This window comes from Proteus myxofaciens ATCC 19692, assembly GCF_001654855.1.
Taxonomy (GTDB): Bacteria; Pseudomonadota; Gammaproteobacteria; order Enterobacterales; family Enterobacteriaceae; genus Proteus; species Proteus myxofaciens.
In genome coordinates, this window is sequence record NZ_LXEN01000014.1 from 1 (window position 1) to 57,671 (window position 57,671).

Sequence of the window (57,671 nt, forward strand, 5' to 3'; positions counted from 1 at the left end):
ATATGACAAAGACAACGTTAAAGCTATTAAAATAACTTTATTTTTTATTTAAAATAAAAAATACTTTTATTGTATTTTTATTCCATTTCAAATATATTTTTAAATATTAAAATTTGAAAAATAGAATTCCTTCTATAAAGCTATTTCAGATAAAATAACTTTATAAAATAAATGAAGAGTAAATATAATTATTAACTAGTTTAACTATCTAATTTTAATTTTTAACGTCGTAAACTTCTTTTAAAAACCCGACATTTAAAAATGGAACTTTATTGTCTTTGTCATATTTAATTTTATATTTTAATGTGACAACTCGATTAGATACTCTTTCAAAAAAATCGTTAACTGAAACATTAAATATACTTAAAATATGGAGTAACATATCTGCAGAAATTCTACTTACACCTCTTTCATAACGCGATATTTGTTGTTGAGATATATTTAGTTTTTGTGCTAATTCAGCCCCTGTCATTAAATTACGTTTTCGGAGAAGTACAATTTCGTAGCCAATAGAATAACAAAAGATTTTTCTTTCATTGATATATTCATAATCTAATAAAATCTTATTCATTGTATAAAATCTTCTTTTTTTATCACTCTTTGGCAGTAATTTACTTTATGGTTTTCCCAAAATCAAATATTAGCTTATTTTTTAATATTATATATTAGGGAATAATTACTCTTTTTAAGTGTAAGGAAAGTATCAATTATGTATAACAACATCTAATTATGAATAAGTCTCTTTTGGATTGTCTTATTAAGATAGTTATATATACTTATTTATATTTACCCAAAGTCAAAATAAAAGATAATATGCTAGAAATATTACTTAATAAATTTCATGCAAAAAAAATACCTGAGATTAATCAGGCATTTTAAAATGAATAACTAATACTTTATTTGATATCGATTAAAGAGGATCAACTTTTAAGCAAGAAACCGCATGTCTAAAACTTCCTTCCAATAAAGGACGTGTCTTGGCACATTCTTTATCGGCCATCGGACAACGTGTACGAAATATACACCCTGAAGGCGGATTAATAGGTGAAGGTAACTCCCCTTCTAATAATTCGATATGTTTATCACGTTCTTTGTCAGGATCAGGAATAGGCACTGCGGACATCAATGCTTTTGTATAAGGGTGCAGTGGATTATGATAAACCTCATCATACGTTCCTAATTCCACAGCATGCCCTAAATACATCACTAATACCCTGTCTGAAATATGTTTTACCACAGCAAGATCGTGCGCAATAAAAATTAGTGATAATCCCATTTCTTGTTGAATATCTTTTAAAAGATTCACAACCTGAGCTTGGATAGATACATCGAGAGCCGAAACAGGTTCGTCACAAATAACTAATTTAGGTTCTAAAATTAAGGCGCGTGCAATACCAATGCGCTGACATTGTCCTCCTGAGAATTCATGAGGATATCGGTTGATTAAGTTTGGCAATAATCCGACTCTCATCATCATTGCTTTTACTTTTTCAATCACCTGCACATGCTTCATTTTTGGGTGATATGTTTTCAACGGTTCAGCAATAATATCGCCGATTGTCATTCTTGGATTAAGTGATGCAAGCGGGTCTTGGAAAATCATTTGAATATCTTGACGAATATCACGCCATTGCTTATTCCCCATTCCCAAAAGATCATTACCAAGCCATGAAACCGTGCCACCTGATGCTTTTACTAATCCAATAATTGCTCGAGCAAAAGTTGATTTTCCACAGCCTGACTCACCAACAACCCCAAGCGTTTCACCTTCGTATAAGCGTAGCGTGACGCCATCTACCGCTTTTAGGCTTTTTTTCGGTTGCCAAAACCATTGTTTATTATCTTGAACATCGAAGTAAACTTTCAAATCATTAACTTCAAGAATGACCTTTCTATCTTGTAAAGTGGCCTGAGTCATACTAATTCCTCCACCGCTCTAAAACAGGCTCTTAAACGCCCTTGTGCAAAGTTTTCTAACTGAGGCTCACAGCTTAGACATTTTTCTAATGCGTACTGACAGCGTGGCTGAAATGGACAACCTTTAGGTAAGCGCAGTAGATTTGGCGGATTACCAGGAATAGTAGCTAAACGCTCATCTTCACCATCTAATCGAGGAACTGCTTGTAATAATCCAATTGAGTACGGATGCGTTGGTTGATAGAAGATATTACGTGCATTACCGTATTCCATAGTGCGACCTGCATACATCACTAATACTTTATCGCAAATACCCGCTACTACCCCAAGATCGTGCGTTATCATGATAATTGCCGTATTAAACTCATGCTTAAGTTCGTTAAGCAAAGTCATGATTTGAGCTTGCACCGTGACATCAAGCGCGGTTGTTGGTTCATCAGCAATTAATAGTTTAGGTTGACATAAAAGCGCCATTGCAATCATGACACGTTGTCTCATACCACCTGAAAATTCATGAGGATACATCGCCATTCTTTTATGTGCTTCTGGCATTTTTACTGCATCTAGCATACGCACTGATTCTGCATAGGCATCACTTTTATTCATTCCTTTGTGTAGCATAAGCACTTCAATAAGCTGTGTTCCTACTTTCATATAAGGATTTAAGGATGTCATGGGATCTTGAAATATCATGGATATTTCTTCAGCGCGCATTTTATTGAGTTGTTTTTGACTTAAATTGAGGATTTCACGCCCATTAAATTGAGCGCTTCCTGCTGTACGACCATTTTTGGCAAGTAATCCCATCAATGCAAACGCAGTTTGCGATTTACCTGACCCTGATTCGCCGACAATACCTAATGTTTCACCTGCTGATAATTCAAAATTAAGTTTATTAACAGCTGTTACATCACCATCAGGTGTACCAAAGGTCACTGAGAGATCGTTAACACTTAATAACGGTTCTTTGTTTGTCATGTTGTTCTCCTTAGCGATCTTTCGGGTCTAGTGCATCGCGTAAGCCGTCACCAATAAAATTAAAGCAAAATAGTGTGACAACTAGAAATGAAGCAGGGAAAAGTAATAACCAAGGAGAAACTTCCATTGAGTTAGCACCATCACTGAGTAATGCACCCCAACTACTTAGAGGCTCTTGTGTACCTAGCCCTAGGAAACTTAAGAAAGATTCAAATAAAATCATACTAGGTACAAGTAATGAAGCATATACCACAACAACACCTAACACATTAGGAACAATATGTTTTAAAACGATATTTCGTGATGAAACACCACAGACTAATGCGGCTTCAATAAATTCTTTGCGTTTTAGACTGAGCGTTTGCCCTCTTACAATACGCGCCATATCAAGCCAAGACACCATACCAATAGCAACAAAGATAAGGAGAATATTTTGACCAAAAAAGGTCACGAGTAAGATAACAAAGAACATGAATGGGAAAGAGTTTAAGATCTCTAATAAACGCATCATGACAGAGTCAACACGTCCACCAATATATCCCGCCATTGCACCATAAAGTGTACCTACGATTACGGCAACAAATGCAGCGGCAATTCCTACCATCAATGAAATACGTCCACCGATAGCAACACGAACAAGTAAGTCTCGACCTGATGAGTCAGTTCCAAAAAAGTGCGAAGAAGCAAAATCAGGCGCCATTGACATCATGTCCCAATCTGTATCGTCATAGACGAAAGGCGATAACATAGGGGCAAAAACAACAAATAAAAAGATAAAAAAGAGTAGTACTAAGCTCGTAATTGCTGCTTTATTATGCATAAAACGACGGCGTGCATCTTGCCATAAACTACGGCCTTCAATATCGAGTTGCTCCGAGAAATTCCCCAGAGCTTCGCTATTTTCCTTCAGTGATAACATAACGTGCTCCAGTCTTATTTAGTAACGAATTTTCGGATCGATAACAGCGTATAAAATATCAACAATGGCATTAAATAAAATGGTTAATGCACCAACGATAATGGTTAGGCTTAATACGAGAGAGTAGTCGCGGTTTAATGCGCCATTAACGAAGAGTTGTCCTATACCCGGTAATCCGAAGATAGTTTCAATGACCATTGAACCTGTAATGATCCCTACAAATGCAGGTCCCATATAAGAAATAACAGGTAATAGTGCTGGTTTTAAGGCATGACGTAATACTATTCTTTTCATCGGCAAACCTTTCGCTTTTGCCGTTCTTATAAAGTTTGAATGTAATACTTCAATCATTGAGCTACGTGTGATACGTGAAATACTGGCGATATAAGAAAGCGATAATGCAATCATGGGTAATAACATGTATTGAATTTGTCCACCATTCCAACCACCAGCAGGTAACCAATGTAAGCTAATCGCAAAAATAAGGACTAATAATGGCGCAACAACAAAACTAGGTATGACAACCCCCGTCATGGCAAAGGTCATGACGGTATAATCCCATTTGGTATTTTGATTTAGTGCAGCAATAACACCAGCTCCTACACCTAATAACACCGCAAAGACAAAGGCAGAAAGCCCTAATTTAGCAGAAACAGGAAAGGCTTTACTCACTAATGTATTGACGCTGTAGTCTTTATATTTAAATGAAGGCCCTAAATCCCCTTTCGATAATTGAATGAGATAATCGAAATATTGTTTATAGATAGGATCGTTTAAGTGATATTTAGCTTCAATATTTGCCATAACTTCAGGTGGCAATTTTCGTTCACCTGTGAATGGACTACCTGGTGCTAAACGCATCATAAAAAACGAAATCGTTATAAGAATAAAAAGTGTCGGTATAGCTTCTAAAACACGACGAAATATAAATTTGAACATTGCCCGTTCCTATAGCACAAACCTATTCAGGCGTGACGATAAAAAGGCCCTGTCTTATCAATAAAAGACAAGGCCTCGCCCGATTAATTAGCAATAATGTACAGATCTTTAGTATGTAAATTATCCAATGGATCTTTACCTGAATAACCACCAACATAAGGTTTAACTAAACGGGTATTGACATAATAGTAAAGTGGAACAATAGCTGAGTCTTTATCTAAGGCTTCTTCTGCTTTTTGATAAATCGCAGCACGTTCATCATCGGTTTTCACACGTAGTGATTCTTTCATCAATGCATCAAATTGTGGGTTTTTATAGTGAACTGTATTATTACTACTATTTGACAGCATCATGTTAAGGAAAGAAGAAGGTTCGTTATAATCAGCACACCAGCCTGCACGCGCTACATCATAAGAGCCTTGGTGACGTGTATCTAAGAATGTTTTCCATTCTTGGTTTTCAAGAGAGACTTCAGCACCTAAGTTTTTCTTCCAAAGTGAGGAAGCAGCGATAGCGACCTTTTTATGCAGATCTGATGTGTTATACAGTAACTTGAATTTCAGTGGATTTGATTTGTTATAACCTGCTTCTTCTAACAATTGTCGGGCTTTTTCGTTGCGTTGCTCTTGCGATAAAGCCGTAAACCATTCAGGTTTCGTTTCTTTAATACCATCAGTAAATGGTGGAGTGAAACCGTATGCAGGAATATCACCTTGGTTTTTTACTTTATAAGTAATGATATCTCTATCCATCGATAGTTTTAAGGCTTCGCGAACACGAGGATCGTTGAAAGGCGCTTTTTCATTATTAATTTCATAATAATAAGTACATAGATATGGGCTGATGCGTAATTCATCAGGAATTTCTTTTTTTAGTTTTTGGAATAGCTCAATAGGCAAGTTGCTATAAGTCATGTCGATTTCACCAGCACGATAGCGGTTAACATCGGTGACTTCAGAAGAAATTGGTAGATAAGTGACTTTATCAATAACCGTTTTTTTATTATCCCAATAGGTTGGGCTACGTTCTAATTCAATACGTTCATTAACCGTCCAATTTTTTAGATTATAAGCACCATTACCCACAAAATTCGCAGGTTGAGTCCATTTTTCACCAAATTTCTCAATCACTTTTTGGTTAACAGGTGACATTGAGGAGTGAGCAATCAGTTTTGGTAAATAAGGCACCGCTTCTGAAAGCGTAACTTCAAGAGTATGGTCATCAATTGCTTTAACACCTAATTCAGATGGTTTTTTCTTACCTGCAATAATATCGTCAATATTCACAATATGTGCATATTGTAAGTAGCTTTCATAAGGTGATGCAGTATTAGGATCCGCTAAACGTTGCCAGCTATAGACGAAGTCTTGCGCAGTGACAGGCGAGCCATCAGACCATTTTGCATCTTCACGAATTTTAAATGTCCATACTGTGAAATCTTTATTTTCCCAGCTTGTCGCTGAACCCGGTAAAATCTCACCATCAGGTCCAACAATGGTTATTCCTTCAAAAAGATCACGAGCAAGGGCTGATTCAGGAACACCTTCGATTTTATGAGGATCAAGTGATTGAGGTTCAGAGCCATTATTACGCACTAATTGCTGCTTCTCTGCTAATTTAACCCCGTCAGGCACAACGGCTGCATTAGCGCCCATTGCGGATAATCCAAAGATTGCGCCGATTGCAATCGCGAGCGCACTTTTTCTCGATAAATTTGTCATCTTATAAATTACTCCCAGTTAGTGAGCGGGTTGTTTTACAACCGTTTTGTGATGCTTGTGCTGTGTATCGGAACGTTGATACAACATATTGTTTTACAAAAATATATTTAAAAATTATTTTTTAATTATCTGCTTTTATAAAATAGCGTTTTAAGTCCGTATAATCAAAGGGGTCTTTTCCTGTAAATCCCCCTACTTTTGGGCTAACCAGTCTGACACTCACTCGATAATAAACAGGAACAATACCGGAGTCCTTATCTAGCAACGCTTCTGCGCGTTGATAGAGTTGATGACGAGCACCTTCATCAACAGCCATTAGCGCATTATTTAACGCTTCATCATAAGCACTATTATTATAAAAAATGGTATTCAGACTACTTGTAGATAAATATGAATTTAAGAATGACGTTGGCTCATTATAATCAGCACACCATGTCGCTCTTGCGACCTGATAGTTACCTTGGTTGCGACTTTCTAATGCTGTTTTCCATTCTTGATTTTGTAACGTAACGTCAGCGCCAATGTTTTTCTTCCACATTGAAGCTGCAGCAATAGCCTGTTGCTTATTTTGATCAGACGTGTTGTAGAGAAGCGTAAAAGCAAGCGGATTATTATTATCAAATCCTGCTTCTTTTAATAATTGACGTGCTTTTTCATTACGTTGTTCTTGTGTCCAGCTAGCCCATTCAGGCGCTTTAAAATGACCGTTATTAATAAATGAAGGTGTAAATGAATAAGCGGGTATTTGTCCTTGTCCCATTATTTTTTCAGCGATAATGTTCCTGTCTAAACTTAATTTAACCGCTTCTCGCACACGAGCATCATCAAAAGGCGCGCGTTTATTATTTAATTCATAGAAAAAGGTGCATAAATAAGGTGTAACATGCAAATTCTCAGGTTGCTCTTGTTTCATCTTTTTATACAAAATTGGTGGTATTGCGCTATTGGTAATCTGTATTTCACCACTACGATAGCGATTAATATCACTTGTTTCTGAATTAATAGGTAAGAAAGTTGCTTGATCAATAATGGTATTTTTATTATCCCAATACAGTGGGTTGCGCTTTAATGTTAACTTTTCATTTACTACCCATTTATCAAGCGTATAAGCACCATTACCAATAAAATGTTCAGGTCGTGTCCAATTAATGCCGTATTGTTCAATAACCTCTTTTTTCACAGGCTTTAATGAAGTGTGATTAAGCATATTAATTAAATAAGGGACAGGTTGGGTAAGTTTTACTTGGAATGTATGTGCATCAATGGCTTTCACACCGAGTGTATCTGGCTTTTTTTTACCAGTAAGAATATCTGCAACATTTTCAACATAAGCATATTCAAGATAACTGGCATAAGGTGAACCGGTTTGAGGATCAACTAAGCGACGCCAGCTATAAACAAAATCATTAGCGGTAACAGGCGAACCATCACTCCATTTCGCATCTTTACGTAAATAGAAAGTCCATATTTTATTATCATCCGTATCCCAACGCTCAGCAACCCCAGGTTTATTTTCACCATCAGCGCCAATGTAGACTAAACCCTCTAGCACATTAAGAATAATATTGCTTTCTGGCACGCCTTCAACTTTATGCGGATCGAGTGATGAAACCTCAGTACCATTATTAATGACAATATTTTGCTGTTTGGCAAGAATAGTGCCATCAGGAGGTGTAACTGCATTAGAAAAAAAAGAAGTGAATGCAAGTGAAATAATGCTCGCAGTTAATATCTTGGTTGATATCACCTTATTTTTCATTAGTACCTCTCCTGATAAATGCGTATTTATAGTGGGGCTGTATTAATCACAATATGAATAATATTTAAATTCTAGTGGATAATTTCTCATCTCGTTCTTATTAAGATATTTATTAGATAAAATAAGTGTAACACTGATATTTTTTACACTTATCGTAACTTTTGTCAATCAGTCTAGTATTCTTATATATTAACTTTGTTTAGACCAGAAAGGCACTACCTTCTTCAATTTCAAAAAATATAACGTAACAAGTAAAAACAACAAATAAACATTTATTTAACATTGCGCAACTTTTATAGATAGAAAACCTACCTAGCTCACAGAATTAATATATTTGGGATGTTTTTTATCTGATATGCAGAACTTTGTTATGTGGTAATTGTAAAAAAATGATGTCTAAAATCATCTGAAAAATGAAAGAAACCGTTTCTAAAATAAAATGAAATAGTAGAGAACATTATATTTAGCATATTAAATAAACATCTTTATTCATTATTTTTAATTTTACTTATAAATGTTTAAATGATAATAAAAATAACACTCATTTTCTTTTTATTTCTTTAAGTTAGACAAAAAATCCCAGTATTGTTATTCAATACTGGGATTAATTTAAAATCATTTTGTCAAAACATTATCGTAGAAAAATGACTAATTTATTGAGTTTGATTGAAACCAACGTAATTTTTCATTTAGGCTGACAACTTCACCAACAATAATAAGAGATGGACTTTCTCTATGTTTTGCCATTTCTGCAAGTTGGCCTAATTGTCCTATCACCACTTTTTGTGTTGGCAGTGTGCCTTTTTCAATAATAGCAACAGGAACAGACGGTCGCATTTTTTGGCTAAGTAACATTTCTTGAATATAACTCGCTTTGTTTAATCCCATATAAAAAACAAGTGTTTGATTTGCTTTTGCAATACATTGCCATTGAGCATCATTTAGCTCTTTGCCATGCCCTGTAATAAAACGAACACTTTGCGCATAATCACGATGAGTTAAAGGAATGCCAGCATACGTTGTACAGCCTGATGCAGCAGTGATACCAGGAATAACAGAAAACGGCACTTGGTGTTCAATTAAAGCCTCTAGCTCTTCACTACCTCGACCAAAGATAAAAGGATCACCGCCTTTTAATCTCACAACACGTTTTCCTGCTAGGGCTTCTTTTATCAATATTTGGTTAATTTCGTCTTGAGGGACACAGTGGAAGCCGGCTCGTTTGCCAACATAAATACGCTGTGCATCTCTACGAACTAACGCCATAACATCATCAGAGACTAATCTATCATATACAACGACATCGGCTTGTTGGCACTGTTGTAGCCCTTTTATCGTCATTAATCCTGCATCACCAGGACCTGCACCCACTAATGTTACACTGCCTTCTGGTTGTGTTGTTTCTGAAAGTAGCGCATCAATTCGTTGCTCAACTCTCGCTTCGCGTTGAGCTTCTATTTCTGTTTGTAATGCTTTGTCTTCAAAGAATTGCTCCCAGAAATAACGTCTTGCACTCATTGACACAAAACGTTGCTTTACTCTATCTCTTAATTTTCCTGCGATTTGCGCTAATGTACCTAATGAATTAGGTAATAATTGCTCTATTTTCTCACGTAATATGCGTGCTAATACAGGGGCTTTGCCTCCTGATGAAATTGCAATCATAAGAGGAGAACGATCAATAACAGATGGCATGATAAAGCTTGCTTGTTCTGGTGAATCCACAACATTACAGAAAATATGCTTTTCTGTTGCAGTTTGATAAACATGTTGATTCACTGCTTCATCATCGGTTGCAGCTATCACCAACCATTTATTTTCTAAATAATCAGGATGATATTCCTCATTAATGCAAATGAGTTTTTGCTCTGTTTGCCATTCTAAAAATTGCGATGTAAACGAAGGCGAAACAACGTAAAGCATTGCTCCTGCATCCATTAATAAACGCGCTTTTCGTTCTGCTATTTCACCGCCACCAATTAATAAACATGGTTTATCTTTTAGCTGACAGAATATTGGAAAATAATCCATATTCGTTCTCCTATGCCACAGCATTAATTAATCGTTAAGACGGACATACACAGTTTTACCTTCTGTTTTTACTTGATAATGAGCTATTGAGAATTGCTCATCTTCAAGGCAAAGACCGTCAGTTAAACGAAAATGCTGTTTTTTTAAAGGACTTACGATATATAACTCATTTTCATATTCAGCGATTAATCCTCTTGATAACACACTCGATTGTGCAAAAGGATCAATATTGCTCAATGCATATAAACGATCGTCGTTATAAGGACGAAAAATAGCTACTTGCTCTTGTTCTACCAGTGCACACACGCCTGTTTGAGGTGTGATATCGTCTAATTGACAAACAGCTGTCCATTGGCTCATGAGTGTTCCTCCTCTGTCACCATTTTGATATCAATTCGCTCATGCAAACGTGCTGGGCGATGTTGAAAACGTTCTTTCACCATATGAACACTAGGATCTGGCATTGGATTATTGACGAAGTGAGCAAAGCGTTTACGAGCATGTTCATCATCTACTGTTTCTTTCCACTCACACGCAAAGCGTTCACGTATTGCTTTAAGCTCTTTTTCTAATTGCGCATTTAATTTTAATTTATCGTTGATAATGACATCACGGAGATATTCAATGCCGCCTTCTAGATTTTCTAACCAAACAGAGGTACGTTGTAACTTATCGGCAGTGCGAATATAAAACATCATAAAACGATCAATATAGTGGACTAGCGTTTCTTCATCTAAATCAGCGGCAAGAAGATCAGCATGGCGCGGTTTCATACCACCATTACCACCAACATAAAGATTCCAGCCTTTATCTGTCGCAATGATACCGACATCTTTACCTTGTGCTTCTGAACACTCACGCGTACAACCTGATACCCCAAATTTCATTTTGTGTGGTGTTCTTATTCCTTTGTAGCGATGTTCTAGCGATACACCTAAACCAACACTGTCACCCACACCAAAACGACACCAGCTGCTTCCTACACACGTTTTTACCATACGCAATGCTTTTGCATAGGCATGCCCTGTTTCAAATCCAGCAGCTATCAGCTTTTGCCAAATATCAGGTAAGTCTTGTTTATGAGCACCAAACATCGCCATACGCTGTGAGCCGGTAATTTTGGTGTAAAGATCGTATTCTTGTGCGATTTGACCAATAGCAATCATACCTGCGGGTGTAATTTCACCACCAGGAGAACGAGGAATAATGGAGTAAGTGCCATCTTTTTGCATATTAGCGAGAAAATTGTCATTGGTATCTTGTAATGGCACTAAATCATCACGTAATACATAATCATTCCAGCAAGAAGCAAGCAGAGAGCCGATTGTCGGTTTACAAATTTCACAGCCATAACCATGACCGTGTTTTTGTAAAATATCTTCATAGGTTTTTAAACCTTCAACACGGATAAGGTGATAAAGCTCTTGGCGAGAATAATGAAAATGCTCACAAAGATGGTGATTAACTTCAATACCTTGTTTGCTTAACTGAGCATTAAGAACTTGTGAGATTAGCGGAATACAACCACCACAGCCTGTTCCTGCTTTTGTTTCTGCTTTGATAGCAGCCACAGTATGACAACCACCCTCAACAGCTTTAATAATGTCGCCTTTACTCACATCAAAACAAGAGCAAATTTGAGCAGTATCAGGGAGTGAATCAACACCTATTGCAGGTTTGCTACCAGCATGAGCAGGTAAAATTAGCGTATCGGGATGTTCTGGTAATTCAATGGTGTTTAATGTGAGTTGAAGAAGATTACCGTAATCTTGGGTATCACCAACTAATACAGCACCCAACAAGTATTTATTGTCTTCACTAACAATAAGTCGTTTATAAATTTCTTTGCTTTCATCAAGATAAATATAGCTACGACAACCTTCTTGGTGACCATGAGCATCACCAATACCACCAACATCAACACCTAATAATTTTAATTTAGCGCTTAAATCTGCACCTTGGAATTGTGTGTTATTACCTAATAAGTGATCAACAGCAACTTGTGCCATTTTATAGCCAGGTGCAACGAGTCCGAAGACTTTATTATGCCAAGAAGCACATTCACCAATTGCATAAATATCAGGATCAGATGTTTGGCAATGGTCATTTATAACAATACCGCCACGTTGTGCAATGTCGAGGCTACATTGACGCGCTAATTTATCTTTAGGTCGTATGCCTGTTGAAAATACAATAAAGTCAACTTCAAGCGAAGTACCATCGGCAAACTCAAGTGTTTTACGCGCTTCAGTTCCCGTTGATAGAATCTCTAAGGTATTTTTAGAGGTATGAACTTTAACGCCCATTTGTTCTATTTTACGTTTTAATTGCTCTCCACCTAATGTATCAAGTTGTTCTGCCATTAAGTTAGGTGCAAATTCGATAACGTGAGTTTCAATACCTAAGGTTTTTAATGCGCCAGCGGCTTCAAGTCCTAATAATCCACCACCAATAACAGCACCTTTGCGACTAACACGGGCGCAAGCTTCAATTGCATTTAAATCTTCAATGGTTCGATAAACAAAACAATCAGGCGAGTTACTTCCTTTGATTGGCGGTATCCACGGATAAGATCCCGTTGCCATAATTAATTTATCGTAATTAACACAACGACCTGTATTGGTATGCACCAATTTTTCTTCACGATTGATAGTGATAACGCGTTCACCGACTAATACATCGACTTGGTGTTTTTCGTAATATCCCTCTTTTACTAAAGAGAGTTCTTCAGCCGTATGATGAGAGAAATAAGAAGAGAGATGAACCCTGTCATATGCAACACGAGGTTCTTCGCAAAAGACGATAATGTGGTACTCTTCATTTCCGCCTTTATCAATCAGCTCTTCGATATAACGGTGACCTACCATCCCGTTACCGATAATCGCTACTGTTTTTTTGCTCATTTTTGCCTCAGATTTAAAGGTATCTAAAGCTAAAATACAAAACCATTAATAAGATATATTGATGAATATCAAACAGAGCTTAATCAATTCAGCTACTACACCTTAATAGTCAATTTTATTAAATATATTTACTACTAAAGTGGTATATGAAAAGTCTTTTTTGGCAAGCAATTATTCCTATACTACAATTAATATCATTTTGTTATAACTAAGTGTTATATGTAAGCGTAATAAAAACTTTGCGCATTCACTGGGTTTTACCTATGTTAAGTTCACAAAGTAATAAATAATAAGTTATTGACATAAGAATTTAGTAATACCTTTTTCAGGGAGCATTCTATGAAAGCAAAATTATTATCGTTATTAGTGGTTAGTGCACTTTCTGTTCCTGTACTCGCAGCTACACCTGCCAATACACTAATTGTGGTACAAGGCCTTGATGATCTTGTTAGCCTTGATCCTGCTGAAAGTAATGAATTATCAAGTATTCAGACCGTACCTAGCCTTTATCAGCGTATTGTTCAGCCTAATCGTGAAAACCCAGAAATTAATGAACCTATTTTAGTAGAAAGCTGGAAAGCAGACCCTAAACAAAAATCTATCATCTTTAAAATAAAACCGGATGCAAAATTTGCCTCTGGCTCTCCTGTTCGCCCTGAAGATATTCTCTTTTCTTATCAACGTGCAATTAAGATGAACAAATCGCCAGCCTTTATTTTAAATGTGTTAGGTTGGAAAACAGATAACATCGACTCATTATTAAAAAAAGTCAGTAATGATGAGTTTGAAGTCCGCTGGACAGCAGATGTTAGCCCTGATGTGGTGTTAAATATTCTCTCAACCCCTATCGCGTCTATTGTTGATGAAAAATTAGTGTCTCAACATATCAAAAATAATGACTTTGGTAATGGTTGGCTGAAAATGCATTCAGCAGGAAGTGGTGCTTATAAAATGCGTACTTATCAGCCACGTCAAGCCATTGTGTTAGAGGCAAATCCGCTTTCTCCTACTGGCGCACCTAAAACTCCTAATGTCATTATAAAAAATGTACCAGACCCTGCTTCACGCCGTCTTCTTATTGAAAAAGGTGATGCTGATATCGCCCGTGAATTAGGAACAGACCAAGTTGCCGCTTTAGCAGGAAAAGCAGGCGTCAAAATTTTAGATATCCCTTCTGCTGAGCAAGTGTATATGGCGTTTAATACAGCAAGTGGTAACGCTGTATTAAAAGAGCCTGCATTTTGGGAAGCTGCTCGTTATCTTGTCGACTATAAAGGTATTACAGAAGATTTGATGCGTGGACAATATTTTATCCACCAAAGCTTTTTACCTGTGGGTTTACCAGGTGCATTAAAAGATAATCCATTTACGTTTGATCCTGAAAAAGCCAAGGCCATTCTTACTAAAGCTGGTATTGAAAATGCGCATTTTACGCTTGATGTCGAAAATAAAGTGCCTTATATCACTGTTGCACAATCAATACAGGCGAGTTTTGCTCAAGCCAATGTAAAAGTGGATTTACTTCCTGCAGCTGGAAGCCAAGTGTATAGCCGTGTTCGCGCTAAACAGCATCAAGCAGCGATTCGCTTTTGGATACCAGATTATTTTGATGCACATTCAAACGCGAGCGCATTTGCCTATAACGATGGTCAATCTAATACTGTTGCTTGGTTAAATGGCTGGCAAATTCCTGATATCAGCAAACAAACATTAGCAGCACTTAATGAAGCCGATAAAACTAAACGTCAATCACTTTATACCGATATGCAAAAAGAGTTACAGCGTAGCTCGCCTTATGTCTTTATTGATCAAGGCAAAAATCAAATCGTGTTACGTGATAATGTAAATGGCTATGCCCAAGGCTTAAATGCTGACATGGTCTATTATGATAAAGTGACTAAATAATTTTTAAATCAAGCCACTCGTTATATCGCTATTAGAACGTTAGCAATATGGCGAGTGGTCTCTTTTTTATCATTTCATTAGGCTAAGCTGTATGACGACTGTGATAAATTCCTCCTCACGTCTAAAAGAAAAATTAGCAACCTTGGCTCAAGGTATTTTGACTCTCATACTGACGCTTTTGGGATTGCTGATTATTACCTTTACACTTTCTGCATTTTCACCTGTTGATCCTGTCTTACAAATTGTTGGCGATCATGCCAGTATTGAAACTTATAATCAGGTTAAACATGAATTAGGGTTAGACCAACCTATTTATCTCCAATTTTTTCATTATGTGGGAGCCTTAATACAAGGTGATTTTGGTACTGCGACATCGACAGGACAGCCTGTATTTGATGATTTGCTTTCAACTTTTCCTGCTACACTGGAATTAGCCACTATTGCCCTCTTTTTTGGTGCCAGCTTAGGGATTATTTTTGGTGTGCTATGTGCACGATTTGCGGGCACACCTTTAGATTTTATTTTGCGTATTGTCACATTATTAGGTAGCTCGGTGCCTATTTTTTGGTTAGGTCTTATCTTACTTCTTCTTTTTTATGCCACATTGCAATGGACAGCAGGACCAGGACGCTTAGACGATATTTATCAATTCACAATAACGCCTGTTACAGGGTTTGTGCTTATTGATACGTTACTATCTGGTGATAAAGATGCCTTTATTAATGCCTTATCACACCTTATTTTACCCGTTTCATTACTCGCTTATTTCGCATTAGCCTCTATTACACGATTAACACGTTCAGCCTGTTTAAATGAAATGGATAAAGAATATGTCACATTGGCTCGCGCTAAAGGTGTCAGTGAAATACGCATTCTCTTTTTCCATATTTTGCCTAATATACGCGGTGTGTTATTAACGATTATCGCCCTTGCTTATACCAATATGCTAGAAGGTGCAGTATTAACAGAAACGGTATTTTCTTGGCCTGGTATCGGTCGCTATCTAACAACAGCTCTTTTTGCGGGTGATAGTACCGCGATTATGGGTGGGACTTTAGTGATTGGTTTGTGTTTTGTGCTTATTAATAATATGACCGACATTATTATTCGTTTAACCGATCCGAGGCTTCGCTAATGTCATTTACATTCTTAAAAAAAATAGCGCGTTCGCCTTCAGCCTTTATTGGGTTATCACTTTTATTGCTTTTTATCTTTATGGCTATTTTTGCACCTTGGTTAGCACCACAAGATCCCAATTGGCAAAATGCAGCACAAAGATTACTTGCACCTAATGCACAACATTGGTTAGGTACTGATAATTATGGCCGTGATATTCTCTCTCGCCTTATTTATGGCACACGTCCTATGCTGGGATTAGTTGGGCTTGTTGCTCTTATCACATTACCATTAGGTTTGTTTATTGGTGTTATTTCAGGTTATTACGGTGGCTGGGCTGAACGCATTTTAATGCGATTTACTGATATAGTGATGTCTATGCCATCCCTTATTCTCGCTTTTGCCTTTGTGGCAATGCTAGGGCCTGGTTTACTCAATGGCGCATTAGCCCTCGCATTAACAGCATGGCCTGCTTATGCTCGCCAAGCTCGTAGTGAGATTCAACATCTTCGTAATAGTGATTATCTTGCTGCTGCTGAAATGATGGGGATTAACGGCATACGGTTATTATGGGGCCATATTCTCCCCTTATGCTTACCTTCAGCGATTGTGCGTTTAGCGCTTAACCTTGCTGTGATTATTCTAGCCGCTGCTGGATTAGGGTTCCTTGGTTTAGGTGCTCGCCCACCAATGGCGGAATGGGGGGCAATGATTGCGGATGGTATGCCTGTTATTTTTGATCAATGGTGGGTAGCTGCAATTCCGGGTTCCGCTATTTTGGTAAGTAGCCTCGCCTTTAACTTATTAGGTGATGGATTACGTGATGTACTAGGAGATACTCGTGACTAAACAATCATTAATTGAAGTAGATAAACTCTGTATTGATTTTCCTACAGCAAGAGTTGTCAATAATGTCACGTTTTCTTTAGGACAAGAGCGTTTAGCTATTGTTGGTGAATCAGGATCAGGCAAATCCATGACAGCACGCGCATTAATGGGACTTGTGCGTCAGCCGGGTAAAGTCACAGCAAACACATTAAATTTAATGGATAATAGCTTATTAAATTTATCACCTCGTCAATGGAATACCATTAGAGGAAAAACATTATCAATGGTATTACAAGATCCACGCTATGCATTGAACCCCGTTAAAACTATTTATCAACAAGTTGATGAAACTGTAAAACTACATCAAAAGCTTTCTCGTAGTGAAAGGCGCCAGCTTATTATCGAAACGTTATTATCTGTCGGTTTACCAGAACAGAATATTTATCGTTATCCTGGTGAACTATCAGGTGGTATGGGACAACGTGCGATGATTGCTATCGCACTCATTAATAACCCTGCCATTTTAATTGCTGATGAGCCAACTTCTGCGCTAGATGCACAATTACGTCATCAAATTTTAGAACTTATCATTTCGCAATGTGAGCAACGCAAAATGGGTTTAATCCTGATTAGCCATGATCTTCCTTTAGTGGCTGAATATTGTGACCGCGTGATGGTAATGTATCAAGGTGAGCAAGTTGATGAACTTTCTGCTAGTGCTTTACCTCATGCCACTCATCCTTATACGCGTACATTATGGACATGTCGCCCTAATGCCAGCACTTACGGGACTCAATTACCTGTATTAGATAGGACATTACATTTTAAAGGACTTTATGATGCTAGTTGATATCCATAAATTACATGTCCAATTTAAACAAGGTAGCCAAATAAAACACGTTGTCAAAGGCATTGATTTACAAATAAAACAAGGCGAAACGTTTAGTCTTATTGGTCGTTCAGGGTGTGGTAAATCAACGGTACTACGCGTTATCGCAGGCTTACTACATGATTGGCAAGGTGATGTTTCACTGCTAGGACAACCTATTAATGCAAAACAGCATTTTTACGGTCAATTGCGTCGTAATATACAAATGGTGTTTCAAGATCCCTATGCTTCTTTACACCCTCAACATCGTATTGAACGTGCTTTTTCTGAGCCATTGAAGATACATCATATACCTTTTGATAATAGCAAAATTGAAGATGCATTAGCTCAAGTTGGTTTATCAGCAGATATTGCTAATCGCTATCCTCATCAATTATCAGGAGGCCAGCGCCAACGTGTTGCTATTGCGAGAGCCCTTTTATTACAACCGCAATTATTGCTTTTGGATGAGCCAACCTCTGCATTAGATATGTCAGTACAAGCCGAGATCTTAAATCTACTTAATAAACTGAAAAAACAGCACAATATGACTTATTTATTAGTTAGTCATGATGCTGATGTTATCGCGCATATGTCAGATAGCGCGGCATTAATGGAAAACGGTGAATTAACACGTCACTACGATAGAGAAGCGCTTTCTAAAGGCATACATGCCATTGATAGAGAATAAAGAAAAAGCGCAGTATAGATAATAAATATACTGCGCTTTTATTGAAAAGATACGCTGTGTTTACACTAATAATCCCGGGAAAATCGAGCGTAATCCCGTAACAATAAATTCAATACCTAATGCCATTAATAGTAGCCCCATAATACGAGTGACCACATTAATACCTGTTTGACCTAAATATTTTACTAGCAAAGTTGCACTGCGAAAGAGTAACCAACAACAGAAGGCGAAAAAAATACTTGTGGCAGCAAGTCCTAAAAAGTTAGTAAAGCCACTCCAGCGAGAGCTCCAGACAATACAAGAACTCATTGCACCGGGGCCTGCCATTAAAGGTAACGCTAAGGGCACAACAGCAACGCTACTGCGAACGGCGGATTCATTTTTTTCTTGATTATTTTGTTTATCTTCGCCTAAACGTCCATTAATCATCGTCATTGCAATAGTCACAATTAAGATACCCCCTGCGATACGAAATGAATCAATAGAGATACCAAATACTTTCAATATAGAGTCACCAATAAGCAAAGAGGTCACTAAAATAATGGCAACAGACCCATTAGCAATTAAATTCGTTTTATTACGTCCTGCATCTGTTTGATAACTCGTCATGCTGATAAAAACAGGCAAAATTCCAATAGGATTAACAATAGCGAAAAGCCCAACAAAAAATTTAATATAACCGGATAAATCCAGCAAAGCTCCCATGAACAGCCCCTTCTTGGCTAATAAACATGCGAATTATTCTATGTACGATAAAATAACCTAATAAAAAGCGCGTTACTTTAAATCAATAAACCAGTTAATTCTATTACTTAACAACTTTTCAGCTAAAATTTTATTTGGCAAACTAAGTGAAACACTGTTATTTAATTCTATATCTAAATCTCTCAATCAACAAAAAATTCGTTGTTAATAAATTACAAATAGGAATCATTATCATTAAAGGCCGTGCTGAAAGGTGTCAGCTTCTCAATTTTTTGATGTAGATCACGTTAATTAATATGAAAGATGATAAGCTGTCATCATTCAAGAAAAGAAGAGATTTAAAAAACATATTTGCATTATCTATTGTTTTTTCTGAGCTTTTTAAGCAAATTATAGGTTCTTGTTATTTACACTTAATTTAGAGCATTATCACCTAATTACGCTATCCTTATTATTGGTGATTTAAACAGCTAATTTGCTTAAAAAGTTTAACATTTATCAGGAGTCTCTTTATGTCCGTAACTAACGTTACCGAACTCAATGAATTGGTCGCTCGTGTAAAAAAAGCTCAACGTGAATTTGCTAACTTCTCACAAGAGAAAGTTGATGCAATCTTCCGTGCTGCTGCACTCGCTGCCGCAGACGCCCGTATTCCTCTTGCAAAATTGGCTGTTGAAGAGTCTGGCATGGGTATTGTTGAAGACAAAGTGATAAAAAATCACTTCGCTTCAGAGTATATCTATAATGCATATAAAGATGAGAAAACTTGTGGTGTTCTCTCTGAAGACTTAACCTACGGTACTATCACTATCGCAGAACCAATCGGTATTATCTGTGGTATCGTACCAACAACTAACCCAACCTCTACCGCGATTTTTAAAGCATTAATTAGCTTAAAAACACGTAATGGAATTATTTTCTCTCCTCATCCACGCGCTAAAAAAGCAACCAATCGTGCTGCACAAATCGTCTTAAACGCAGCCATAGCGGCTGGTGCACCAAAAGATATTATTGGTTGGATTGATGAGCCTTCAGTTGCCCTCTCTAATGCACTCATGCACCATGAAGATGTCAATCTTATTTTGGCAACAGGTGGTCCTGGCATGGTTAAAGCAGCTTATAGCTCAGGTAAACCTGCTATCGGTGTAGGTGCAGGTAATACACCTGTTGTTGTTGATGATACAGCTGATGTTAAACGTGCCGTTGCCTCTATCTTAATGTCTAAAACTTTTGATAATGGTGTTATTTGTGCATCAGAGCAATCTGTAATTGTTGTTGATAGCGTTTATAAACAAGTTCGTGAACGTTTTTCTTCTCACGGCGGTTATATCTTAACGGGTAAAGATCTTAAAGCTGTACAAGATATCATCTTAAAAGACGGTAACTTAAATGCAGCTATCGTTGGTCAACCTGCAACTAAAATTGCAGAAATGGCAGGTATTACCGTTCCTGCAAATACCAAAATTTTAATTGGTGAAGTAAAAGAAACAACTGAAGCTGAGCCATTTGCTCATGAAAAACTGTCTCCACTATTAGCAATGTATCATGCACAAAATTTTGAAGATGCAGTACACAAAGCTGAAAAATTGGTGGAAATGGGGGGTATCGGTCATACTTCTTGCCTATATACAGACCAAGATAACCAATCTGAACATGTTGCCTACTTTGGTGACAAAATGAAGACATCACGTATATTAATTAATACGCCAGCATCTCAAGGTGGTATTGGTGACTTATACAACTTTAAACTTGCCCCTTCTCTTACTTTAGGTTGCGGTTCTTGGGGTGGTAACTCCATTTCTGAAAACGTAGGGCCTAAGCACCTTATCAACACTAAAACCGTGGCGAAAAGAGCAGAGAATATGTTGTGGCATAAGCTTCCTAAATCGATTTATTTCCGCCGCGGTTGTTTACCTCTTGCGTTAGAAGAAATAGCAACTGATGGCAAAAAACGTGCCTTTATCGTAACAGATGGCTATTTATTTAATAATGGCTATGTTGATGAAGTCACTCGTGTTCTTAAAAAATTTGGTGTTGAAACTGAAATTTTCTTTGAAGTTGAAGCTGATCCTACACTGAGCGTGGTACGTAAAGGTGCAGAACAAATGAACAGCTTCAAACCTGATGTCATTATTGCATTAGGTGGTGGTTCACCAATGGATGCTGCTAAAATCATGTGGGTTATGTATGAGCATCCTGAAACGCATTTTGAAGAATTAGCATTACGCTTTATGGATATCCGTAAACGTATTTATAAGTTCCCTAAAATGGGTGTGAAAGCACAAATGGTAGCGATTACCACCACATCAGGTACGGGTTCTGAAGTCACCCCATTCGCAGTAGTAACAGATGATGCTACAGGTCAGAAGTATCCATTAGCAGACTATGCATTAACTCCTGATATGGCTATCGTTGATGCTAACCTTGTGATGAATATGCCTAAATCACTTTGTGCATTTGGTGGTTTAGATGCTGTAACTCACGCATTAGAAGCCTATGTTTCTGTTTTAGCTAACGAATATTCTGATGGACAAGCATTGCAAGCACTGAAATTACTGAAAGAATATCTACCAGCAAGCTATCATGAAGGTGCTAAAAACCCAATTGCACGTGAGCGCGTTCATAATGCTGCAACAATTGCAGGTATCGCATTTGCGAATGCATTCTTAGGGGTATGTCACTCAATGGCGCATAAATTAGGCTCTGAGTTCCATATTCCACATGGTTTAGCCAATGCGTTGTTAATCTCTAACGTTATTCGTTATAACGCTAATGATAACCCAACTAAACAAACAGCATTCAGCCAATACGATCGTCCTCAAGCGCGTCGTCGTTATGCAGAAGTGGCAGATCATTTAGGTCTTTCTGCTCCTGGTGATCGTACTGCTGCGAAAATCGAAAAACTGCTAGCTTGGTTAGAAGAAATGAAATCATCATTAGGTATTCCGACTTCTATCCGTGAAGCGGGTGTTCAAGAAAGTGATTTCTTAGCGCGAGTTGATAAATTATCTGAAGATGCATTTGATGATCAATGTACAGGTGCAAATCCACGTTACCCTCTTATCTCTGAACTAAAACAACTGTTATTAGATTCTTACTATGGCCGTGAATTTAAAGAAGAGCATGAAGTAAAAGAAGAGGCAAAACCTGCAACAAAAAAAAGCAGTAAAAAATAATCATCTCATTCGCTAGCATCGCGCTACGCATAAAACGATATAAACCCAGTCTTTGTTAGGCTGGGTTTCTTTTTTTAAAATATAGACTATCGTGCGTGCTCTCTTCTATTTTCCTTGGCACAAAAACCGAAAGTTAATTTTCTTTTAAAAAAAAGAGCGTTTTTTCAATTAGTAAAGGATAACTACACCTCTTTTTTGATGTTAATGCTAGAATGTCTATAAATAATGATAAAACACGAACTAGGCACAGTTGATATAAAGTAAGGCTAACACAACCAATAGTCTTAAAAATCCCCGCAGAATCGATTACAGAGACAATTTTTAGTTCTTCATTGATAATTAATTAGTATGGCAATTTAAATATAGAATATACAACAAACAAAACATTAGGCTGTTCTAGTGTTGTGCTATACGTTTTACCCAAAAAAGGATAACCACGTGTTTATTCACGCAATACGTATTTCGGTGTAATGAAACATTTTTATCTCTTTTTCAATCAAATGAGAAAAAATAGGTTTAATGTTTTAAATGGTAAATAAGAGGCTAATAACGACTAAATTAAAATATGAGTCCTTGTTGTGGTTAGAATAATCTTATCAATAAACTCCGTTTAATAAATAACGATTGGAATATAGATTACTATTTAATAATAGTTTTTCATTATAAAATGCTGGCTATTTGCTCATTTCCTTCCAATATATACTACTTTAGTAGTACCAGCACTCAGTATATTTATCTTTTTATTATAAAATTGAGGGAATAAATTTAATACGGTAATTTAAATTCATTCATAACCTCAGAAAATAAATGTAGGTATAAAATTTTATCTTATTGAAGAAAGCCAAAACAATTTTCTCTTTTGTTGCGCAATTTATCTGATTTTATTTAACTAGGAACAACGAATACATATCAAATGTTTCTATTTATTGTCATCTGTAAAAAACATTATCTACATCACAAAACAAACGAACAATTCTTATTTGATTATCATTCTTTTGATTGATGATAATGAATACCCTTAAATGAAGGAACATTTCTAGATAAAAACTAACATTTTTTACATGAGGAGAATATATAACGACTAGAAACACATAAAAGAAAGTGGAAAAATGGAAGAAATTAAAAATAGATAAGCTTTTTTTGGTATTAAACGATATAAACTTTATTTAGTCAGTTATTAATCCCCTCCTTTTTATATCACTCTAAATTAACAAAAAGAGGGGAACGAAATGAATCAGTTTTGATCTATACTCCCTTTTTGGGTAGCCTGTGTATAATGCTTACGGCATACTGAAACATATTTCTCATTTCCACCAATTTCAACTTGGGCACCATCACTAAGAACATTTCCTTTATCATCTAAGCGCAATACCTTATTTGCTTTACGCCCGCAATAGCATACGGTTTTTAGCTCAACGAGCTTATCTGCCCACGCTAATAAATAAGCACTACCAGTAAATAACTCACCTCTAAAATCAGTTCGTAGGCCGTAAGTAAGTACAGGGATATCGTAGTTATCCGTTATTTCACACAACTGTTCTACGTGTTCCTTACTTAAAAATTGGCATTCATCAATCAACACACAATGAATAGGTTCTTTATTATTTTCAGCAAGAATAGCATCACGAATATTCATATCATCACTAAAGAGCATTGCATCAGCATTCAAGCCTATTCTTGAGCTGATTTTGCCTTTAGCAAAGCGTGTATCTATAGCGGCAGTAAAAATCAACGTTCGCATTCCTCGTTCATTATAGTTATAAGAAGACTGCAATAAAGATGTTGATTTTCCAGCATTCATGGCTGAATAATAAAAGTAAAGCTGAGCCATCAGCTCTCTCCTTAATTAGGTTTATTATTACAGGCAATAGTTTAACATAAACAAACTTCAAGTTATCAATAAGAGCTATTTATTCCTTTTATTTTTATTCTTCATATACCATAAAAAGATGAATGTAGTTGCAAACAGTAATCTTTGTTAAAAAAATAAATAGCCAGAATAGGTACTTAACATATTAATACATATCTTGATATACACTTATTAAAGTATGAAAGTTAACCCTAATGCATTTTTTAGAAAATAGTCCGTTATTATAAAAAAATGAACAAAGCTTTCTATTCTTTTACGTTAGCGTTATCATCTGTTAAATGATGCATCGATTTACTAATATTTCCTTTATTGACTAAAGATGCCTCAACTTTAATATTCTTTTTGTAAAGATATAGCTTTAAAAAAATGAAATTTTACGTTTAGATTGTATTTAGCTATTGCAGAAATTTAAATAGCAATCTATTATTAGTATTACATCAGCCAACAACATTTATTTGAGACCAGGAAAATGAGCGAATCTTTAAAAATATTAAATAACATCCGTACTCTGCGCGCACAAGCAAGAGAAACTAATTTAGAAACTCTAGAAGAAATGCTGGAAAAACTCGAAGTTGTCGTTAATGAACGTCGTGAAGAACATTCATTAGAAAAAGCAGCTGAAGAAGAGCGTGTTCAGAAATTACAAAAATACCGTGAAATGTTAGAAGAAGCAGGAATTGATCCAACTGACCTGTTAGAAGCAAGTGGCGCAAATAAAACAGGCCGTGCTAAACGTGCTGCTCGCCCTGCTAAATATTCTTACGTTGATGAAAATGGCGAAACTAAAACTTGGACTGGCCAAGGCCGTACGCCAGCTGTAATCAAACGTGCAATTGACGAAGAAGGCAAATCATTAGACGATTTCCTTATCTAATTTAGTCAATACTCTATTTTAAAAATACCCTTTTAATTATTTAAAAGGGTGTTTTCTTGTTTTGGTTAGATTTATTAAACAAGCGTTTAATTTTAATATGTGCTGATGTTATTTATTAAGAATAATAACTCTAACCCGAAAAATAGAGCACGAAATTCTCGTATGACTTATTTAGATTAATATGAAAAAGGAGCCAAATGAGCTCCTTTTTATTTATCTAAAATCTGATTAAGATTAATTTTTATAGTAACTCAGATACCAATCCACAAATTTTTTCACGCCATATTCAACATCTGTGTTAGGTGAAAAACCGGTGACTTTAGATAAATCTTGGCAATCTGCACATGTTGATAAAACATCACCATCTTGCATTGGCATTAAATTTAATTTTGCTTCTATATCGAGTGATTTTTCAATTGCACGAATGAAGTCCATCAATTTAGTCGGCTGACCATTACCTACATTATATATTTTATAAGGTGCGGAGCTTGAAGAAGTCTCACCCTTTTCAACGGTCCAATGATTATCTTTTTCAGGGATAATATTAATAAGACGCACAACCGACTCTACAATATCATCGACATAAGTAAAGTCTCTTGTCATATTACCGCCATTATAAACATCTATAGGTTCACCAGAAAGCATTGCCTTGGTGAATTTAAATAATGCCATATCAGGACGACCCCAAGGACCATAAACGGTAAAAAAACGTAATCCTGTAGTCGGTAATTGATACAAATAAGAATAGCTATGAGACATCAGTTCATTCGCTTTTTTAGTCGCAGCATAAAGTGAAACAGGATGATCTACACTATCTTCAGTTGAAAAAGGTTGTTTTTGATTTAAACCATAAACAGAGCTTGAAGAGGAATATATAAGGTGCCCTACTTTACTATGACGACATCCTTCTAAAATATTAATATGCCCAACAATATTAGCATCGATATATGCCATTGGGTTTTCAATAGAATAACGTACACCAGGTTGTGCGGCGAGATGAATAACGCGATCAAATTGGTGAGAAGCAAATAATTCAGCGACTTTTGTTGCATCAACAATATCGATTTTTTTGAATTGAAAATTTTCTAATTCATTTAATTTTTGTAATCGAGTTTCTTTTAATCTGACATCATAATAATCATTTAAATTATCAATCCCTGTCACGTGATAACCCATGGTTATCAATCGTTGGCTGACATGAGATCCTATAAAACCTGCAGCACCTGTTACCAATATTTTCATATTATCACTCAACTAACTTGACTCATTGATTTATCATGTTCAACATTATCATGGTTAATATCACCTGAATTAACATCATAACGCTCAGCATAATAATATTTAGCAACCCTATTTAGCAACGATGCTTAGCACATTAACGCTGGCTTAAGAAACAGACAAAACCAACGTTTTTCTCAATAACAATAACGTTATATTTTAATACTGTGCTTTTTAACACAATACTCTGATTATCGCACCTAATTTTATAATGCGATAATCGCTTAATGTAACAATTTATCGAGATGCACAAGCTTAGTTATGCTTTCAATGATTTTATCCATTGAGAAAAATCTTCGCCAAACTCTTCGTGCTGTAAACCGTATTCAACAAATGCTTTCATATATCCTAATTTATTACCACAGTCGTGGCTTTTTCCTTTTAGGTGGTAAGCTTCTACGGGTTCTTTTTCAATTAACATCTCAATAGCATCTGTTAATTGAATTTCATCACCAGCACCTGGTGCCGTTTTTGCGAGTAATGGCCAAATACTTTCAGATAAAACATAGCGACCGACAATTGATAAATTAGAAGGTGCTTCTTCTTTTTTCGGTTTTTCAACAACACGTTTAATGAGTTTGCTGTCACCTGGTTTTAATATTTCACCCATGCAATCAACAATGCCATAATTAGACACATCTTCTTCAGGAACGGGTTCAACAAGAATTTGACTAGCACCTGATTGTTCGAAATGTGAAAGCATTTCTTTTAAATTAACTTTCGTTAAGTCAGCACTGTATCTATCTAAAATAACATCAGGCAGGATAACAGCGAAAGGCTCATCACCAACAAGTGGTTTAGCACATAAAATAGCGTGGCCTAATCCTTTTGCTATTCCCTGACGAGTTTGCATAATAGTGACATGGCTAGGACAAATACTTTGCACTTCTTCTAATAACTGGCGCTTTACACGTTTTTCCAGAATGGCTTCTAATTCAAAACTCGTATCAAAATGGTTTTCAATAGAATTTTTGGATGAGTGTGTTACAAGTACTATTTCATTAATACCGGCAGCAATACATTCGTTCACAACATATTGAATAAGCGGTTTATCAACCACTGGTAACATTTCTTTTGGGATGGCCTTGGTTGCGGGTAACATTCTTGTACCTAATCCTGCAACAGGGATCACCGCTTTTCTTACCTTACGTACCACAGATGACATTACACTTCTCCTGCAATTAAATGCCAATATATTTTTGTGATGACATGACACAGTTATAAAAATAATCGCAAGAGTATACCAGCTAATATCTACGGATAAACAGAGCTACCGCTCTTAATTGGGATAGTTCTTCATTTATGTTTAATATATGCCCAAAAAGGGATTTTATTACGATGATTTAACATTCAAGAAAAGGCGAAAACATTAATTTAATTTGATTACGATTATCCCAAATCCTACATTGCCAGTTTATTGCTTTACATTTTATTTGATTTATATATAAAAGTTGTAAAGTGCCTAGAGGAATGCCACTATTTAATTTTATTTTCTCGTTTTCTGTTTTTATTTCAGCACGTAATCCTGCTGAGGCTAATAATATATTTTTATTTTTTGTATGGTAATATCCTAAAATAATGGGAAACTGTCCTTTAACTCCCACATCATCAAGCATTTTATTAAGTTTATTCAGCAAGTTATACATACTTGGTAATGAATATCTTTTTTCCGCTGACTTTAATACATCATTAAAAACGACCCTTAACAAAAGTGCCACGAGTAATCCATTTTCATCGTCACGAGAGATATCAACACAATAAAAAATAATTTGCTCAGATGATAAAGGTGCAATATCAAGCAATAATCCTATTTTTGTTGCATCATTTAAATGGCGATAATTAACAGTATAATTTGCGATAACTTGTTTTACTTGAGGTTGCATCTGTTTAACAAAAGACTGAATATGGCCTGATTCTTGACGTAAACTATTCCATAGTGGATCCAAATAAACACTTTCTATATATATTGATTCAAAAAAACCAGGACATAATATCTCTATCACTTTTTGTTTTAAGCTACTTAACTGATTAAGAGATTTAAGAAAAATATCTTTAGCGCCTAACCTCAGCATGTCATCAATTTCAGACATATTATCTGAACACGTTATTGCTATAACCGGTATCCGCAACTTCCTTTTTTCAAGATGAACAAGAAATGTGGGCCCATTCATGATGGGCATTCGTATATCACATAAAATTAAATCAGGTTCGACACCTTTATCTAATAATGCAAGCGCCTGACTTCCATTATCCGTGGTATAAATACAGGCTTTTTCATGTGAAAAATATTCTGTCAGCATTGTACGAAAAACAACCTCATCATCAATTATTAAGATTTTTTTCCCCACTAATGCCTTATTCATAAAAGCCCCCTGCAACTATCATTTCACTTAGCGTTTAATTGGCGTTAACATTATTAGTCTAGTTCAACCTTGGCGTTTAATATCCGAAAATATTTTTTTTACAATCTATAGGAATACGCCTTTTCTAAACGTTAATCAGGACATTATTTTGTCAAGCTCATGCCCATGTAATAGCCAACGCCCTTATAATGAATGTTGCGAGCCTTATCACTTAGGAAAAGAAAATGCACCAACAGCAGAAGCATTAATGCGTTCTCGTTATAGTGCTTTTGTGAAGCATGATGCAGACTATTTAATAAAGTCATGGCATCCCACTTGTCGTATTGCCTCTTTACGTGATGAGCTTATTGCAGGCTTTCCTAACACTCAGTGGTTAGGGTTAAATATTATTTCAACACAAGAAAGTACTCATCCAAATGAAGCTTATGTCGAATTCTCTGCTTGCTTTATTGAAAGAAATACCGATGATAAACAATACCTGCATGAACGATCTCGTTTTCTTAAAATAGATGATTGCTGGTTTTATATTGATGGCATCAAGCCTAAAGTAGGAAGAAATGACCCTTGCCCTTGTGGTTCAGGTCGTAAATACAAGAAGTGTTGTGAAAATAGCAGCAAATAATGGCAAACACAGAAGTAAATCAAAGGATTTTTCTATAATATGCAACACCAAAATACTCAGAAAAAAATATTACGGACTATTTGTCCTGATGCTAAAGGACTTATCGCAAAAATCACGAATATTTGCTACAAACATCAATTAAATATCGTTCAAAACAACGAATTTGTTGATCATCTCACTGGTCGCTTTTTTATGCGCACTGAGCTTGAAGGTATTTTTAATGATGAGACTCTTTTAGCCGATTTAGATGATGCCTTACCAAAAGGTTCTCAACGTGAATTAAACAGTGCTGGCCGTCGTCGTATCGTTGTTATGGTCACAAAAGAAGCGCATTGCTTGGGTGACCTTCTAATGAAAAGCACGTTTGGCGATTTAGATGTTGAAATTGCTGCCGTCATTGGCAATCATGACACATTAAAACAGCTTGTTGAACAATTCGGTATTCCTTTCCATCTTGTTAGTCATGAAGGCTTAACGCGTGATCAACATGATGAAAAACTTATTGCTCAAATTAATCAGTACAAACCTGATTATGTGGTTCTCGCTAAATATATGCGTGTATTAACGCCCGCCTTTGTGCAACATTTCCCAAATCAAATTATTAATATTCATCACTCATTTTTACCCGCTTTTATTGGTGCTCGTCCTTATCATCAAGCCTATGAACGAGGTGTAAAAATCATTGGTGCAACTGCGCATTATGTTAATGATAATTTAGATGAAGGCCCAATTATTACTCAAAATGTTATTAACGTAGACCATACATTCTCTGCTGAAGATATGATGAGAGCGGGACGTGATGTTGAAAAAAATGTATTAAGTCATGCACTTTATTGGGTGCTTTCACAGCGCGTATTTGTTTACGGTAACCGAACTATTATTCTATAGTTTATTTTTTATCGTTAAATAGCTATTTTTCTTTAAACAGCGGCATTCTTTCTGCCGCTGTTTATTTTTATCTATCCTTTAATATCAAACTATTTCCATAAAACCAGTACAATTACGAATAAGCCTTGAACAAAGCGAACATTTTTACAGCACTTGATCTATTTTTAGTAAAATAGCACTTTACAGATCTCAGGTATTTGGTATTATTGCGCCCGCTGTCACGGACAGCAATACAAATAAATGTTGGTGGGATACCCAAGCGGCCAAAGGGAGCAGACTGTAAATCTGCCGTCACAGACTTCGAAGGTTCGAATCCTTCTCCCACCACCATCACTTCTTAAGTACATGAATACTTCCCTACTCTAATTTCAATTAAATTTTTTTACTTCATATTTTTAATCAAATCAACAAATCGGTTTAATACACTTGAGTGGTATTTAGATTTATAGATATAACAACTATAAAGCAATGATGCTTGTGTCAATGGGATAAAGCATAGCGAAGAGTCACTTTCATTTTTTACCGGATTTTCATCAGTAATTAATAATGAGTGATGCGTTTGAATAAAATTTAAACAGCAATTTAAATCATCCATTATTCGTACTTTGGCTGATTTACCACTTTTATCAATTTTATTTTCTAAATTTTTTATTATTGCTGTTTTGTATAATGCGGGATCACAAAGCCAGATATTATCGCTTAACAGTGTATTAATATTATCGCCTACCTTCTCTATTAGCTCTTTTTGGCAACAGATCCCTAAGTATTTATTTTCTATTTTATGAATTAAACTAAATTTTTCGCTAATAATTTTCTCTGAACTTAATATAAATGTATTACCATCATAATCAGGTATTTCTTCAAAGTTTTCTTTAGAAAATCTCATTATGTTAATATGGGAATAATTTTTATTTGCTGCCTGATAAAACTCTGTTAAATAGTGGCTTTTCCCCCAATCATAATAGACATGAATGCTGTTATTAATAATGCCTGATGTATGCTTTTTGGTTATCTCTTTTTCTTGAAGATAAAGAGATTTTAAATCATTATAAAGCTCTAAGCCCTCTTGTGTCAGGCTCATACCGAACTTTTCTCTTTTAAATAAACGCTTTCCTAATACCGCCTCAAAATCTTTGATTGATTTTGCTACAGGGGGTGTTGTTCTATTCATTACCCTAGCAGCTTTACTTAATGACCCATTTTCAACTACGGCCATAAAGGCCTCTAATTTACGAGAAAAAAACATAAACCACCATTCCTTTGCTGTGTTGAATAACATAATTTCATTAATTCATTTAATGTAGATAAAATATATATTAATTAATTTTTAATCTCATTGTTATATAAAGTAGATATCGGTTTAAGCTATTCGTCACACCTCCTAATAAATATAATTTATAATTAAAAGTTTATTTTTATTATGTCATTTTTCTTTACATATAAAGAATTATAATACTTACACCCTTCTATCAAAGATTAGTTTATGTTTCTACTCAATTTAATTAATATTTTTTATTACACAATCTTGTATTTTTATTAATTTATATTTTTTATTCTTTATTTTTTATTTAATTTATGAGTTTCCCATCTTGAAAAAGTGGATTATCATTAAATAGATTGACTTACATTCATTTTATTATCCTGATAGTATAAGACATCCTATTATTCAATCTATAAATGGTTACTGTCACATGAAATTTGTCTCTTTTAATATTAACGGATTACGTGCTCGTCCCCACCAGCTAGAAGCCATCGTTGAAAAACATCAGCCTGATGTGATTGGGCTACAAGAAACGAAAGTTCATGATGATATGTTTCCGCTAGAGATGGTAAGTGCGCTGGGTTACCACGTTTTTTATCATGGGCAAAAAGGTCACTATGGTGTTGCTTTAATGACAAAAGCAAAACCTATCGCTGTTCGTAAAGGCTTTCCTGGTGATGATGATGATGCCCAACGTCGTATGATTATGGCTGATATTGAAACGCCATCAGGGTTACTGACTGTGATGAATGGATATTTTCCTCAGGGGGAAAGTCGTTCTCATGAAACAAAATTTCCAGCTAAAGAGAAATTTTATGCTGACCTTCAAAATTATCTGACAAATAGCTTACAGCCATCATCTCCCGTTTTAATTATGGGTGATTTAAATATTAGCCCAACAGATAAAGATATTGGTATCGGCGAAAATAATATGAAACGCTGGCTAAAAATGGGTAAATGTTCATTTTTACCAGAAGAACGTGACTGGTTATCAACCTTAATGTCATGGGGATTAACAGATACTTATCGTCAACAATATCCTGAAGTAGACGATAAATTCTCATGGTTTGATTATCGCTCAAAAGGATTTGATGATAATAGAGGCTTACGCATAGATTTATTATTAGCAAGTCGTTGTTTAGCAGATAACTGTATTTCCACTGGAATTGATTACGATATTCGTGGTATGGAAAAACCTTCTGATCACGCTCCTATTTGGGCTGAATTTAACGTTTAATTCCAATACACTTATTATTTAAAAAGAACACTTCCCATTATTTTCAAGAAGTGTTCTTTTTTATTTAATTATTTAATTATTTAGATACGTCATCTCGTTATCTTTAATTTAACCTTCTTCTGAACTCGTTGCCTTCTTTGCATTTTTTTTATTACTCGGTTTCGTTTCATGTTGCTTTTTAGTATTTGCCTTGCGCTTTTTATTATATGAAGGTGCAGGTAAGTTTCTAAACGCTTGAATATTAGGGCGGCGTTTTGCCTGGGTAATAAGTTCAATTAACGTGTTATTCAGTGGCATCATAAAGTCTTGATACTTAAATTGCTTCTCACTGATTTGCGTTAATATCGATTCCCAATGCGCTGTCATATCAGGTAATGTAGCCATATCAGGTAATACATGAATGAGCGCTTTACCTGCTGGCGTTGAATTAATCGCTCTACCTTTCTTTTGCAAAAAACCTCGCCTAAAAAGTAATTCAATAATTCCAGCGCGAGTTGCTTCTGTTCCTAATCCATCTGTTGCTCTTAGGATTTTCTTTAACTCTTTATCTTGCACAAAACGCGCTATTCCTGTCATCGCAGATAATAATGTGGCATCAGTAAAAGGTCTAGGTGGTTGCGTTTGCTTTTCAACTATTTCGCCTTTTTCACATAATAATTCATCACCTTTAGCCACAATAGGAAGAGGTAAGCCATCATTATCTGAATCTTGCTCTTTACTGCCTAAAAACACTCGCCAACCTGCTTGTGCTAAAAAACGTGCTTTTGCAATAAATTTACCGTTTTCAATATCAAGTTCAATAACACACTTACGATAGACCGCATCTGGCATAAACTGCATTAAATATTGGCGTGCAATAAGATAGTAAATATTCTTTTCGTTTTCATTTAACGAAATATTACCCGTTTTTGCAGTAGGAATAATCGCATGGTGTGCATCAACTTTTTTATCATCCCAGCATCGATTTTTTTTATCAATATTTAATGTTTCTTCTGGTAATAAACTCGTCTCATGCACACTAATCGCATTAATTACCGCATGACGACCTGCAAAATGTTCATCAGGAAGGTAGCGACTATCAGAACGGGGATATGTAATTAATTTATGTGTTTCATATAATCTCTGACAGGTATCTAACACTTGCTGTGCGCTTAAACCAAAACGCCTAGCGGCTTCAATTTGCAAAGAAGATAATGAAAAAGGTAAAGGCGCAATCTCAGATTCTTGTTTGTCTTGATAATCTGTGACTTTTGCAGGTTTACCTTCAATTCGCTCAATAACATGCTCTGCAAGCTTGCGATTGAGTAAACGCCCTTCTTCATCTTGCCAAGCTTCACAGGCTTCACTTGGTTGCCAAATTGCAGTAAAGCGCTCATCAGCAGGTGTGACAACATGTGCTTTTACTTCAAAAAAATCTTTAGGTATAAAATTTTCTATTTCTTCATCACGACGAACAACTAAGCCTAATACTGGCGTTTGTACTCGTCCTACTGAAAGCACACCTTGGTAGCCATTTCTTTGGCCTAACAAGGTATAAGCACGCGTCATATTGATACCATAAAGCCAATCAGCTCGGGCTCTTGCTAGTGCAGAAACACACAAAGGAATAAACTCATGATTAAAGCGCAATTTATCAATAGCACGTGATACTGCGGCTGGGTTTAAATCATTAATCAAACAGCGACGTGCTTGCTTTTTTTGCTCTTCAGTAATGTTTAAGTAATTTAACACCTCATCGACAAGCAATTGTCCTTCACGGTCAGGGTCTCCAGCATGAATCACTTCATCTGCTTGCTTCAATAGAGTTTTTATTATGTTTAATTGCTTTTTTACATCAGCACGCGGTTTAAGCTGCCATTTTTGAGGAATAATAGGAAGATCTTCTAATGACCAGCGAGCGTATCGCGGGTCATAAGCATCTGGCTCAGCCTGCTCAAGTAAATGGCCAACACACCATGTTACATACTGGTTATCACCACAAAGTATAAATCCATCCCCTCTTTTATGAGGTTTAGGTAATACATCAGCAATGGCTCGAGCAAGGCTGGGTTTTTCTGCAATAAATAATCTCATTACGTTAGTTTGTGACTTCAATCAACGCATTACCTGCTATGGGCTCAATTAATTCACCGATAGAAGTTAATTTAATATCAAAACGAGCAGCGACTTCTTTTACCTTATCAACTGCGTCAGGTAAAACTGCAAGTAATAATCCACCAGATGTTTGTGGATCACAAAGTAGTTTACGTTGCATGTCACTCATATCGCCAATTAAGTGACCATAACTATCAAAATTACGGCCAGTACCACCAGGTACACAGCCTTGTGTTATATATGATTCAATTTCAGGTAATTTCGGTACTTGTGAGAAATGAATGTTGGCATGTACATTCGAGCCTTCACAAATTTCACTAAGATGACCTAATAATCCAAAACCGGTGACATCCGTCATTGCTGTTACACCGTCTATATCAGAAAAATCAGCACCTGCTTTATTCATTTGGCACATAACTTCTGTCGCAAGACCTTGGTGCTCTGGTTTTAAGAGTCCTTTTTTCTCTGCTGTTGTTAATACACCAATGCCTAATGGCTTAGTTAGAAAAAGTTGGCATCCTGCTTTGGCTGCATTATTTTTCTTTACTTTACTAACAGGAACAACGCCTGTTACTGCAAGACCGAAAATAGGCTCTGGTGCATCGATCGAGTGCCCACCAGCAAGTGAAATACCCGCTTCTTTACAAGCCGCACGTCCACCTTCTGTCACTTCTCTTGCAATTTCAGGTGATAGTTTATCAATTGGCCAACCTAAAATAGCAATAGCCATAATGGGTTTGCCACCCATGGCAAAAATATCGCTAATCGCATTCGTTGCTGCAATACGACCAAAATCATACGGATTATCGACAATTGGCATAAAAAAGTCAGTTGTACTAATAATACCGGTGCCATTACCTAAATCATAAACAGCAGCATCATCTTTCGTTTCATTTCCTACCAATAGATTAGGATCATGAAATTTTTCTTGCTCACTATGCAAAATAGTTTCAAGTACTTTAGGCGAGATTTTACAACCACAACCTGCGCCATGACTATATTGTGTTAATCGTACTGTTTCAGGCATAACCTATCATCCTCTTTAAAAGTAAGTCACAAAATCAGTTAAGTCAGCAGGAGAAGCCGTTGTTGGTGCAGACAATGAAGGTGTGCCTAAATAGAGAAAACCCACAATATGATCGTGTTCACCACAGCCAAGCCCTTCTCTCACAACAGTATCATGAGTCCAAGAACCAGACCGCCAAATGCCACCGAATCCTTGAGCCACAGCAGCCATTTGCATAGCCTGTACACTACAACCAGCAGCAACAATTTGTTCCCATTCAGGCACTTTAGGGTGTTGTTTTACCGTCGCAATTACCGTGATGATAAGCGGAGCACGAAAAGGCGCATTTTTTGCTTTTTCTTCAACGTCAGAGCCTAAATTACTGGTCACTGCCGCTTTGTGTAATAATTCGCTAAAGCGTTCAATTCCTTCATTTTGCATAACGACAAAACGCCAAGGTTTCAATGCACCATGATCAGGTGCTCTCATACCTGCTTGCAAAATTGCATCAAGCGCTTTGTTATCAGGTGCCGGTGTAGTCAGTCGAGAAGCTGAACGACGGTTTAAAAGCAGTGTTAATGCATCCATTTTTTGATTCTCCTGTCAGCATATTATTTTAGCAATATCCCACACTTATCGGTATGGACAATTGTTATCAATTCTCAGTATAACAAACTGTTATCTTACCACCATCCTTAAATTTAAGCGGAAAATTTTTATAAATTAAGGAGTAAGATTATTGCTACTATTTTTCATTCATGGCATACATGTTTAAAATTTACCTGCTAATTACATGCACATTTACACTTGTTTTTTAAGTAATGACAATTCATTAAGGTTTTATTTTATAACCATCGCTTAGTATTGTTTTATTAAAATAAGACGCTGGTTTGCAAAATAATTAACACTAACTTAAGCAAATAGGTATTGAAAATAGTCATGATAAATCAATGACAGACTTTCAATATCAACTATATTAGAATGTTGATTATTCTTGTATTAAATTCATTCTGTTAAATGGGACTTTCACATAAAATGTCATTGTAAATTGTAATCAATAGCGCCATTTTCATTACATTCTATTTGTGTGATGTTTTTAAGATGAACATTTATAGAAAGAGTTAAGTATTCAGCTAGTTATAACAGTGAATTTACCGTCTACTAATAATTCTAGCAAAACTGTTTAGGATTAAATTTAGCTTTACATGATGTGGAGATAATATGAATAAAATTATGGGGTTAATAGGTGCAATATTTAAATTTAGTTGGCGCGTTATTAACTTTATCAGGCAGTTAATCTTAAACGTTATTTTCTTCGTTCTACTATTTGTTGTTATTGGTATATTTTTTATTGCCAAAGATACACAAAAGCCTACTGATTATGATGGTGCTTTATTAGTCAATCTTAAAGGTGTTATTGTTGATCAAACTGCTAATCAAAGTCCATTAGGTCAAGTTGGTAGAGAGTTATTGGGTGTATCTGCTAGCCAATTACAAGAAAATTCATTATTTGAAGTTGTTGACACACTACGTAGTGCTGCTCGCGATCCTAAGATTAAAGGTATGGTATTAAAGCTTGATGAATTTGCAGGTGCAGATCAGCCTTCTTTAAATTATATAGGAAAAGCGCTAACCGAATTTAAAAAAACAGGGAAACCTATTTTCGCCATCAGCGGTTACTATACTCAACCTCAATATTATCTTGCCTCTTATGCTGATAAAGTTTATCTCACGTCATTAGGCTCAGTCGGTATTACAGGTTTTGGTTTCCAAAATCTTTACTTCAAAAGTTTATTAGACAAACTTAAAGTTAATACACATATTTTCCGTGTTGGTACTTATAAATCTGCTGTTGAACCTTTAATGCGTGATGATATGTCAGCAGCCTCTCGTGAGGCATCAGAGCGTTTAGTCAACGTACTATGGTCTAATTACGTTACACAGCTTGCTGAAAATCGTAGCATTACTAAAGAAGATGTATTCCCTGGTGCTCAAGCCATGATTGAAAAATTGCGTAAAGCCGATGGCGATAACGCAACTTATGCACTTAATCAAAAACTCGTTGATAGCGTAAAATCTTACGCTGAATTTGAAGCCGATATGACAGAAACTTTTGACTGGGATCAGGATAAAAAACAGTTTAAAAACATCAGTATTTATGATTATGCTTCTAACTTAACGGCTGATATTCCTGAAAATGATAACGGTAATATCGCTGTTGTCGTTGTTCAAGGTGCAATTATTGATGGTGAAAGTATTCCAGGATCAGCAGGAGGCATCACTATCGCTAACCAAATTCGTCAAGCACGTCTTGATCCTAATATCAAAGCCCTTGTTTTACGTGTAAATAGCCCTGGTGGTAGTGTTTCGGCCTCAGAACAAATTCGTAGTGAAATCGAAGCCTTTAAACAACAAAAGAAACATGTTGTCGTTTCAATGGGTGGTCTTGCTGCATCAGGGGGGTATTGGATCTCAACACCAGCAACTAAGATTATCGCTAGCCCTTCAACGCTCACCGGCTCTATTGGTATTTTTGGTGTAATCAATACTTTTGAAAATACATTAAGTGAAGTCGGTGTTTATAGTGATGGTGTTAAAACATCACCATTAGCAGGACTTTCTATTACAAATAAATTATCACCTGAGTTTTCAGAGTTGTTTCAAATTAATATCGAAAGTGGTTATAAAACATTTATTAATTTAGTTGCTAAATCTCGTCATAAAACTCCAGAGCAAGTTGATCAGATTGCGCAAGGCCGAGTTTGGGTCGGATTAGATGCAAAAAATGTGGGCTTAGTCGATGAATTCGGTGATTTTGATACTGCAATTGATGTAGCTGCAAAAATGGCAGATATTAAAGAGCCTGTTGTTGATTGGATGAAACCAGAATTAAGTTTATCTGAGCAGATATTAATGAGTCTTTCATCTAGCGCTAAAGTGCTCATTCCAGATCCATTACAAGCATATTTACCCGCACCTTTACTTAATGAGATGAAAACGAAAACAGAGTTTTATCGTAATATGAACGATCCACAAAATCGTTATTCCTATTGTTTATCTTGTGGTGATATTCAATAACGCATCTATTTTATGTACCTGTTCAATTAGAGCAGGTACATTTCTCTAACAATTACCCGTTTTGGTAATATAATATGCTTAAGCTTATTTAACTTATTTTTTATCTTAAATAATTTAATACAATGATTTAACACATCATTTTTTATTTTTTTGTTTTTTGTTTTTTTAACGCCTACCTTTTTTTATTCTGTAAACCCCCTATAATGAGTTATTTCTTACAACAGATAATAAGAGTGCTCATACTGATGCAAAAAAAATCAATTTACGTTGTCTATACGGGTGGAACTATCGGTATGCAACATTCTTCTCATGGTTATATTCCTGTATCTGGGCATCTACAACGTCAATTAGCTAAAATGCCAGAATTCCATCGCGAAGAAATGCCTGATTTCACGATAAAAGAGCATCTTCCATTAATTGACTCTTCTAATATTACACCTGAAGATTGGCAATCTATCGCTGATGACATCAGCAAAAATTATGATAATTATGATGGATTCGTTATTCTGCATGGTACTGATACAATGGCATTTACGGCTTCTGCTCTCTCCTTTATGTTTGAGAATTTAAGTAAACCCGTTATTGTTACAGGCTCTCAAATTCCATTAGAAGCTTTGCGTTCCGATGGTCAAACTAATTTATTGAATGCCCTCTATATTGCTGCACATCATGCTATTAACGAAGTTGCCTTATTCTTTAATAATACGCTCTATCGCGGAAATCGTGCTGTAAAAGCACATGCTGATGGATTTAATGCATTTGCCTCACCGAATAGCGTTCCACTGTTAGAGGCGGGTATTAATATTAAAACATTTAAAATCAGTCCATTTCCAACGCAAAAAGGGAAATTTATTGCACACACCATCACACCTCAACCGATAGGCGTTGTCACTATCTATCCTGGTCTTTCTGATGAGGTGATTAATAATATTTTAATGCAGCCTGTAAAAGCGCTGATTTTACGTTCTTATGGTGTCGGTAATGCACCTTCTCATCCAGCATTATTATCTGCATTACAAGATGCAATAGAACGAGAGATTGTTATTATCAATCTAACGCAATGTATTTCAGGGCGCGTTAATATGAAAGGCTATGCGACAGGACAAGCATTAGCAGATGCTGGCGTCATTAGTGGGTATGATATGACTTTTGAAGCAGCTTTGACTAAACTTCATTATCTGCTTAGCCAACAATATAGCTACACTGAAATATGCGCTTTAATGCAACAGAATTTACGTGGTGAAATGACACTCGATGATAACGATTAAGTCTATAGGTAGTTATTTATGAAAAATTCAGCGTTATTACTCATTGATATACAAAATGATTTTTGTACAGGTGGTTCATTAGCTGTTGATAAAAGTGATAACGTTGTACAAATAGCGAATCAGATGATCGGTCATTTTAATCAAACCCACGGTGTTATTATTGCTAGTCAAGATTGGCATCCTGCTAATCACCTCAGCTTCGCAGTAAATTCAAATACTCTTATCGGTGAAGTTGGTGAATTAAATGGTCTACCTCAAGTATGGTGGCCTGTTCATTGTGTTCAAGATAGCAATGGCGCAGATTTTCATCCCTCTCTCAACAAACATTTAATTGAGCATATTATTTATAAAGGTCAAAATCGCCATATTGATAGTTACAGCGCTTTTTTTGATAACGACCATAAATACCAAACAGGTTTACATACTCTATTACAAAAATTGAATATTGATCATCTTTATATTCTCGGTATTGCAACGGATTACTGTGTGAAATTTACAGTGCTGGATGCGCTTGATCTGGGTTATCAAGTTTCGGTTATAACTGATGGTTGTCAAGGTGTGAATATTCAAGAAAATGATAGCGAAGAGGCATTAGCACAGATGCAAAATAAAGGTGCAAGATTGGTGATATCTCAATTAATACTACACCATAATAATAAATAAAATATATTATTTATATTACTGTTAGTACAATAAAAAGAGGAGGCAATGAATAAAAAAGATTTATCATTGCCTTAGTGAATTTTGATGTAACCAAGAAGATTTAATCATCTATCGGTGTTAATGTTGCTAAACGCTCAGATTGAAATTGTGTTTTTAATTCTTGCTTACTTTTTATGGTAATTTCACCATTAGTACCAATAGTCATATGCTCAGGAGAATGATTATTCTTTGCCTGCCATAATAATACTATCTGCATACAGTGTTCTTTTTGTTGTTCAGTTAATGCAACACCATCTGGCCATTTACCTAATTCAACAGCAGTTGAAAGACGTTGATAAATCTCAGGTGTCACCATCGAAATTAGCTCATTCACTTCCATTGCTTGCCTCTTAATTCAGTCGCAACCCTATGAATTATATTAATTTTTAATTACCAAGTGATAACTATACATTACCATTATATTACTAGCTATAACTACTTAGTTCATTAATTAAACGCTGAATCGTTTTTTCAGTTGTTTAATTATTGTGAAATTCCTTTTATATCAGCCCTTTTGTTCTTCACCAGAGCCACTATTTGTAAAGGAAAGTGATGCTGAATTAACACAATAACGCTCACCTGTTGGTGCTGGGCCATCATTAAAAACGTGACCTAAATGTGCATCACATTGTTGGCAACGTATTTCTGTTCTTTTCATATTATGCGAGAAATCATCAATATAACGAATCGCGTTATCACTCACTGGTTGATAAAAACTAGGCCAACCACAGCCTGCATCAAACTTAGTATCAGAATAAAATAAAGGTGCAGAACAACAGATACAGTGATAAATACCTGTTTCGTGGTTATGAAGTAATTTACCACTAAACGGGGGTTCTGTGCCCTGTTGTTGTGTCACGTAATGTTGCATTTCATTGAGTGTTGATAAATCAAGGCGATCATTATTCTTACCATTGCTCACGTTCTTTTTTTTATCTACCATAAATACCTCTTTCCAACAAAAATGCTTTTAAAACAACGCTAAATAATAACAAAGATTTAACAGTAAATCTGGAAAATATAGTCTAAAATCAATTGAAGAAATCTTTAGTTTATGAAATGTGATATATTTCACATATCGAAACAAAGGTCAGTTCATTTATCGGCGATGTTCCCGATAATACACAGCGTAACATTTAGCTAAAACGGCCAATCTTTAGGCAAAAAGTGGTTTTTTAATTGATATTTTGCAATTATTGACACGATTCCGCTTGACGACTGGCGCGGTTTTGGTAACTTTAGAAGCAACTTTTTTAATTCACTAATAAAGCTGGTGGAATACATATGACTATCAAAGTAGGTATTAATGGTTTTGGTCGTATCGGCCGCATCGTTTTCCGTGCTGCACAAGAACGTTCAGATATCGAAATCGTAGGTATTAACGATCTATTAGACGCAGAATACATGGCTTACATGCTAAAATACGATTCAACTCATGGTCGTTTCAACGGTACTGTTGAAGTAAAAGATGGCCACCTGGTTGTTAATGGCAAAACCATCCGCGTAACAGCAGAAAAAGATCCAGCAAATCTGAAATGGAACGAAGTTGGTGCTGACGTTGTTGCAGAAGCAACTGGTCTGTTCTTAACTGATGAAACAGCTCGTAAACACATCCAAGCTGGCGCGAAAAAAGTTGTCCTGACTGGTCCTTCAAAAGACAGCACACCAATGTTTGTTATGGGTGTAAACCATAAATCATACGCAGGTCAAGATATCGTTTCTAACGCATCTTGCACAACTAACTGCTTAGCGCCTTTAGCAAAAGTTATCAACGATAAATTTGGTATCGTTGAAGGTCTGATGACAACTGTTCACGCAACAACTGCAACTCAACGTACTGTTGACGGTCCTTCTATGAAAGACTGGCGTGGTGGTCGTGGTGCTTCTCAAAACATCATCCCATCATCAACTGGTGCTGCTAAAGCTGTAGGTAAAGTAATCCCTGAGCTGAACGGCAAACTGACTGGTATGTCTTTCCGTGTTCCTACTCCAAACGTTTCTGTTGTTGACTTAACAGCTCGTCTGGAAAAACCTGCTACTTATGCTCAAATCTGTGAAGCAATCAAAGAAGCATCTGAAGGCGAACTGAAAGGCGTACTGGGTTACACTGAAGATGCCGTTGTTTCAACTGACTTCAACGGTGAAGTTCTGACTTCAGTATTTGATGCTAAAGCAGGTATCGCGCTGAACGATAACTTTGTTAAATTAGTATCTTGGTACGACAACGAAGTTGGTTATTCAAACAAAGTTTTAGATCTCGTTTCTCATATCTCTAAATAATTAGAGCTTAAGAAAGCAAGATTTCTCTTAGAGCCACCCTTTAGGTGGCTCTTTTATTTTTTAACGATTGAGTTTATTGTAGTGCCATTACTGTATTAAAATTAATGTATTAAAATAGTCATGACATAAGGTCATAAAATAATGAATGAGAAAATATTTTCTTTGCCGATTATTGAACAAATATCACCTTACTTAAGTCGTCGGCAGCTTGGTGAATTACCTATTCTTGTTATTTCTCACCCCAAAGTCCGTGCTGCAATTAGTCTTCAAGGCGCACATTTAATTGCGTGGCAACCTGTAGAAGAACATCCTGTCTTTTGGTTAAGTGAGGCTTCTCAATTCACACCTGGTGTTGCTATTCGCGGTGGTATCCCTATTTGTTGGCCGTGGTTTGCTTCTGCTGGTACACCAAGTCACGGATTTGCGCGTATTCTACCTTGGGAATTTAGTGCGCATTCTGAACAAGATGATGGTGTACTTATCACCATGACACTTAAAGAAAGCCAACAAACAAAAAAATACTGGCCACATGAATTTACTGTTATTGCCCGATTTAAATTAGGCGAAACTTGTGAAATAGAGCTGGAATCTTATGGCGATTATGAAGCCACCGCAGCCCTTCACTCTTATTTTAATGTCAGTGATATAGATAATATTTCTGTCTCAGGCCTCGGTGGTCACTATATCGATACTGTGGCTGATAAAGAAGTGTATACCGAAGAAAAGGCTTTACGCTATAAAGGACGCACTGACAGGCTTTATACTGAGCCAGAAGATTTCAATCTTATCCATGATGATGGCTGGGATCGCACAATTGAAGTCCACCATTATCATCATAGCGATGTTGTTTGCTGGAATCCTGGCGCTGAATTAGCTAGCTCGATGAAAGATATGAGCTCAGGTGGATATCGTAAAATGGCTTGTGTTGAAACAGCGCGTATTCATAAACCATTAAAACCGGATAACATTCATCCAGGTCGATTATCTTTAGTGGTTCGTGTACGAAAAAATATTGCTGAAAAATAGAAAAATACTTTCTACACAAGATAAACGTGTTTCTTCAACTGGATAAGAGCTTTGCAATTGAAAAACGAAGCCCTCAACGACTATTCGTGCCACTATTTAAGTTGAGATAATGTCCAGTGAGTAGATAATTGATTATTGTGATAATAATCTGAGAACAAAAATACCTGAACTTTTTCAAAGAATTTGCAACACTACCAAATAAACAGACTTCGGAGAAATTCATCCGAAGTCTGGGAAAATACCATGATCTCTAATTTAGCTTGGCGCTAATTTGGCGAGGAGATCATTAATTTGAGGAAATGATTAATCACGTTATTCCTCAACTTCCAATAATAGAATGTTTAATCAGAGCTTCCGATAAAATCATATATATATTCCATCCAAGGTGTATTATTTAAAAAATATACATATCTATTTGAAAAACATAAATCGCTAGGATGAATAAAAATAAATCCGTTAGAGACACCGCCAATCTTATTAAAATAATCGTTATTATTTAAAGTATAACCACAACCATTCAATAACCCTATAAATAGATCTATATTGGTAATTGTTCTTTTATTTTTTACTTTTACATTATAATTTTTTTCTATATAAGAAAAAGCTTCTTTTTGATAATTAATCTCCTTTAATATTAAAAATTCATTTATAATAAGGACGTCTATTTTATTATACTTTTCAAAAAGACTTTTGTGAGCAATTATTCCTATTTTTTCAGTTGGTAATATTTTTTTACATATTTTATTATTTTCAATTTTTAAATTCTCACGCAAGATAAATATATCACAAAAACCATTAAGCAAACTTTGTGTGAATTTTTGATCATCACTATATTTAATGGATATATTTAAATTATCTTTAGATGTTGTTTTTTTTATAAATCTACTTATATCAGTGTAAAGCAAACTATCTGTTTGAATAATTAAATTTGTTTGTTTGTTTTTTAAACCATTGGCTATATCAAACAATGCGTCATAATGTGGTTTTATTTTATCGTAGAAATCCATACCATTATTGGTTAATTTTATTCCATAATTGTTTTTTTTATAAGCTTAATCCCTAATTCTTTCTCTAAGGATGAAACCCCTTGGCTTATAGCTGATGAAGTTAAATTCATTTTTTCTGATGCTTTTTTAATTGACTGATTTTCAACTACGGAAACAAATTTACGTAGTTTTCCTGATAGTAACATTTTCTTCTCCATTTATCATAATTTAAAGATGTGATCATTTAGAAAAATTAAATATATAAATCATTGTTATAAATATAATACAGAAATATTTTGGTTTTAAAAAAATAATGTTTTAAACATTTAATTAAAAAATGTTAATACCTTTATTTATCAATTAATTAAATATCAATTTATACCTCGTTATTTTGAACTTGATACAAGTTTTTAGTTTAGATAGCATCACTTCAACTCAATAATTGCCTTAAAAGCAATCTATTTACAACTATTTTAGGTTTAATTATTGGGTAAGTGTCAGAGTAACTATTAATTTCTCCCTATATATCTAAATATATTTTCTATTCTCCTTTAATAGTTTTAATAAATGTACAAACTTTACTAAAAGAGTGTATTCAGCTTTAATCTGAGTGCGGTCAATGAAATCTGGGCAAGTTATATAGCCTATTTAAAAATACCAGAAGGTAGGCTCTATATTCACATCGTAATGGATTATATTCTCGGCGTATTATGGGTTGGTACATGACATCGGAAATTAATACATCATTGGTAAATACAGGTCTTAATGATGGCGAATAACTTACATTCTCTCTTAAAAGGTTGAGTTTTTACCGTGAACATGCAAGTCAATATACAAGTAGACAATATAAAGTGTTACTGAAAAGTTATGATGTGTGCCCAAGTCAAGGCTATATTGGTGTGTTAGAATAATGCGGTTGTTGAAAAGTTAAATCATCATTGGTTATTTAAACGATCCTATGTAAATAGCTCAGAAATAATCCTAGTGAACCGAGTTTTGATATAAAATTAAATTTTTAGCCGAAAAACTTAATTTTATTATTTGCAACAGTGCCTCAAGGACAGACTCCCAATCTTATGTACATACTCTTAAAATAGCTCCATTTTTATATTAACCCCCCCGATTGATTCATATTACGAAAAATTCCATTTATGAATACTCTTATTTTTCGGGGGGATTACCACTTAATTAATTTTCAACTATGCAAATGACGTGCTGGGATATGAAATAGTAAAAATTCTCTCGGCCTTCCATCTCATTACCGTTTGAAAGGCTTTATTTGCATTACCTTCCAATCTACTGTCCCTCATGTTTTTATCTGGATGTATTTTAAGGCGAAGATCTCTCCAATCAGAATGGCTTATTGTTTTAGGGATAATATTATTGCTATTATCAGGGTTGTTTATAATTCTATCAATTAACTCAGCTGCACTTAAACTCTTAAAAGACTCAGCCCCTTGCTCCGCACTTTGCATAGATTCTAAAGGAATATTTGTCTCAGCACGGCTATTTGAACTGGTTGAACTGGTTGAACTTGTTGAACTTCTTGAACTTCTTGAACTTCTTGAACTTCTATTTGAACGTCTATTGAAAGATATACTTGGTCGTCGTCTCGATTGTGAATGACGCGACTGCCCTTGATTCCTAATTCTATCCCAAAAACCCATTGGCGCCTCCCAATCTTGAGAATCATGACGCTCCTGGCGTTTTTTTCCTAAAAAAAAGAATCCAGAGGGCGCTGACACTAATCCAAAAGCAAGTGAAACCCAAGTACTGTTTCTTTCCGTTGTTTCATTACCTTTAGATAAGTACGCTATCGCTCCAGAAATTAACGATATTGCCGAGGTTACACTGGCAAATGCCCCTGTTGATTTTCGACGTGGATAATCCGCTTTTATACAACAAGAAACGACACAAGCAGATAGTGACATAATACTACCTAATGTACCGAAAACCAGACCAATGCCAGCCCAAATTCTGTGCCCAAGGGATGAATGCCCTGACGGGTCAGTAAAATTAATTGGATCACCTTGACAATATGTATATGTATTAATTCCACCTTCACCAAATGGACTCATATTATCAGGGCTATTAAAACGCATCAGTACAGGACTATAAGTACGATAACCATTCCCCAAATGATACATTCCGCTCACGGGATCAGGTCGCTCACCATTATAAGCATATAATAAATCATCTGTATTTCCACTTCCGTATGGAGACCAAATATGCTGTTTTCCTTCTATTTCTTTGCTTGTGTCTGACCACAGAGGACTATCATTCTGATCACTAGCGATTAAGGAAAGGTCGGAACCATCACATATACCAATACAAGTATGCCCTTGTTTGATTAAACTAATTGTTTGTTGTTTGGTCAAAGATTCATTAACTAATTCGTTACCACAATAATACAATTGCTGGATTTCTTTATTGTTTATATCTTGGCTAATGAGCTTATTCTGTGCATCATAAGTGTAATTGCACAATATAACATTATCCTTACTTATACTACGTAATCGTCCAACCGCATCATAACTCAGTATTCTATGGGATTCATCTGCATACATTCTGCCGTTAGAATCATACTTCAGAAAAATTGTTGCTGGATAGCTATTATGTGTATTTGTTATGGAAGTCAACTGCATTGGGTCATCAGCATTATTGTAACTATAAGTTGCTGTATTCTCACTGCCATCAGCTAGTGTAGTAATCACAACTTTTAGATTATTTAATACATCATAATGATAATGTTGCTCAACCAGTTTATTTCCGTAAGAATCTGAGGGAAGATCTCTTCCAGATACAGCAAAGTCTACTAATCTATTACGAACATCATAACTAAAAACTTCTTCTCTTACTGCTATATCATTTAGTTGTGTGGTCCGTGATTCTAGAAGACCATTCAACATTAGTTTCTGCAACAAAGCTAACTTCATGCCGTTATTATCACTTATAATACGACAAGTCTCTCTGCCAAAATCATCAAATTCAAATTTGGTCGTCAGTTCTGAACCCGTCATATTATTGGTTACTTTCTGTATATCTAACTGGCCATGGTCGTTATATTGTAAATTAGCTGTTAGTGAATCATTCATAATAGTCACTAATCGACCATGATTATCCCTTCCATATGATGTTTTTTTGCCACTGATATCAGTATATGTTGCTATATCACCATTGAGTGACCACGTATACTCAGTTGTGTCGGCATGACCATCACGAGTAAAAACCTCTCCTTTTAAATAGCCTGAAGGGGTCCATTGATTAGTATTGCAAACAGTTCCTTCTTTCTCTGTCAGAGTCTTAGCTGTTTTACTATCATAAGTAAATATTTGAGTAACATCATCAGAGATCATCTCACTGACAACATAATTTAATTCTGCAATATAAGTATAGTGTAGTGTTTTTCCTGAAGGCTGAGTAACGACTGCCGGTACTGGTGCTGCACCTTCATATGTGTAAGTTGTGGTTCTTCCTCCGCTAGTACTGGAAATTAATCGACCCAAACTATCAAATTCTTGTCTTCCCAGTAGATAGGTTTCTGTTAATTTATCAGGGCCAGTAAGGTTCATTTCTGTTACATAATCCCCTGTTAAGTGAGGAGCATACTTACGATTCAAAATGGAGCCGTCCGCAAATGTTTCGCTCAAAACTCGGCCCCAAACATCATAAGTTTTTTTAATGGAGTTGCCCCTCTCATCGGTCTCTTTACGTAACAACCCCAAACCATCCCAGATATAATGACGTTTTCCTTGTGTTTTTCCTTCTTTATCTACAAACGTATCAGTTATAGGTAATTGAGAAATTTTATCCAAAGTAGTTATTTTCCTACCAAATGAAGATCTTTTTTTTCCTTGCGTATATTCAGTGATTGTCATAGATACGGGGTCTAGCTTTTTGTAATAATTAGTCAGATCGCTAAATTCACTTTTATAATTATTTCCCCAATCATCATAGGCTGATATAGACTTTAAACTGAACATTTCGGCCTTATTCGAATGGGATAACCAGTCATATTTTTCTTCATTTGATACATCCCCTAATAAATTATACTTAATTGTATTAGTAAGATAAAACTCACCATCGGAGTCTTTTGTAAATGAATAAGTTTCACGACCTGCACTATCAAATAATTGTTTAACGCATTGGCCTGAAGGATCTGTTTGTATTATAGCGAAACCATTTTCTTTGATTTCATGATGCCAGTACGTAGTACATTCATAGTTTGTATCTAATGCATTTGTTTTAGTAATAAGACGACCTAACTTATCATAAGTGTATTTTATCGTTATTCCCTGTATGTCAGTTTCACTCAGTAACAATGAGGAATAAATGGATTCTGTTCTCTTAGACGTAATCGTTAATTTATCATGACCGATGGTGGTCTCAATTTGAGTCATCACACCATCACTGGCCGTAGTTTTAATGATTTTTTTTGATTCAAAATTCCCATGTTCATTGTGTAGTATATTTATCGTCTCCACAATGCGGCCAAACTCAAGACTATTTATTTCGCTTTCATAGTTTATAATGTCAGTGGATAACAGTTGTGTGCCGGAATATGTTTTACTTTCGGTTAATACGACACAATCGGAGTCTCCCAAATTTCCATATTGGTATGTTGTTACCTCTGGCGGCGTATCATTGTACTCACTGACCCGCGGTTTGATGGTTTTCTTTTTTAAAAATCGGACAAAACCATTAGGATCCGACGGGCAATTCCCCTCTTCTCCATTTGCCGGATAATAGGTATATTCTGTAATTACACCATCGGGAGTCTGTTCTTTAATCAGATTACCAAAATCATCAAATTCCGTTAACGTAATTTCTGTCCTAGTACGTTCGTTTAATGCCAGCGAATTATCGGTAAAGGTAGCAGTTACTTTCTTCGGAAACTGAAACTGCACTGGCTGTTTTTCAAAAGGCAGGCCTCTGACCGAGTAGTATTTTGTTTCACTCACCGATGTACAACCACTACCCGGCAAGGTGCTTTCTTCCCTAGTCTGAAGGTGGTAATTGCTGTATGTCCTCTGAATCCGCTTCAGTGATGATTCATTTTCATCCACAATCGTTTCGGTGCTGCTATACTGGTAATCACTCGCCATACCATAAAGAAAATCAGTATCATTGTTCCATGTGCTGCCACCATTTCCACCAAATCCCAGGAAATTTTTATCCGAAAATACGTAACGCCGGTCACTAATTAACGCCCCGTCTTTTCCTGTTTGCCAGTAACGGGTAACATATGGCAAAGGCGGATTCGGACTACCGAGTGGAAACTTATGACCGTTCTGATTATACGTCACCCGTTCTTTCATGCCTTCTGGACTAACCACTGAAATCAGCTTCTTATTATTGTATTCTAATGCCCAGACCAACGCTGGCGTTATGCTACTGTTGGTAACGGATATCACGAAATTATTCAGCATTTTCAATTTGATAGCATAGTGTTCCTTAGAATCTGGCCAAACGTCAAAAGTAACACCTGCCGCAGTATAATTTACCTTCAGTAAATTGGGGATATCATTCTTCGCATATTCATCGCTTACAGCGAGTAATCGCTTACCATTACCAAAATTCTCCCATTTAAGGGTCATAACCCGTTTACTAGGAGACATGATTATCTCAGCCACTTTGATATCCCCGCCTTTCCCTGGGGCTGTGAGTCGCTCAACGGTGCCATCGTTGTAATAAATATAATAACCATCATTCTTCACTTCAGTACGAAAATGAATATTTTTTGAATAAAGCACATTTAATTTATTATCAACCTCATTAACTTTATAACTTTCACCGGTTGACAGCTGTAATGTTTGAGTACTTTTATCATAACGAGTGACCGGCAATGAGAAACCGGTACCAAATCCCGTATTTGTAGTTGTCAGTGGTGAATAACTGACCGCAACATTCAAATTTGGACCCAACCCAGCATTTCCTGCCAAGGTTGCCACAGAAAAAGAGTAATTATACATCCCGGTACGAGGATCAACATTTCCGGAGGAGGTATTGATAAAATTAGAGGCTGATGATGTGAAATTTTCTGACATAATAATTCCTTATTTTGTAAATTTTATATTTACATGAAGGTGATAAGCGACAGGTTGAATCGTCGCTTATCACCCGATACATCTGGGATTACAATTCCAGTTAATTATTCAGATAATAGATCTGATTAATAAATTGCTGGATAAGCATAATTATTATTATCGTCCCAGCGGAATGTTAGATTGGATGTATTGCCATATTCATCTGTCACGGTAGCTCGTACCTCGTTAAGTGAGTTAACCCAGCCTAATTCTTCAGCCTTTTTATCCGGAATACTGAACTCATACCCTGTAAAATTCAGGCTGCCATTATTCTCAGTAAATGATGAGTAGCTTCGTATGCCAGAATGTAATCTGTATTTTTCTTTTCCATTTACATTCTGAAAATAAACATTACCGTTAAAACACGCATTCTCTCCATAGTCCTTTTCTCCGGAACTTATCATTACCATCACTTTTGCTGTAGTTCCCTGATCACCCGAGTAATGATTTACTCCGCAGCAAGGTAATCCTTCGTTGCCTAAAAGAGAAAATGAATCTTCTTCATACTCAGTCGCCCAGTTTTGAGTTTTTCTATTAACAGAACCATTTAGAATAGGTGAATAGCGTAACTGTATTTCTTTAAATACAGTACCAAGATTAGCTTTAGGGGAAAACTTGATAGAATAACGGTGTAATTGCCCTGTATGACTATTACTGCTAGCCGAACTAGCCCACAATAAATTATCAACTATTTTTACTGGTGATATCCTCTCTAAGGTGTAATTTTCCTCTTTTCGGTAATCAATTGGTGCCAATGAAGTAATATTGACACTACTATCCAGCCCTGCAGTGCTGTGTAATCCAGTGGAGTATTCTTTAATCTCCGCGCCTGGTTTCGTTAATCTGATTTTTGCAGCGACTTTTTTATTATATCCTCCAGATTTACAGGTAACGTATAATAAGACATTATCATCATTACCTTCTGTTTTATGCCGGTTATATTCATTTTTCTTAATGGTATAAGACCAGTTTTCATCGAGTGAAATATCTTCACCTGTATTGAAATCAATTAATGTTATATATGGATAAATATCTTCAGTAGGAATTTTTATTTCATTTTCATTTTCATCCAAAGCAGTTATTTTGATAACCATCGTACTCTGGTTCAGTCCATTTCCATAAATGGTATCTTCTTGTGTACCCTGATATGACATGATTTGGAAAAATGCCAAACTGTTAACTTGAGACCAGACTGATTGATCAGGTAATAAATTAATAATAGAGATACCTGCAAAATCATCATCACGCTCATCTTTACTACCGGCTTTAATCACAACAAGTTGAGGGTGCGTAATTACACTAGGAGCGGTATAATCCGTTTCCCATATTGTATTTTTGGTATTTTTAGGATCAGAGTAGCTTCGTACTTCTGATAATGAGCCAACTGGCGGAATTAATGTCCACTTATCCGCATCAATGCGACGCACACTGGTACTCAGTAACTTTTTATCAGAGACAGAGGTTACCCCATCATAAAATGCGGGTTTAATCTCTGTTGCAGTACTATCTTCGTTTTTTAGACAAACTAGCGCTCGTTCAGTATGCCCAGAAACTGTAGCCAAAATGGATAAGATATAATAACCTTCAGGATAGTTACCTTTGGGTGGTGTATAAATACCATAATTATCAATGCTACCAATATCGAACCCTTCAGTAGGGGATACTACCGTATTATTTTCAGGTTCCAGACTCCATTTAACTTGTTCGCTGCTATTTGACGATGGTAAAACAGCTTTAAACGTAAACGGCTCAAGTGATTTATTTTCGGTAAAGGAAATAAAAGAGGTTGTCAGTGATAATGGGGAGACTAATAACGTGATCAGCGCAATTCCTTTTCGCCCATCCGAATGTTTTGCAGTAATAACCACATTTTTATTCTGCGTGATTGAACCAATATCTGGGGCTGTATAGACACCGTTCTGATTAATTTTACCTACTCCAGAAACAGACCAAGTAACGGAAGAGGATAATTCTGAGCCATCTTGAGAGTAAGTTTTAAAGTTTATTGTCTGTCCACAACTTATAGATGTTTCCTGAGGCTCAATGGTGAGTGAGGTTAGTGATTCAACCATATTTCCGTAAAGCACTAGGTCTGACGGAATAGCAACATCATCATAATGTAAAATATTTTTACCCGGGAACAGAATATTTTTCAGATAAAAGGTTTTGATGCTAGGGATTTCAAAAAGATCGGACTGGTTTAGATTATCTGTGGCTTCTTTAGCAAATTGTCTGCTTGCTGATGTTCCAATACTCACATTACTGGAAGTATCTGTAATTTGAAAATCCACACCGCCATTGAAAACAACATTATCATCTTTATCCAATGATAGTTTGGCTTTAAAATATCCTTTTCGATTAAACTTTATATTTTCAACTCCTGAAGAATAATATAAAGGGGCATTCAAGTCATAAGCAAATAAGTCATAAAATACAGGATTAGTAAACTTACCAGAAATACTGCTTCCATCATCGTCTGCCTGAATAAGAAAATCAGACATTGAAAGACGCGCTTTTCGTGATGAGTAGTAACTACTAGCGCTGCGTGAGCGTACTGTAGAAAATAAGCTTTTAACATAACCTTTTATTACATTTGTGGTCTCAATATAACCATCAGTAAAACAGAGCCCTGACTTATCCCCTGATACATATTCAGTTTTACTTTGAAAATGGGTTATTCGTTCTTTAAAAATATCAGCCAGAAATGGTCCAAATAATAATTTGTCGTGTATCACCATTGTGGACGATTTATTATCCGGAATAATCCATGGTTGATTATATGATGGTAAATTTCCGACCCCATCTTCTCTAGTTGAAATAAAAACTAAAATTGCACCATCCTCATTATGATTGCTGTTTTTATTATTCGAATCAGGATGAGGCTGGGTACGAACAATAAATTTCTGAGGATATAAATCATTACTCATATTATCATGAGTCAATTCACCCATACTGTAATCAACCTGCGTATTTTTCAGGTAATTTCTAAATACTGATAAAACTTCATCAGGCAGTTCACCCAGACCTTCCACATCCAGCAGTGTACCTTGATCAAAATGAATAGTAATATCGCCATCCTGACTGACATTACCGATACCTTGTTTCAGCTCAACTTTGACTTTTAAACCATAATCATGCCCGGTAGTGATATTATCCCATTGTATAACCTGATTAGCACTATCAGTATAAATTAAGGCGCCAGAAATAAACTTCAATCTGACAATAACACTGGAGTCTGTAACATTAGAATTTTCAAAAGAAATTAATGGTGGACCTAAAACGATATCTTTAAATAAAATTCCATATTTTTCATTATTATAATTAAATATCGGAAAATGTTTGTTTTCCGCGACTTTATCGACATACTGCTCGTAACATAATTTATTAATTTTATTACGATCATAAGCTAGAAGAACATCCCAGTTACAAGTTACTTTATTTTTACGTAATAAATCATTAACATCATTAATTGTTGTCATATATAAACTCTCTTTGTTTTGTTAAAAATAACCATGAAATCTTTATTAAAAAATGATATTTCCATTAATCGCTATAATTACCGATCTCTGGATTAGTTGAATTTGTTTTGTATTTTATATCTCCATTATAATTTAAATTACATGCACTTAATAAAAGGAAAAAAAATAACAGTAATATTTTCATGTCTAATTACCTCTCATAGCAATATTAGTTTTAATTAACATAATTGAGAGTATCACTTAATATTAATGTTTCTATTTAAATTAAATTAAACGCGTGTTAGTTAATCTTAATAATATTGTTTAATTAGAGATTTCATATTAATTAGTATGTTATTTTTTTGCATATGCTCACAATGTAATAATTTAATAAATTTGGCCACCTGAATAGCGGTGACATGCTTACCTCAAACAATAAAGATGACTTAATGAAAAACGAATTTTCAGTCCAGAGTTTAAACGAGTATTTGCCCAGATGATTGTGGATCAGAACTAAAAGGTTGGAAATGCAGCTAAGGCCATAAATATTGATTTTTACTATGACTGGCTAAGTAAAGCAGCTCTAGGACGAGCAGGCAGGAAAAACGCCAAAAGCCTCCCCTATCACGTTCAATCAAATTGAAATACGTGATTAAAGAAAAAACTTCAACGTGTTGAAACGGAAAACGAGATATTAGAAAAGGCTACTGCGCTCTTGGTATTAAACTCTCTGAATAATTTAGATTAATAGAAAAACTCATAGCACGTTATCCTATAGCCAGCCTCTACCATTTATTCGAGGTTCATCGCATAAAAATAAAAAAGAAGCGCTGAATTAAATCCACCGCTTCTTTTCCTTTTAATGGTTATTCATTAAAATGAATAAGTGACACCAGTCCATACAATTGCAGTTACTGACTTATTGACCATTGGACTGTCTTTAGCTTCGCTAGATAAGCGATCAACACGCCCTTTCGCAAAGAATTTCCAGTTATCAGTCATCTTATAGTTGGTTGAAACCTCAATATAAGGTCTCCAGCTATCATTTGGCGTATATTCAGCTAAACCACTACGTTGTGATTCTGCATGGCTGATACCATAAGCATAGCGATTTTGTTTTTTGTTTTCCCAAACAACACCCACACCAGGTTGGAAAGACCAGTCACCTAATTGGAAAGGATACAAATAAGCAGCATCAACAATGATACCGTTACTTTTACCTAATAAATCACCAGACACAATCCCGCGCAGATTACCCCAAGATTCTTGGTGTTTATAAGTGAATCCCCCCATTAACGTATCACGACGACGATTGAGCTTTTTCATTTGCTCATCATCATTATCTTTAGGTCTATACGCTTGTGGGTAATAATGTAAATCAACTGAAAGTTGATCTTTCGGGGTTTTCCATAAGTAATATCCCGCAGCTAACGTTGCGAAATAAAAATTCTCTGATTCATAATTAACCAAAGGAACTGGTAATAAATAGTCTTTAGATTTAGCGCCTTTATAAGGTGTTACTTGTGCTAACACTGAGCCACCTACTGACCATTCTCCAGCAAAGGCGGCAGGTGTGCTTAAGCCGGCGATAACGGCTAAAGAAATAATAATCTTGTTACTCACGATGATTTTCCATATTGTGATTAATAAATTAGTGGTCTAAATCTTATTCTAGTCATAAATTACACAAATAAGATACAATCTACCTATTATTATTTTAAATTTTATAACGAATACTTGGCAATAAGGGCTTGTCCTAATGCAATGCCCCCATCACCTATTGGTAAAATTATAGGCGTTAATACGCGTTTATTAGCTAAGTTTTTTATCACTAATTGTTTCAATAGTGTATTATTAAAGACTCCCCCCGTTAAAACAATTGTATTAACTTGATATTTTTCGGCAGTTTGCAACGCGATACGGCTTAAACCTTGTGCTAATAAGTAATGAAATAACCACGCTTTTTCAGTAGGGCTCAATATTAATTTATGCCACTGTGACCAGAAAAAAACCAAATCAAGATGATTATTATTCACCGGCATTATATGCCCATACTGCTTGATTAATTCATCATATTTCTTTACGTGACACTGTAACGCCGCTGTCTGTAAGTAACATGCCGCTTCACCTTCCCAACTGACTTCTTTTGGCGCTAACCCTAAAGACGCACTTACAGCATCAAATAATCGCCCACAAGATGACGCCTTCGGTGAGTTTAATCCTCGTTCAATAGCTTTATTGACTATTTGAACGTCATGTTCTGAAACTATTTTCGTGATCCCACTATCTCGCCAGTCCATAGTGGCTGCATCTAATTGTGCCAGCCAATTACGCCAAGGTTGACGTGATGCTAAATTTCCACCAGGCATAGCGACTGCGGGTAATCCACCTATTCGTATTGATTTTTTATAATCAGCTAATAAACATTCACCACCCCATAATTCTCCATCTTGTCCATACCCTAAACCATCAAGCACAATGCCAATCACAGGGCCTTGTTCATGTGTATGCCCGTGCTCAGCCAAACAAGCCACAATATGAGCGTGATGGTGATAAGTAGTAATAATTGGAATATTTTGTTCTTTAGCAAGTGTTTTACCTAATTGATGGCTGATATAGCTAGGATGCGCATCAATAGCGATAGCATCAGGTCTAAAACGATAAATTTGCCTAAAAAGAGTAAGTGATTTTAATAATTGCGCTTGTACACTAATGTCATCTAAATCACCTAAATGGGGGCCCATAACCACTTCATGTTGTTTTAATAAACAAAAAACATTTTTAAGATCACCTCCTAAAGCCAAAATAGTAGGTTTGGTTTTAAAGTCTTTTGAGAGA

Annotated in this window: 42 protein-coding genes, 1 tRNA gene and 1 pseudogene (1 of these 44 running past the window's edge); 17 read left to right on the forward strand and 27 right to left on the reverse strand. The window is 35.8% G+C overall.

From position 1 onward, the window contains the following. Positions 1 to 214: 214 nt before the first annotated feature. The 10 genes from M983_RS01405 to nirB all read right to left on the reverse strand — a co-directional run bounded on the left by M983_RS01405 (position 215) and on the right by nirB (position 13,167). Positions 215 to 571 (reverse strand): helix-turn-helix domain-containing protein, encoded by a 357-nt coding sequence (locus M983_RS01405; RefSeq protein ID WP_074388132.1) that lies wholly within the window; start codon positions 569 to 571, stop codon positions 215 to 217. A gap of 339 nt (positions 572 to 910) precedes the next feature. Further along, positions 911 to 1,918: a murein tripeptide/oligopeptide ABC transporter ATP binding protein OppF gene (gene oppF, locus M983_RS01410; RefSeq protein ID WP_066745927.1), complete on the reverse strand. Its 1,008-nt coding sequence runs from the start codon at positions 1,916 to 1,918 to the stop codon at positions 911 to 913. Continuing rightward, positions 1,915 to 2,895 carry an ABC transporter ATP-binding protein gene (oppD, locus tag M983_RS01415; protein WP_066745930.1) on the reverse strand — a complete coding sequence of 327 codons (981 nt, stop codon included), beginning with the start codon at positions 2,893 to 2,895 and terminating at the stop codon, positions 1,915 to 1,917. Before oppD ends, oppF begins: the two co-directional genes overlap by 4 nt. 10 nt (positions 2,896 to 2,905) lie before the next feature. After that, positions 2,906 to 3,814, reverse strand: coding sequence for an oligopeptide ABC transporter permease OppC (gene oppC / locus M983_RS01420; protein WP_066745933.1), 909 nt, complete (start codon positions 3,812 to 3,814; stop codon positions 2,906 to 2,908). Positions 3,815 to 3,832: 18 nt separating this feature from the next. Then, the gene (gene oppB, locus M983_RS01425) at positions 3,833 to 4,753 is read right to left on the reverse strand and encodes an oligopeptide ABC transporter permease OppB (RefSeq protein WP_066745936.1); all 921 of its coding nucleotides are present in this window, start codon (positions 4,751 to 4,753) and stop codon (positions 3,833 to 3,835) included. An 83-nt stretch (positions 4,754 to 4,836) separates the two neighbouring features. Then, positions 4,837 to 6,474: an oligopeptide ABC transporter substrate-binding protein OppA gene (gene oppA / locus M983_RS01430; protein ID WP_066745939.1), complete on the reverse strand. Its 1,638-nt coding sequence runs from the start codon at positions 6,472 to 6,474 to the stop codon at positions 4,837 to 4,839. A gap of 121 nt (positions 6,475 to 6,595) precedes the next feature. Further along, positions 6,596 to 8,233, reverse strand: a complete 1,638-nt coding sequence (locus M983_RS01435) for an ABC transporter substrate-binding protein (RefSeq protein ID WP_066745942.1) — start codon at positions 8,231 to 8,233, stop codon at positions 6,596 to 6,598. A gap of 648 nt (positions 8,234 to 8,881) precedes the next feature. Continuing rightward, positions 8,882 to 10,264: a siroheme synthase CysG gene (gene cysG, locus M983_RS01440; protein ID WP_066745944.1), complete on the reverse strand. Its 1,383-nt coding sequence runs from the start codon at positions 10,262 to 10,264 to the stop codon at positions 8,882 to 8,884. A gap of 27 nt (positions 10,265 to 10,291) precedes the next feature. After that, positions 10,292 to 10,624, reverse strand: coding sequence for a nitrite reductase small subunit NirD (nirD, locus tag M983_RS01445; protein WP_066745946.1), 333 nt, complete (start codon positions 10,622 to 10,624; stop codon positions 10,292 to 10,294). Continuing rightward, positions 10,621 to 13,167 (reverse strand): nitrite reductase large subunit NirB, encoded by a 2,547-nt coding sequence (gene nirB / locus M983_RS01450; protein WP_066745948.1) that lies wholly within the window; start codon positions 13,165 to 13,167, stop codon positions 10,621 to 10,623. The genes nirD and nirB overlap by 4 nt, the downstream gene beginning before the upstream one ends. A 339-nt stretch (positions 13,168 to 13,506) precedes the next feature. Here nirB and M983_RS01455 point away from each other — a divergent pair, with 339 nt between their 5' ends. From M983_RS01455 to M983_RS01475, 5 genes are all read left to right on the forward strand, one after another. Further along, the gene (locus tag M983_RS01455) at positions 13,507 to 15,072 is read left to right on the forward strand and encodes an ABC transporter substrate-binding protein (protein WP_066745950.1); all 1,566 of its coding nucleotides are present in this window, start codon (positions 13,507 to 13,509) and stop codon (positions 15,070 to 15,072) included. 91 nt (positions 15,073 to 15,163) lie between these two features. Next, positions 15,164 to 16,207, forward strand: coding sequence for an ABC transporter permease (locus tag M983_RS01460; protein ID WP_066745953.1), 1,044 nt, complete (start codon positions 15,164 to 15,166; stop codon positions 16,205 to 16,207). After that, on the forward strand, positions 16,207 to 17,037 hold the full coding sequence (locus M983_RS01465) for an ABC transporter permease (RefSeq protein ID WP_066745956.1): 831 nt from the start codon (positions 16,207 to 16,209) through the stop codon (positions 17,035 to 17,037). Before M983_RS01460 ends, M983_RS01465 begins: the two co-directional genes overlap by 1 nt. After that, the gene (locus M983_RS01470) at positions 17,030 to 17,866 is read left to right on the forward strand and encodes an ABC transporter ATP-binding protein (protein WP_066745958.1); all 837 of its coding nucleotides are present in this window, start codon (positions 17,030 to 17,032) and stop codon (positions 17,864 to 17,866) included. Before M983_RS01465 ends, M983_RS01470 begins: the two co-directional genes overlap by 8 nt. Beyond that, complete coding sequence (locus M983_RS01475; RefSeq protein WP_066745961.1) at positions 17,853 to 18,575, forward strand: ABC transporter ATP-binding protein; 723 nt, start codon at positions 17,853 to 17,855, stop codon at positions 18,573 to 18,575. The genes M983_RS01470 and M983_RS01475 overlap by 14 nt, the downstream gene beginning before the upstream one ends. A 60-nt stretch (positions 18,576 to 18,635) precedes the next feature. On the opposite strand, the gene M983_RS01480 is transcribed toward M983_RS01475, so the two are convergent. Then, on the reverse strand, positions 18,636 to 19,280 hold the full coding sequence (locus tag M983_RS01480) for a YchE family NAAT transporter (protein WP_066745964.1): 645 nt from the start codon (positions 19,278 to 19,280) through the stop codon (positions 18,636 to 18,638). Between the two features lie 512 nt (positions 19,281 to 19,792). On the opposite strand from M983_RS01480, the gene adhE reads away from it, so the two are divergent. Further along, positions 19,793 to 22,456, forward strand: a complete 2,664-nt coding sequence (adhE, locus tag M983_RS01485; protein ID WP_066745967.1) for a bifunctional acetaldehyde-CoA/alcohol dehydrogenase — start codon at positions 19,793 to 19,795, stop codon at positions 22,454 to 22,456. A 1,234-nt stretch (positions 22,457 to 23,690) separates the two neighbouring features. Here adhE and M983_RS01490 read toward each other — a convergent pair. Beyond that, on the reverse strand, positions 23,691 to 24,287 hold the full coding sequence (locus M983_RS01490) for a thymidine kinase (RefSeq protein ID WP_066745970.1): 597 nt from the start codon (positions 24,285 to 24,287) through the stop codon (positions 23,691 to 23,693). A gap of 508 nt (positions 24,288 to 24,795) precedes the next feature. Here M983_RS01490 and hns point away from each other — a divergent pair. Next, positions 24,796 to 25,200: a histone-like nucleoid-structuring protein H-NS gene (hns, locus tag M983_RS01495; protein ID WP_066745974.1), complete on the forward strand. Its 405-nt coding sequence runs from the start codon at positions 24,796 to 24,798 to the stop codon at positions 25,198 to 25,200. A gap of 234 nt (positions 25,201 to 25,434) precedes the next feature. Here hns and M983_RS01500 read toward each other — a convergent pair whose 3' ends face one another. The 3 genes from M983_RS01500 to rssB form a co-directional block, all read right to left on the reverse strand. After that, the gene (locus M983_RS01500; RefSeq protein ID WP_066745983.1) at positions 25,435 to 26,442 is read right to left on the reverse strand and encodes an NAD-dependent epimerase; all 1,008 of its coding nucleotides are present in this window, start codon (positions 26,440 to 26,442) and stop codon (positions 25,435 to 25,437) included. A gap of 295 nt (positions 26,443 to 26,737) precedes the next feature. After that, positions 26,738 to 27,643: a UTP--glucose-1-phosphate uridylyltransferase GalU gene (gene galU, locus M983_RS01505; protein WP_066745985.1), complete on the reverse strand. Its 906-nt coding sequence runs from the start codon at positions 27,641 to 27,643 to the stop codon at positions 26,738 to 26,740. 178 nt (positions 27,644 to 27,821) lie between these two features. After that, a complete protein-coding gene (rssB, locus tag M983_RS01510; protein WP_066745986.1) occupies positions 27,822 to 28,841 on the reverse strand; it encodes a two-component system response regulator RssB in 1,020 nt (339 codons plus the stop codon). Between the two features lie 148 nt (positions 28,842 to 28,989). On the opposite strand from rssB, the gene M983_RS01515 reads away from it, so the two are divergent. The 3 genes from M983_RS01515 to M983_RS01525 all read left to right on the forward strand — a co-directional run bounded on the left by M983_RS01515 (position 28,990) and on the right by M983_RS01525 (position 30,681). Next, entirely contained in the window at positions 28,990 to 29,463 is a 474-nt protein-coding gene (locus M983_RS01515) for a YchJ family protein (protein WP_066745987.1), read from the forward strand. A gap of 39 nt (positions 29,464 to 29,502) precedes the next feature. Next, positions 29,503 to 30,351 (forward strand): formyltetrahydrofolate deformylase, encoded by an 849-nt coding sequence (gene purU / locus M983_RS01520; protein ID WP_066745989.1) that lies wholly within the window; start codon positions 29,503 to 29,505, stop codon positions 30,349 to 30,351. Between the two features lie 245 nt (positions 30,352 to 30,596). Continuing rightward, positions 30,597 to 30,681, forward strand: a tRNA-Tyr gene (locus M983_RS01525). Positions 30,682 to 30,733: 52 nt separating this feature from the next. Here the strand turns inward: M983_RS01525 and M983_RS01530 are convergent. Further along, positions 30,734 to 31,597, reverse strand: coding sequence for a helix-turn-helix domain-containing protein (locus tag M983_RS01530; protein ID WP_066745991.1), 864 nt, complete (start codon positions 31,595 to 31,597; stop codon positions 30,734 to 30,736). 445 nt (positions 31,598 to 32,042) lie between these two features. On the opposite strand from M983_RS01530, the gene xthA reads away from it, so the two are divergent. Continuing rightward, positions 32,043 to 32,849 (forward strand): exodeoxyribonuclease III, encoded by an 807-nt coding sequence (gene xthA, locus M983_RS01535; protein ID WP_066745994.1) that lies wholly within the window; start codon positions 32,043 to 32,045, stop codon positions 32,847 to 32,849. Positions 32,850 to 32,957: 108 nt separating this feature from the next. Here the strand turns inward: xthA and M983_RS01540 are convergent, their stop codons facing one another. From M983_RS01540 to M983_RS01550, 3 genes are read right to left on the reverse strand one after another with little or no spacing between them, the layout of a single operon-like run. Beyond that, on the reverse strand, positions 32,958 to 34,922 hold the full coding sequence (locus tag M983_RS01540) for a DNA topoisomerase III (RefSeq protein WP_066745997.1): 1,965 nt from the start codon (positions 34,920 to 34,922) through the stop codon (positions 32,958 to 32,960). Positions 34,923 to 34,926: 4 nt separating this feature from the next. Then, positions 34,927 to 35,970 carry a selenide, water dikinase SelD gene (gene selD, locus M983_RS01545; protein WP_066746000.1) on the reverse strand — a complete coding sequence of 348 codons (1,044 nt, stop codon included), beginning with the start codon at positions 35,968 to 35,970 and terminating at the stop codon, positions 34,927 to 34,929. 15 nt (positions 35,971 to 35,985) lie between these two features. Beyond that, complete coding sequence (locus M983_RS01550) at positions 35,986 to 36,537, reverse strand: NAD(P)H nitroreductase (protein ID WP_066746002.1); 552 nt, start codon at positions 36,535 to 36,537, stop codon at positions 35,986 to 35,988. A 633-nt stretch (positions 36,538 to 37,170) separates the two neighbouring features. Here M983_RS01550 and sppA point away from each other — a divergent pair. The 3 genes from sppA to pncA all read left to right on the forward strand — a co-directional run bounded on the left by sppA (position 37,171) and on the right by pncA (position 40,958). Further along, positions 37,171 to 39,027, forward strand: coding sequence for a signal peptide peptidase SppA (gene sppA / locus M983_RS01555; protein ID WP_066746006.1), 1,857 nt, complete (start codon positions 37,171 to 37,173; stop codon positions 39,025 to 39,027). A 245-nt stretch (positions 39,028 to 39,272) separates the two neighbouring features. After that, positions 39,273 to 40,295 carry an asparaginase gene (ansA, locus tag M983_RS01560; protein WP_066746009.1) on the forward strand — a complete coding sequence of 341 codons (1,023 nt, stop codon included), beginning with the start codon at positions 39,273 to 39,275 and terminating at the stop codon, positions 40,293 to 40,295. A gap of 18 nt (positions 40,296 to 40,313) precedes the next feature. Continuing rightward, positions 40,314 to 40,958: a bifunctional nicotinamidase/pyrazinamidase gene (gene pncA / locus M983_RS01565; protein WP_066746012.1), complete on the forward strand. Its 645-nt coding sequence runs from the start codon at positions 40,314 to 40,316 to the stop codon at positions 40,956 to 40,958. A gap of 100 nt (positions 40,959 to 41,058) precedes the next feature. On the opposite strand, the gene M983_RS01570 is transcribed toward pncA, so the two are convergent. Together M983_RS01570 and msrB are read right to left on the reverse strand one after the other, a co-directional pair. After that, on the reverse strand, positions 41,059 to 41,337 hold the full coding sequence (locus tag M983_RS01570; protein WP_066746016.1) for a YeaC family protein: 279 nt from the start codon (positions 41,335 to 41,337) through the stop codon (positions 41,059 to 41,061). Between the two features lie 165 nt (positions 41,338 to 41,502). Next, positions 41,503 to 41,940, reverse strand: coding sequence for a peptide-methionine (R)-S-oxide reductase MsrB (gene msrB, locus M983_RS01575; protein ID WP_066746019.1), 438 nt, complete (start codon positions 41,938 to 41,940; stop codon positions 41,503 to 41,505). 341 nt (positions 41,941 to 42,281) lie between these two features. Between msrB and gapA the strand changes: the two genes are divergently transcribed. Together gapA and M983_RS01585 are read left to right on the forward strand one after the other, a co-directional pair. Continuing rightward, a complete protein-coding gene (gene gapA, locus M983_RS01580; RefSeq protein WP_066746022.1) occupies positions 42,282 to 43,277 on the forward strand; it encodes a glyceraldehyde-3-phosphate dehydrogenase in 996 nt (331 codons plus the stop codon). 141 nt (positions 43,278 to 43,418) lie between these two features. Beyond that, entirely contained in the window at positions 43,419 to 44,303 is an 885-nt protein-coding gene (locus M983_RS01585; RefSeq protein ID WP_066746024.1) for a D-hexose-6-phosphate mutarotase, read from the forward strand. 341 nt (positions 44,304 to 44,644) lie between these two features. Here the strand turns inward: M983_RS01585 and M983_RS01590 are convergent, their stop codons facing one another. The 4 genes from M983_RS01590 to M983_RS01600 form a co-directional block, all read right to left on the reverse strand. Continuing rightward, positions 44,645 to 45,310 (reverse strand): hypothetical protein, encoded by a 666-nt coding sequence (locus M983_RS01590; RefSeq protein WP_066746027.1) that lies wholly within the window; start codon positions 45,308 to 45,310, stop codon positions 44,645 to 44,647. A gap of 17 nt (positions 45,311 to 45,327) precedes the next feature. Further along, entirely contained in the window at positions 45,328 to 45,495 is a 168-nt protein-coding gene (locus tag M983_RS16940) for a helix-turn-helix domain-containing protein (RefSeq protein WP_167348667.1), read from the reverse strand. A gap of 993 nt (positions 45,496 to 46,488) precedes the next feature. Then, positions 46,489 to 51,336, reverse strand: a complete 4,848-nt coding sequence (locus M983_RS01595; RefSeq protein WP_066746030.1) for an RHS repeat domain-containing protein — start codon at positions 51,334 to 51,336, stop codon at positions 46,489 to 46,491. A gap of 125 nt (positions 51,337 to 51,461) precedes the next feature. Then, the gene (locus M983_RS01600) at positions 51,462 to 54,854 is read right to left on the reverse strand and encodes a hypothetical protein (RefSeq protein ID WP_066746033.1); all 3,393 of its coding nucleotides are present in this window, start codon (positions 54,852 to 54,854) and stop codon (positions 51,462 to 51,464) included. A gap of 475 nt (positions 54,855 to 55,329) precedes the next feature. Here M983_RS01600 and M983_RS17845 point away from each other — a divergent pair. After that, positions 55,330 to 55,655 (forward strand): annotated as a pseudogene (locus M983_RS17845) (IS3 family transposase); the annotation flags it as partial. 51 nt (positions 55,656 to 55,706) lie between these two features. Here the strand turns inward: M983_RS17845 and M983_RS01605 are convergent. Beyond that, a complete protein-coding gene (locus M983_RS01605) occupies positions 55,707 to 56,456 on the reverse strand; it encodes a MipA/OmpV family protein (RefSeq protein ID WP_066746041.1) in 750 nt (249 codons plus the stop codon). 101 nt (positions 56,457 to 56,557) lie between these two features. Then, a protein-coding gene (gene hypF / locus M983_RS01610; RefSeq protein WP_066746044.1) for a carbamoyltransferase HypF crosses the window boundary here: on the reverse strand, positions 56,558 to 57,671 show its 3' end. It continues 1,184 nt past the right edge of the window; the window shows 1,114 of its 2,298 coding nt (coding positions 1,185–2,298); the start codon falls outside the window, past its right edge; it ends in the stop codon at positions 56,558 to 56,560.

Excerpts from the sequence above, each read along its gene's own strand:
- M983_RS01405 (WP_074388132.1), bottom strand. The coding sequence starts at position 571 with ATGAATAAGATTTTATTAGATTATGAATATATCAATGAAAGAAAAATC.
- oppF (WP_066745927.1), bottom strand. The coding sequence starts at position 1,918 with ATGACTCAGGCCACTTTACAAGATAGAAAGGTCATTCTTGAAGTTAAT.
- oppD (WP_066745930.1), bottom strand. The coding sequence starts at position 2,895 with ATGACAAACAAAGAACCGTTATTAAGTGTTAACGATCTCTCAGTGACC.
- oppC (WP_066745933.1), bottom strand. The coding sequence starts at position 3,814 with ATGTTATCACTGAAGGAAAATAGCGAAGCTCTGGGGAATTTCTCGGAG.
- oppB (WP_066745936.1), bottom strand. The coding sequence starts at position 4,753 with ATGTTCAAATTTATATTTCGTCGTGTTTTAGAAGCTATACCGACACTT.
- oppA (WP_066745939.1), bottom strand. The coding sequence starts at position 6,474 with ATGACAAATTTATCGAGAAAAAGTGCGCTCGCGATTGCAATCGGCGCA.
- M983_RS01435 (WP_066745942.1), bottom strand. The coding sequence starts at position 8,233 with ATGAAAAATAAGGTGATATCAACCAAGATATTAACTGCGAGCATTATT.
- cysG (WP_066745944.1), bottom strand. The coding sequence starts at position 10,264 with ATGGATTATTTTCCAATATTCTGTCAGCTAAAAGATAAACCATGTTTA.
- nirD (WP_066745946.1), bottom strand. The coding sequence starts at position 10,624 with ATGAGCCAATGGACAGCTGTTTGTCAATTAGACGATATCACACCTCAA.
- nirB (WP_066745948.1), bottom strand. The coding sequence starts at position 13,167 with ATGAGCAAAAAAACAGTAGCGATTATCGGTAACGGGATGGTAGGTCAC.
- M983_RS01455 (WP_066745950.1), top strand. The coding sequence starts at position 13,507 with ATGAAAGCAAAATTATTATCGTTATTAGTGGTTAGTGCACTTTCTGTT.
- M983_RS01460 (WP_066745953.1), top strand. The coding sequence starts at position 15,164 with ATGACGACTGTGATAAATTCCTCCTCACGTCTAAAAGAAAAATTAGCA.
- M983_RS01465 (WP_066745956.1), top strand. The coding sequence starts at position 16,207 with ATGTCATTTACATTCTTAAAAAAAATAGCGCGTTCGCCTTCAGCCTTT.
- M983_RS01475 (WP_066745961.1), top strand. The coding sequence starts at position 17,853 with ATGATGCTAGTTGATATCCATAAATTACATGTCCAATTTAAACAAGGT.
- M983_RS01480 (WP_066745964.1), bottom strand. The coding sequence starts at position 19,280 with ATGGGAGCTTTGCTGGATTTATCCGGTTATATTAAATTTTTTGTTGGG.
- adhE (WP_066745967.1), top strand. The coding sequence starts at position 19,793 with ATGTCCGTAACTAACGTTACCGAACTCAATGAATTGGTCGCTCGTGTA.
- M983_RS01490 (WP_066745970.1), bottom strand. The coding sequence starts at position 24,287 with ATGGCTCAGCTTTACTTTTATTATTCAGCCATGAATGCTGGAAAATCA.
- hns (WP_066745974.1), top strand. The coding sequence starts at position 24,796 with ATGAGCGAATCTTTAAAAATATTAAATAACATCCGTACTCTGCGCGCA.
- M983_RS01500 (WP_066745983.1), bottom strand. The coding sequence starts at position 26,442 with ATGAAAATATTGGTAACAGGTGCTGCAGGTTTTATAGGATCTCATGTC.
- galU (WP_066745985.1), bottom strand. The coding sequence starts at position 27,643 with ATGTCATCTGTGGTACGTAAGGTAAGAAAAGCGGTGATCCCTGTTGCA.
- rssB (WP_066745986.1), bottom strand. The coding sequence starts at position 28,841 with ATGAATAAGGCATTAGTGGGGAAAAAAATCTTAATAATTGATGATGAG.
- purU (WP_066745989.1), top strand. The coding sequence starts at position 29,503 with ATGCAACACCAAAATACTCAGAAAAAAATATTACGGACTATTTGTCCT.
- M983_RS01530 (WP_066745991.1), bottom strand. The coding sequence starts at position 31,597 with ATGTTTTTTTCTCGTAAATTAGAGGCCTTTATGGCCGTAGTTGAAAAT.
- xthA (WP_066745994.1), top strand. The coding sequence starts at position 32,043 with ATGAAATTTGTCTCTTTTAATATTAACGGATTACGTGCTCGTCCCCAC.
- M983_RS01540 (WP_066745997.1), bottom strand. The coding sequence starts at position 34,922 with ATGAGATTATTTATTGCAGAAAAACCCAGCCTTGCTCGAGCCATTGCT.
- selD (WP_066746000.1), bottom strand. The coding sequence starts at position 35,970 with ATGCCTGAAACAGTACGATTAACACAATATAGTCATGGCGCAGGTTGT.
- M983_RS01550 (WP_066746002.1), bottom strand. The coding sequence starts at position 36,537 with ATGGATGCATTAACACTGCTTTTAAACCGTCGTTCAGCTTCTCGACTG.
- sppA (WP_066746006.1), top strand. The coding sequence starts at position 37,171 with ATGAATAAAATTATGGGGTTAATAGGTGCAATATTTAAATTTAGTTGG.
- ansA (WP_066746009.1), top strand. The coding sequence starts at position 39,273 with ATGCAAAAAAAATCAATTTACGTTGTCTATACGGGTGGAACTATCGGT.
- pncA (WP_066746012.1), top strand. The coding sequence starts at position 40,314 with ATGAAAAATTCAGCGTTATTACTCATTGATATACAAAATGATTTTTGT.
- M983_RS01570 (WP_066746016.1), bottom strand. The coding sequence starts at position 41,337 with ATGGAAGTGAATGAGCTAATTTCGATGGTGACACCTGAGATTTATCAA.
- msrB (WP_066746019.1), bottom strand. The coding sequence starts at position 41,940 with ATGGTAGATAAAAAAAAGAACGTGAGCAATGGTAAGAATAATGATCGC.
- gapA (WP_066746022.1), top strand. The coding sequence starts at position 42,282 with ATGACTATCAAAGTAGGTATTAATGGTTTTGGTCGTATCGGCCGCATC.
- M983_RS01585 (WP_066746024.1), top strand. The coding sequence starts at position 43,419 with ATGAATGAGAAAATATTTTCTTTGCCGATTATTGAACAAATATCACCT.
- M983_RS01590 (WP_066746027.1), bottom strand. The coding sequence starts at position 45,310 with ATGGATTTCTACGATAAAATAAAACCACATTATGACGCATTGTTTGAT.
- M983_RS16940 (WP_167348667.1), bottom strand. The coding sequence starts at position 45,495 with ATGTTACTATCAGGAAAACTACGTAAATTTGTTTCCGTAGTTGAAAAT.
- M983_RS01595 (WP_066746030.1), bottom strand. The coding sequence starts at position 51,336 with ATGTCAGAAAATTTCACATCATCAGCCTCTAATTTTATCAATACCTCC.
- M983_RS01600 (WP_066746033.1), bottom strand. The coding sequence starts at position 54,854 with ATGACAACAATTAATGATGTTAATGATTTATTACGTAAAAATAAAGTA.